Raw genomic sequence first — 49,441 nt, forward strand, 5'->3', positions numbered from 1 at the left:
TCCTTGCTTGTGAGCCTCTCTCCCTCTTCGTCGCCCTCCCGATCTCTGGTCCCTCCCCGCGGGGGGGGGGGCGGGGGGGGGGCGCGGGGGGCCCCCCCCCCCCCCCCCGCCGGCGTCCTGGTCAGTTGTCGCGCGGCTGCGGGATCTCCTGTCTCGTGAACGAGACGCCCGCGGACGCGGCGTTCCGGGTGGCGAGCGACGCAGCCGACTCGTCAGTGTCGTAGAGCCGAACCGAACCATTGGCGGTCCGGCTCACGAACCCGAGTCGGAAGCCATTGGAGTTCTGGAAGACGAATGCCGTCGGATCGGTCGGATAGGTCTCGTCCGGCACCGTCGCCGTGGCCCAGTTGCCCCACGCGGTGGAGCCCGCGGCGGTCTGTCGGCTGTGCTGGATGGTGTCGTCGGCCGTCCGGGTGAACACCGAGACACGGCCGGTGTTCGGGCTCAGGACCGCGGTCGGGGAGCCGACCGGCGTGATACCGCTGTCTCCCACCGCGTTCCAGGTGCCGGGCCAGGTGCCGTCGATGTTCTGCAACTGGCTCTTGACCACGCCGTCGGTGTGCCGGGCGAACACCATCAGGCGACGGCCGGGCAGTGTCACCACGCTCGGCGTGTCCACGAAGCCCGCGTCACCCAGGCCCGCCCAGGCCGAGGTGAGCGCGCCACCCTTGTACGTGGCGGCCTGCAGGGTGCCGGCCGCGTTGGCCACCAGGAGGGTGACCGCGCCGTCAGCGCCCGGCACGACGACCGGCGTGCCGGTCAGGCCGGTGCCACCGAGCGGCGTCCAGGGGAGCAGATCCCCGGCGGTGCCGTCCTGCCGGCGGTGCCACAGTGCGCCCTCGGCGTCCAGGGCGAACACCGCGCGGGTGTCGTCGGAGAGCCGGACGGCGGTCGGCTCCGAGCGCATCGCCCCACCGAGGGCGAGCCACGGGTTCCAGTCCGGCATGGCCGGCGTCTTCTGGGTCAACGAACCCACGTTGCTTGTGGTCTCGTGGGCGACGATGGTGACCCGGTTCTGGGCGTCCGACACCAGGGACGGCTTGCCGGTGTACGCCTCGGTGCCGGGCACCGGTGACCACTGGATCGAGTACAGCGAGTCCGGGTTCGCGCGCCCGTGCCGCAGTTGACCGATGTTGTCGGTGTAGGCGATCTCGAGGCTGCCGAGCGCGGTGCCGGCGGGCGGGGCCTGCACGACGGCCAACGGGGCGTTCTGTCGCGCCGGAGTGGCGGGCAGCGCGGGGCCGGTGATCGCACCCTGCCGGCAGGTGTTGGTGGTGGTGAAGACGTTCGGGAAGCCGGCCCAGCCGTTGCCGATCTGGTCCGCGGTCAGTGCCCAGGACAGGTTGTCCTCGCGGAAGCGGTACTGGAACAGGTCACCGTCGGCCTGGATGCCGAAGAGCGTGTCACCGCCGGCGGAGAAGAGCCCCTTGGTGAACCCCTGCCAGTCGCTCGAACCAACCTGACGGTCCCGCAGGAGCCACCGCTGACTCGCCGGGTCGAACCGGTGTCGGTAGAGCTTGCCGTCGGACGTGCGGCCGTAGAGGACGCCGGGGGCGCCGGCCACGATCAGGTTGTACCGGTCCCAGCCGGTGTCGATGACGCGCGCGTCGATGGTCCATTTCCGCGTCGACTCGTCGAACCGGTACCAGCGCAGTTTGCCCTGGGCGTCGACGGCGTAGAAGTCGCCGATCTGGTCCACAGTGATCTTGTCGCGGAAGTTGGCCGTCGCGTAGTTCGTGAAGCTCGTACTGATGATCAGGTTCTGCTTGCCATCGATGGTCTCCCAGTTGCTGCCTGTCCATCGGTAGCGGTTCAGCCCGGTCGAGTTGATGCCGTAGACCCGGCCGTCCGGCCCGCCCAGCAGGCGGCCGAACGTCTGCCAACCGCTGGGGCCGATGGTGGAGGCGGCGGTGAAGACGCCGCCGTCCCGGCCTGGGGTGCTGTACTGGCGACGGGCGAGCGTGCCGGTCGTGGTGGAGTTGAAGAAGGCCGCCGCTCCGGTGCAGCTGAAGGCGTCGGTGGCCGCCTGCGCGGGAGACGCCGGCAGCGGTGCCACGAGGCCGGCGGCACCGATGAGCGCTGCTGCGGTCAATGCCAGCGTTCGACGCCGAGAATGCGCCCGTGGTGTGGATTCTTTGGTCAATTGGGACACGTTTGTGTCATCCTCCCCCGAGAATAATAAAACGACAGTAGTGAATTGATCAGTCTGCGGTTCCCGCCACATTCACAAAGAGTTCACTGTGCTCGGCGAGTGATCCATCCGCCACGGTCGCGGCCCATCATGCACGACCGTCGGTCGCCTGCCAAGAGCGGAAGCGCGGCCCCACTTGAGGGCTCGGGGAGTCTCCACGATGGACGACTGGGCGCGGGCCGGGGTGAGCAAAAAGCGGACTTAAGCCTTCAAATTCCCGAAGTTGTGACGGAAAGTAATCGTCCCAGGTCCTAGTGCTGATCAATTCGTCTCCCGCCACTGTGGCTTGACAGCCGATCGAGCGTGCTGCAACCTACAGCGGCATATCGATGAGTAGCAGCACACGGGGGTGTGAAGCTGTGACCGCTGACTTGGCGGCATTCTGCCGTGCCGAGGCAATATTGGTTCTGTTGGGCGATCCGCTCCGGCGTGAATTCCGTCCACCCGAGTCGCCTCTCCGCATCTCCTGAAATTTTCGTCGACCGATGCGTCGACGCTGCAACGCCGTGCCTGTGAAGAGGTAACGGCAATCACACACCCGGCTTTGTGGGGCCCTCCCAGGTCTCGTGGCCAGCGCGTGCCTGTCTCTGCCTCAGCCCGTCCTCGATCCAAGGGTGACCAACCATGTCCTTCAGCTTTCGCCGTCTGCCCGACCCGCGCGGTCGGCTGACCGATCTGCGTGGTCGGTTACCCCGGCAACGCTCGGTGTTCGGCTCCGGCACCACCCGGTCGGTCCTGGCGGCAGCCCTGGCCGGGGTGCTGATGCTCAACCTGGGCGGCAGCGGGGTGACCGCCCTGCCAGCGGGCGGTGCCCGGGACCGCGACGGTGTCGCCTCCACCGGTCGGGGTGGCGGCGGCGCGAAGCCGAAGCAGGCATGGGGCTCGGCTGCGGGCAAGGCGCACCTGACGCCCGGACGACCCAACCGTGACCTGCCGAAGTCGCTGCGCGGGCGGTACCCGCTGCACAAGCTCGCCGACAAGCCCGCCCCGGGGCGCAACAAGGCGTCGGTGGCGACCGCACCCGTCGACGACACCCGCGGCTTCGACAAGCGGACCAGCCGGGAACGGCCGGCCGAGCGCGATGTCAACCAGCGGGTGTTCGACAACGCCGACGGCACCCAGACCACCGAGTTCTCCTCCTCCCCGATCAACTACCGCAAGCCGGACGGCACCTGGGCACCCATCGACCACGCCCTGGTGCCGACCGCCGGCGGGTGGGGGATCGCCGCCGACTCGGTCGGCCTGCACCTCGCCGGCAACGGCGCCGCGAGTCAGCTGGCCCGGCTGAGTTTCGACGCTGACACCGAGTTCGGGTTCGCTCTGGCCGAGGCGTCCAACGCGCCGGGCCGGGTGGACGGCAACGCCGTCACCTACCCCGGTGTACGCCCCGACGTCGACCTGCGCCTGGAGCCCCGCGCCGGTGGCGTGAAGGAAACCCTGGTCCTGCACTCGGCCAAGGCGCCCGCCTCGTACGTGTTCCCGTTGAGCCTGCGCAACCTCACCGCGAAGCTGGTCGACGGTCAGGTCGTCCTCAGTGACCGCGACGGGCGTCAACGCGGGGTCATCCCGGCGGGTTACATGGTGGACGCAGGCTCCGGCACGGCCGGTCCCGCCACCTCCACCAAGGTCGCGTACGAAGTGGTCACCACGGGTGGGCAGACCTCGCTGAAGGTCACCCCCGACCGGGCCTGGCTGACCGACCCGTCCCGGCGGTACCCGGTCGCGCTCGACCCGACCGTCGGCCCGCCGGTCGACGCGGTCAACGCCGACAGCAGCATGTACGTGCACGGCAGCAGCTCCACCTCCGGCAGCAGCGAGCTGCTGGTCGGTCGCTCCGGTGGGTCCAACGCGGCGGCCTACCTCAAGTTCGGCAACCTGGTCAGCCGGCTCCAGAATCACACCATCCACGGGGCGGCGCTCTCCGCTGTCAACTTCGACGCGGCGTCCTGCAAGGCGCGCGCGGTCAGCGTCCACCCGGTCACCGGGTCGTGGTCGGCCGGCACCGGCTATTCGTACCCGGGGCCGGCAGTGGGTGGCGCGCTGGTCAGCCGCTCATTCGCCCACGGGTACGTCGCTCTGGGCCAGTCCCAGTCCGCGTGCCCGGCGGCCGGGGAGATGTTCGACCTCGGCGCCGGCGGCCGTAACCTCGTGCAGCGTTGGGTCAACGGCCAGCAGGCCAACAACGGCCTCTCGCTGCGCGCGTCCACCACCGACACCTCGGCGTGGAAGAAGTTCGCCGGTACCGGCACTGCCAACCCTCCGGCGCTCTACGTCACGCACAGCCCGTACAACGCCGGGTACGCGATCCCGAAGCCCACCCCGGAGCCGGCCGTCCTGCGGAACCAGGACGGCAAGGTGAAGGTGACAGTCACCAACCTCGGTGCCGAGGCGTGGACGCCGGCCAACTACTACCTGGCCTACCGGGTCTACAACGCGCAGACCGGTGCCGCGGTGACCCAGCAGCGGGCCGCCAACCTGCCCGCCACCCTGGCCCGTGGCGCGAAGGTCACCCTCGACGCGACAGTCAAGCGGTTGGAGCCCGGCAACTACTTCCTCGACTTCACCATGGTGCGTACCGGCGGAGCGGTCTTCACCGACCACCAGGTGCCACCCGGCCGGATCGTGCTCCAGGTCTTCGACGTTCCGCCGGTGGTGCAGGAGCTGTACCCGGAGAACGGCTACCAGGCCCCGACGCTCACCCCGTTGCTCTGGGCCCGGGCCGTGGACACCGACGCCGCGCCCGGCGCCACTCTGTCGTTCAAGTTCGAGATCTGCGACCGCACCGACGCCGGCACGGCGACCAACTGCACGAACTCCGGCTACCAGGCCAAACAGTCCTGGGTGGTGCCCGCCGGCCGAATGGTCTGGGGCAAGAGCTACCTGTGGCGGTCCTTCGTCAAGGACAGCGCCAACGAGGTCATCTCGCCGTACTCGACCATGATCAGCTCAGTGCCGCAACCGGACCTGCTGTCCCGGATCGCCACCTCACCCAACGCCGAGCAGGGTCGCGAGTTCGACGCTCAGACCGGCAACTTCGCCACCTCCGCTGTGGACGCCACAGTGGTGACCGTCGGGCCGGAGCTGAACCTGGTTCGCACCTACAACAGCCTCGACCCCCGCACGACAGGCGTCTTCGGCGCCGGCTGGTCCAGCCGGTACGACATGACGCTGGTCCCCGACAACGACGGCACCGGCAACGTGGTGGTCCGCTACCCGGACGGCCAGGAGGTGCGGTTCGGCAAGAACCCCGACGGCACGTACGCGCCGCCGCCGGGCCGGGTCGCGAAGCTCAGCGTCGACAGCAGCGCCTGGAAGCTTGTCGACCGCACCGGCAGCACCTACCAGTTCTCCCTGCTCTACAAACTCCAGAAGATCACCGACAACTCCGGGCACTCGGTGAACCTCACCCTCGACCCGATGACGGGCAAGCTCGCCCGGGCGCAGGTCTCCAACAGCCAGACCAACACCGCCGGTCGTTCGCTGACCTTCACGTGGAACGGCAACCGCATCGCGTCGGTCAGCACCGACGTGGTCAACGGCGCGAAGCTGACCTGGAACTACACCTACAACGGTGACCTGCTGACAAAGGTCTGCGGCCCGGAGTCCGCCTGCACCAACTACGACTACGCGGCCGGTTCGCACTACCGCACCGCCGTCCTCGACGCCAAGCCCGACTCGTACTACCACCTCGGTGAGGCCGAGGGCACCGGCGCGGCCAGCGACGTGGCGATCAACCTGGGCAAGGACGCCGGCACGTACCGCAACAACGTCACTCTGGGCCAGCCCGGCGTGCTGGAGGGCACCAGTGGCACCGCCGCTGCCTTCAACGGCACCTCGGCGTACCTGGAACTGCCCAAGGGCCTGGTCAAGAAGAGCCGGGACGTCTCCGTCGAACTGTGGTTCAAGATCGGCCTGACCCAGACCGGTGGCCCGCTCATCGGCTACCAGGACAAGGCCGTCGGCACCGCCGCCACCAGCGGCGTCCCGCTTCTCTACACCGGCACCGACGGCAAGCTGCGCGGCCAGTTCGCCACCGGCACGATCGCACCGATCACCTCGGGCATCACTGTCAACGACAACAAGTGGCACCACGTGGTGCTGTCCGCGATGGCCAACACCCAGACCATGTACCTCGACGGGGTCAAGGTCGGTGACCTGACCGGGCAACCGATCGAGCACTCGCTGCTGACCTTCAACCAGGTCGGCCTCGCATCCGCGACCGGATCCTGGCCGGCCTGGGGCGGCACCGCACAGCGCTACTTCGCGGGCACGATCGACGAGGTCGCCGTCTACTCCCACCCGATCGGCCCGGACACGGCCAGGGCGCACTTCCAGTACGCGAAGCCGGCCGCCCAGCAGCTGACCAAGGTCACCCTGCCCAGCGGCCGGGTGGCCACCGAGGTCGAGTACGACACGGCCACCGACCGGGTCAAGGAGTACACCGACGACAACGGCGGCACCTGGAAGGTGGGTCAGCCCACCGTCTACGGCGGCGACACCGACCTGCGGCGCAGCGTCCAGGTCCTCGATCCGGCCAACCGCCCCTACCTGTACGAGTACGACGCGCTCGCCGGGCGTCTGCTGCGCTCCGGCACCCCGCTCGGACTGGAGATCCGCGAGGAGGACCGACCCGGGCAGACCAGCCCGACGCCGACCCCTCCGCCGACCGAGGTCTGCACCCAGCCCGACCCGAACGACCCGGCCTTCTGCACTGTGATCCCCGGCGACGCCGGTGGGCCGATCTTCGTGCGGCACCCGTTGGACGGCATGGCCATCCGCTCGTTCTCCTACAACGACGACGGCCAGCAGAGCAAGGTCACCAATGAGAACGGTGACTCGGTGGAGATGACGTACGACAGCAGGGGCCGTCTCGCCACCCGCAAGAGCTGCCGTACCTCCACCCAGTGCTTCACGAACTACTACACCTACCCGGCCTCGATCACCGATCCGTTCGACCCGCGCATCGACCTGGCGGTGGAGCAGCGCGACGGCCGCTCCAGCGGCCCGACCGACAACGGGTTCCTGACCACCTTCACGTACCGAGAGCGCACCGGTCAGCTCCTCACCCAGACCAACCCGGACGGCAGCAGGGTCACCCACACCTACACCAGCGGCGGCGAAGTCGGTATCAACGGCATCCCCCCGTCCGGGTTGCTGGCCAGCAGCATCACCAACGGGCAGACCAAGCCCACCACCTACGCGTACTACGCCAACGGTGACCTGTACAAAATGACCGAGCCGTCCGGGCTGGTCACCGAGTACACCTACGACGCGCTCGGCCGACGGATCACCGAGAAGGTCATCTCCGACACCTATCCCGCGGGCGTCATCACCACGATCACCTACGACGGGCACTCCCGGGTCGCCACCGTCACCGGCCCGGTCACCACCGACGCCGTCACCGGCAAGCAGCACCAGAGCCGGACGGTCAACGAGTACGACGCCGACGGCAACCCCACCAAGGTCACCGTCACCGACCTGCTCGGCGGTGACCCCGAGCGGGTCACCAGCACCGATTACGACGACGAGGGGCGGCCGGTCCGGGTTGTCGACCCGGAGCTCAACGAAACCAGCTACGGGTACGACAGGTTCGGCAACAAGACGACAATGACCGACGCCAACGGCAACCGCTACGACTGGGCGTACACCGCCCAGAACAAGGTGGCCGAGGTGCGGCTGCGGGACTGGCGCGGTGACCCGGCCGGCACCCCCGGCACCGGCACCGGCGACTACCTGGTCCTGCACTCCTACTCGTACGACTTCGCCGGGCGGCTGGCCAGCGACACCGACGCCATGGGTCGGCGACTGGAGTACAGGTACTACCGCGACGACCTGTTGGAGAAGATCACCCTCAAGGACTTCCGCAACCCCGACGGTTCCAAGCGGGACTACGTCGTGGAGGAGAACACCTACGACGGCGCCGGCAACGTGACCCGCAAGGTCGGGGCCAACGGCACCCAGATCACCGACCACACTCCGGACAAGGCCGGCAAGGTGGCGAGCACCGTGCTGGACCCGGCGGGGGTGCGCCGGACCAACACCTTCACCTACGACTACAACGGCAACGTCAAGCAGACGGTCCGAACCGGGAACGCGTCGAACCTGAACTGGGAGGTACTGGCCACCTCCGAGGTCGTCGACTACACCTACGACGACGCCGGGAACGTCCTCACCGAGAAGGTCACCGCCGGCAGCAGCACCCGGGTGACCAGCTACACGTACGACAGGCGCGGCCTGCGTACCTCGGTCACCGACCCGCGTGGCAACGTGAGCGGCGCCGACAAGGCGAAGTACACAAGCACCTTCCGCTACGACGAGCTGGGCCGGCAGGTCGGGCAGAGCGGCCCGACCGTCCTGGCCGAGAGCGACGGCAACGCGGCCGTCTCCACCACCCCGACCAGTTCGGTGGGCTACAACACCTTCGGCGAGCAGGTCGCGGTCAAGGACCCGCTCGGGCGGGTCTCCACCTCGGAGTACGACAAGCTCGGCCGGGTGGTGCGCAGCCTCGCGCCGACGTACCTGGCTCCCGGGGTGTCCGAGCAGGTCACCCCGGAGCACAAGCGCCGCTACGACGCCCTGGGCAACGTGCTGGAGGAGACCGACCCGGCCGGCATCACCAACTACACGTACGACCAGCTCAACCGGTTGACCGTCCGGGACGAACCGTCGAAGACCAACGACGACCGCGCGCTCACCAGCTACACCTACACCCGTACCGGCGAGGTCCTCTCGGTCACCGGCCCGACCGGCGCCCGTGTCGAGTCGACCTACGACGACCTCGACCGGCAGGTCACCCAGACTGTCGTCGAGCGACGGCCGACCACCCGCAACCTGGTCAGCAAGCTCGCCTACGACGACGCGGGCAACCTGACCTCGTCGTCGTCCCCGACCGGGGCGACGACTGTCAACACCTTCAACGGGGCCGGCGACATCACCCGCAGCACCGCCCCGACCGGCGAGGCCATGATCTTCGGGTACGACTTCGCCGGCCGCCAGGTCCGGGTCTCCGACGGGCTCGGCCGCACCACCCGGATCGGGTACGACCAGCTCGGCAACCGGGTCAGCACCACGAACCTGAAGGCTGACGGCACGGTCCTGCGCACCCAGAGCTACGGCTACGACGTGGCCGGCAACATGACCTCGTCGAAGGACCCCTACAACACCGTCACCACCTACGAGTACGACGCGGCGGACCAGCTCGTCAAGCAGGTCGAGCCGACCGACACCGACCCCATCACCACCACCTTCGGGTACGACGCCGACGGCAACCGGACCCGCTACACCGACGGCCGCAACAACTCCACCATCTACACGTACAACACGTTGGGTCTGCCGGAGTCGGCGATCGAGCCGTCCACGGCGAGCCACCCGAACGCCGCGGACCGGACCTGGACCGTCGCGTACGACGCCGACGGCAACGCGGTGCGGCTCAGCGCCCCGGGCGGGGTGAGCCGCATGCGGACCTACGACGCTGCCGGCCGACTGACTGTGGAGACCGGTTCCGGGGGTGACACCCCGACCGCGACCCGCACCCTGGACTACGACCAGGACGGCCGCTTGACGAGCGTCAACGCCCCCGGTGGCAGCAACACGTACAACTGGAACGACAGGGGTGGGCTGCTGTCCACCGCCGGCCCGTCCGGCACGGCGAGCTTCGACTACAACGACGACGGCCGGGTGACCAGCCGCACCGACCTCACCGGCACTGCCACCTTCGGCTACGTCAAGGGTCGCCTCGACACACTCACCGACAGCATCACCGGCCAGCAGCAGAAGCTTGGCTACGACGCCGCCGGTGACGTCAAGACCGTCGACTACGGCGCCGGCCGCGTCCGCACCTTCGGGTACGACGACTACGGGCGGGTCGCCAGCGACGTGCTGCGCAACGCCGGTGGTCAGACGGTGGCCTCAGTCACCTACGGGTTCGACCTCAATGGCCACCTGACCAGCAAGAACACCACCGGCACCGCCGGGGCCGGCGCCAACACCTACGACTACGACAAGGCCGGCCGGCTGATCTCCTGGACCAGCCCGGCCGGGACCGTCACGTACGCCTGGGACGCCAGCGGCAACCGGGTTCGGGCCGGGTCCAAGACCGCGACCTTCGACGAACGCAACCGGCTGCTCTCCGACGGCGACTACACCTACGCGTACACCCCGCGGGGCACCCTGCGGACCCGCACCAGCTCGGGCCTGGCCGAACAGTTCTCGTTCGACGCCTTCGACCGGCTCACCGGGGCGCAGGACCAGACCTACACCTACGACGGCCTGGACCGGGTGGCGTCCCGTACCAACAACTCGTTCGTCTACGCCGGTCTCGGCGACGAGGTGGTTCACGACGGGTACGAGTACTACGGTCGCGGCCCGAACGACGAGCTGCTCGCCACCGCCCAGGGTGCCGACAAGCGGCTGTCGTTGACCGACGCCCACGGTGACGTGGTGGCGGCCATCAACCCGGCCGACACCCAACTGTCCACGCTGAACGACTCCACCGCATACGACCCCTTCGGCAAGAAGGTGACCAGCACCGGGAGCACCGGCCGGCTGGGCTTCCAGGGGGACTGGACCGACCCGGACACCGGGCAGGTCGACATGGGCGCCCGCTGGTACCAGCCCGGCACCGGCACGTTCACCTCGCGGGACAGCGTCAACTACACCTCCGGCGACTCGATCCTGGCCAACCGCTACACCTACGGTGCTGGCGCCCCGCTGGACTTCGACGACCCGGACGGCCACTGGCCGCGCTGGATGAAGCGTGCCGCGAGCGCGGTGAGCAACACCGTCTCCAACGTCGTCAGTGGCGCGTACACGGCGTACAACTACGCCAGGAACTTCGTCTCGACTGTCGCTCACTACGCCTGGTCCGGTATCAAGGCGGTCGGCCGAGTGATCTCCAGCAGCGCGAAGTGGCTCGGCGAGAAGACGATGAGCGCCGTCCGGTACGTCGGCAGCAAGATCCAGTCCGGACTCAACCAGGTCGCCCGCGCCGCCGACTGGGCCAAACAGCAGGCCAAAATGGTCGCGCAACGCATCTACCAGGCAAAGGTCGCGGTGACCGCCGCCGCGAAGTCGGCTATCAAACAAGCTGTCAAGTTCACCAAGCTGGCGGTGATCCCTGCCCTCACGAAGCCGCTCATCACGCTCGGCAAGGTGGTGTCCACCGGCTTCAAGATGGCGGCGAGCGTCGTCGCGGTCACCACGATGGCCATCCAGGACCCCGCGAAGTTCAAACAGAACCTCTGGTTGGCGGCAGCACAGAAGTTGGCACCGCTCGTCGAGGGCGCCGAGAAGATGTGGGACAAGGCGACCCAGTTCGTCGAGGATCACGCCGCCGAAATCGCCGGCTTCGCCGTCGGCGCCGTCGTCGGCCTGGGCTGCGGCGCGGCGATCGGCTGGACCGGTGTCGGAGCGGTGGCCTGCGGGGCGCTCGCCGGCGCGGTCGGCTCGGCGGTCACCGGTTACATGGACGGCAAGCGTGGCTGGGACCTCGCTGGCGCCACCGCCATGGGCGGGCTCACCGGTGCCCTCGGTGGGGCGCTCGGCTCCATCGGCGGCCAGGCACTGGGTGCGGGCATTCGTGGCCTGGGCGGCGGTCTCCGGTCGGCCGGCAGCAAGGCGCTGAACGCGGGCATGGGCGAGGCGCGCAGCATCGGCCGAGGCCTGCTCGGCAAGTGCCCCAACAGCTTCACCGGCGAAACCCGGGTGCTGATGGCGGACGGCAGCCATAAGCGCATCGACCAGGTGGAGGTTGGAGACACCGTTCTCGCAACCGATCCCACGACCGGCCGTACCGAAGAGCAGGCGGTCACGGCACTGGTCGTGGGTGCAGGTAGTAAGAGCCTTGTCGACATCAAGATCAATACCGGTGGCGACAAGGACGAGCGCGCGGCAACTCTCACTGCGACCGAAGGTCACCCATTCTGGGTGAGCAATGAGGGGCGTTGGGTTGAGGCTAGGGATCTCAAGCCTGGCTTCACCTTCGAAACTGCGGACCACCGCCCTGCGGAAGTCGTCAATGCAACGACGAGGACTCAGTGGCAGACGGTCTACAACCTGACCGTCGACGGCATTCACACCTACTACGTCGCGGCCGGTGAAGCTTTTGTCCTCGTCCACAATTGCGACTTTGTTGATCTGTACCACGGAACCACAAAGGCGGCGGCCGCGAGTATCAGGGCGAACGGCGTCGACACGGGCTTCTCCACCAGGCCACTTGATTTCGGGCCGGGTTTCTACACGACGCGAGATCTCAGTCAGGCCACCAAGTGGGCCGGCAGGTTCGGGGATCAAGCGGAGGTGCTGCACTTTCGGGTGCCGAAGCGTGCATTCGGCGGCTTGTCAATCAAGAAATTCGATGGGGTGAGTGATGAGCTAGCGGATTTCGTGCGCCATTATAGGGGCGGAGGAACTGACACCCCGTTTGACGTAGTCGAGGGTCCGATGCTGTTGATGTCGCCTAGCAAGTTCTTAAAGGGCGCCAGGCCGGTGTGGGGTGGCAACCAGGTCACTTTCTTCGGGCATACTGGTTCGATCCTTGATAGCGCGTTGCAATAGAGGTGCGGAAGAATGACGTATCGCTTCTTGTCAACATTGTCGACCGATGTCCATGAGCACCTCGAAGAGACTGTGGTGGAAATGGTCCATCTCTTTGGGATCAGTGAAGCCGAGGCAGTGGCTCGGATTAATGCTGCATGGAGTGGCAGCGATTTTCTCGAGTCCAGCAAGCTAGTCCTGCACGAAGATCCACACTATTGGGCAATCTTTCTCTACTATGGAGGAAATGTTCCTGATTGGAGCGATACTGCTGATAGGTCTTCCTGGAAGCCGGTAGACCCCCCGGTGGATGCTCGTTTTTGGACTGATCTTTCCTAGGTCACTTCTGCTGATGGAGTTCATCAAGTGCGCGTTATTGGTAGGCCTCGACTACGTAGTTGCATAACGTCCACATCGGTATTTTTAACCGCGGTAGCTCTTGCGCTGACCGTAGTGGGCGTCAACGGCGTACTGTCGATCCAGCCAGCGTCTGCTGACGCTGCGGTCAGGGGTGGTGACTTCGTGCCGATCGACAGCGTCCCCCTCCTGGACACCCGGGACGGCACCGGCGGCACGACCGGTGTTCGGGGCGCCAAGTCCGTCACCACGTTCAACGCCGTCGGCATCGCCGGTATCCCGGCCAGCGGGGTCAGCGCGTTGATGGTCGACGTCACGGCGATCTACCCGACCGCCAACACGTTCCTGACCATCTACCCGGACCTGACGGACCCGAAGGCTTCGGCCATGAACGCCTCGATCGGTGAGGTCATGACCAACTCGGCGGTGGTCAAGCCGGGTACGAACGGCAAGCTGGCGGTGCGCAACGCGGGCGGCAACGTCCACATCAGAGTGGATGTGGTGGGCTACTTCACCACCGCCACCGGTAGCACCGGCTCCGGTTTCGTGCCGGTGGACCACACCCGGGTGGTCGACACCCGGACCGGCCAGGGGATCACCGCCGGCACGATGCCCACCCGTGGGACGCGTACCGCCAACATCTACGGCGGTGGGCTGGTGCCCAGTTCCGCGACGGCGGTCATGCTGGACGTCGTGGTCATCGGCGCGACGGGCAACGGCTGGTTGACCGTCGGGTCGAGCACCGCCGCGGAGACCGGCATCGACTACGCCAAGGGCGCCACCTCGATGGGGATGGTCGTCAAACTGAACCCCGGCGCCAGCTCCGTGACGCTGGAGAACCGCGGTCCGGCCGTGCATGTGGCCATCACCGTCCAGGGCTACTGGACCGGCAGCCCTACCACCGGCGCCGGCCTGCGCATGGTTCCAGCGACCACCCTGTACGACAGCCGCTTCCCCAGCGGCGCCCAGCCGGTGCCCGCCTACGGCACCGTCGATGTCGCGGTAGCGGGCACCAACGGCCTGCCGACCCGTGGTATCGCCGCGGCCGTCCTCAACGTGCACGCGGTCGCCCCGACGGTCGACGGGTTCTTCAACGTCACGCCGCTGGGCAGCGCTCTGAACATTGCGTCGACGACGAACTTCCCCGCCGGGCACGTCGCCCGGTCCAGCATCGTGGTGACCAAGCTGGGCACCGAGGGGAAGGTCCAAATCAGGAACGCCAGCAGCGGGACCGTGCACATCGTGGTCGACCTGCAGGGCTGGTACGCCGACCCGATGCCGTTCCTGCCGACTGAGTCCTTCTCCCGCTCGACGGCGTTGCAGGGGGAGCCGAGCGACGGCAGCTCGCTCGGGGTCATCGTCTACGCGCACACCGACAACACCGGGCAGGTGCGGGTCGTCCACCAGCAGAACCCGGACGATTTCAGCAGCGTCCAGCACGTTCCCCAGTTCGGTGCGGAGGCGTTCACCGGGCAGCCCGCCTTGAACGTGCAGAGCGGCACCAAGCAGGTGCAGATCAGCGCCCTGCACACCACCGGCACCGTGTGGACCGGTGCCCAGACGACGGCGAACGCCGCGACCTGGGCAACGACCGGGAACCTGGGCGGCACCATGGTGGGCCGGCCTGCCACGGTCACCCTCGCCGACGGCACCAGCGTGATCTTCGCCGTGGACGTCGATGGTCGCCTGTGGCACTACCGCCAGAGCGGGACGGGTGCGTCGTGGAAGAGCCTCGGTGACGTCGACCTCACCGGTGGGGTCACTCTGGTGAAGGTCGACGCCGGTGTCCGGCTGGTTGCCACCACCATGACCGGGACCATCAAGACCGCGCTCTACTCCACCGACGGCACCCTCGGCGCTTGGGTCGACCTGGGCGGGAACGTGACCGGTGTGCCGGCCGCCTTCCTCAACCAGGGCTACCGCACCGCCGTGGTGGCCCGTGCCGCCGACGGTTCGCTGGTCATGAAGAAGCAGGAACTGGGCGGGGCCTGGCCGAGCACCTGGCAGACGGTGGGTACGTTCACCGCTGCCGGGTCCCCGGCCGCGATCCTCGACCCGGCTCTGGGTCGGATCGTTGTCGTCGCTCGCGCCAGCGACAACGAGATGTACCGGGTGTACGAGACCGAGCAGGGCTCGGGCACCTGGGGTGAGTGGCTGCGCCTGTACGAGAACCCGGGCGACCCGACCGCTGCCACCGCCGCCACCGATCCCGCCATCGCGCCGATCCAGAACTCCGGCGGAACCGGGTTCGTGGTGGTCTACCGCAACCGGAACAACACCACCATCGCGCTGGATCGGCGGTTCGCCGCCCCCGGCGGGATGGCGGCAGCGAAGGTGAGCCCGTCGGCGGTCAGCTTCGCCGCACACCTGATTCCGACGCCGAAGGGCTGAGCCTCGGCACCACCAGCCCCGGGGGTCTTCGTCCACGTGACGGAGGCCCCCGGGGCGCTGTTCACCGGTACCTAGACTGGGGCGATGAGCGTTGGCACCGACGGTCGGGGGATGGCCGAGCTGGCGGCCCTGCTGGCCGACGGCACCCGGGCCGGAATGTGCCTGGCGCTGCTCGACGGGCGGGCGTGGACCGCCGGTGAGCTGGCCCGGCGCGCCGGTGTCGCCCCGTCAACGGCCAGCGACCACCTCACCCGACTCGTCAGCGGTGGGCTGCTGGTCGAGGAACGGCAGGGCCGGCACCGCTATCTGCGGCTGGCCGGACCGGCGGTGGCCCAACTGATCGAGGACCTGGCCGGGCACGCCCCGGCCACGCCCGCACCGACCGGGTCGCTGCGCGCGACGACGGCCACCGCCGCCCTGGCGTACGCCAGGACCTGCTACGACCACCTCGCCGGGCGGCTCGGCGTGCTGATGTACGACGCGCTGCTCGCCGAGCGGCGGCTCGACCGGTCCAGCGGGTTGGCGCTGACCCCCGACGGCTGGGCCTGGGCGGCCGGGTTGGGCGCACCCGTTGACGTGCTGCGCGCCGCCCGCCGCCCGGTGGTCCGCGACTGCCTGGACTGGACCGAACGCCGCCCACACCTGGCCGGGGCGCTCGGCGCAGCGCTCTGCCGCCGCTTCACCGACCTCGGCTGGATCACTCAGGGCACCGGCCGCGCCGTCCGTCTCACTCCCACCGGTCGTCACGGCCTGGCCACGGCCCTGTCCATCCCCGAACACACCCTCGACCCGCCGGTGGCCTCGCCGCCCACGAGCGGCCGCGCCTGACCGGCGAGTAGCGGAGGACCGGGGCGGGATCGTTCGGTGTGGGGCGAACGGTTCGCGCCCTACGGTCGGGCGGTGACTGACAACTGGCCGCACATTGCGCCCGCCCCGGGAACACCGGCGTGTGGGGCGCCCTCGTTCGAACCGGAGCGCGGTTGGTGGGTGACCCGGCACGCCGACGTGCGCGCGGCGCTGACCGACAGGGCGTTCCAGGTGCCGGCCGTGGACACCGGTCCGCCCGGCACCCTCGCCTGGCTACGTGCCACCGTCAGCCGGTTCAGTCCACAGCGACAGCACGCCGACCGTCGGGCGGTCGCGGTGAGCGCGCTGGCCCCGCTGGACCCGGACGACCTGCGGCTGGACGCGGCACGGCTGGCCGGGGCCGTTCTCGACCGCGCCGGCGACCGCGTCGACGTGATGAGGGAACTGGCCCGGCCGGTGCCGCTGCTGGCGTTGGCCGATCGCCTCGGTTTCGCTGATCCGGCAGCCGCCGGGACGGCGGTCGCTGTCGTCGCGGCGGCGTACCACCCGGGGGTGGACCCGGATTCGACAGCGCGGGCCGACCGGGCGGTGACGGCGCTGCTGGCACTCGCGCCGCAGGGTCCGCCGGAGGTACGGGCGAACCTGATCGGTCTGCTGGTCCAGGCGTGCGACGCGACCGCCGGCCTGATCGGCGCCGCCGCCCAGCACCTGCTGCCCCCTGCCGGCCCGCGAGCGCCAGCCACGGCACGGACCGCCGACCTGCTGGGCGAGGTGCTGCGCCTCGACCCACCGGTGCGGGCCACCCGACGCGTCACCGTCGACGAGGTACGGCTGGGCGGGCGGGATCTGCCGGCCGGAAGCCCGGTGCTGCTGCGCTTCGACGCGGCCAACCGTGACCCGCAGGCGTTCACCGAGCCCGGCACGTTCCAGCCCGGTCGGCCCGGTGCCGGGCTGTTGACCTTCGGGACGGGGGAGCGGGGTTGCCCGGGCGACCGGCACGCCCTGGCGTTGGCCACCGGGGTGTTCGACGTGCTGCGGGAACGGTGCCGGCGCAACCCGACGCCGGTGCGCCACGAACCGCACCCGACACTGCGGGTGCCGACAACTCTGGAGGTGAGCGTCCGATGATCGACCGTCGTGCCGCGTTCCACGCCCTGCACCGCGCCGGCCGCCCTCTGCTGCTGCCCAACGCGTGGGACCACGCCTCGGCGGCGGCGCTCGCCTTGCGTGGACATCCGGCCATCGGCACCACAAGCCTCGGTGTCGCCGCGACCGCCGGCCTACCCGACGGCGTCGCGGCCACCGGGTCGGAGACCCTCGCCCTGGCCCGCCGGCTGGCTCGGCTGCCGGTGCTGCTCAGCGTGGACGTGGAGGCCGGGTTCAGCGACGACCCGGCGGAGGTCGCCGAGTACGTGGCGGAGTTGGCCGGTCTCGGCGTGGTCGGGATCAACCTGGAGGACGGGCGCGCCGACGGCACCCTCGCCGACACCGAGTCCACCGCCGCCAAGGTCGCGGCAGTGAAGGCGGCCGTGCCGGAACTGTTCATCAACGCCCGCACCGACACCTGGTGGCTCGGGGTGGACGACCCGCTGCCGCAGACCCTCGCTCGTGCCCGTGCCTACCTGACGGCCGGTGCCGACGGGATCTTCGTGCCCGGGACCGTCGACCTGGCCACAGTGCGCGTCCTCACCGAGCGGATCGACGCGCCGGTGAACGCGCTGTACCAGCCGGGCGGCCCGGGGCTGGCTGAATTGGGCGCCGCTGGGGTGGCCCGGGTCAGCACCGGCTCGCTGCTGTTCCGGGCCGCGCTGGGCGCCGCGCTCGCCGCCGCCGACGCCGTCCGCCTCGGCGGGCCCGCAACACCGGCGGGGCTGCCCTCGTACGCCGAGGTGCAGGCCCTGGTGCCGGCGGGCGGTGACTGACGGTTGCGGCCGACGCTCGGCGGTCCATCAGTGGGTGCCGGGCTGGGCTCGGCCCGTCGGCGGGTGCGCCCGGCGGCCCGCGCGGGGGCGGCCCGCGCGGGGGCGGGTGCGCGCGGCGGCGGCCCGCGCGGGGGCGGCCCGGTCGGCGCGTCGGCGGTGGGGTGCCCGTGTGGGGGTCGGCACCTTTCGAGCTGAATCGTTTGTGACATCACGTGCCCGCTCGCGTAGCCGGCGGCAGCGGCGGTGATTCGTTGACGACATCAGCTCCAAAGGCACCGGACCAACGATCACACCCCGGGGCGAGTGCAATGTCCACGCTCCGTTGGGGGGAAATAGGAGGAATGTTCGGTCCGTTACGGTCCCGATGATTACGGTGTGTTTCAGGGCGAACCACCCAGTGCCGTGACCGGAGAGAGGGACCCGTCATGCGAGTGCCCAGCCGAAGCCCGGGACAGCAGCCCGGCTCGCCTCCGTCGCCCACCGCTCCGGCCCGCCGCCGACCCTCCGGCGCGACCCCCCGCCGCGTTCCCGCCCCCGCCCCCGACCTGCCCGCTTACCGGGCCGCCGTCGCCGAACTGCTGGTCGAGGTCGGTGCCCTGGCCGACGCGGCGAGCACCCGGGCCCGGCAGGTGCTCATCGACGAGCGGCTGCGGGAGCCGGCGCTCGCCGCCGTCCTCGACGCCACCCCGCAGGGGCTGATCGGCGCACGCGAGACGCTGCTGCTGGAGATGGCCCGCTACCAACCGAACGATCGCACCTCGGCGGGTGACCTCAGCGCGCTGGTCCGGATCTACCTGCTCTCCCGCATCGACGTGCTGTGGTGGCAGGACGCACCGACCTTCGTCACCGACGACCAGGTCAACGGCAGCGCCGAGCTTGTCGACCTGGAGTGGCTGCGCCGCCGCGACCTGCTGCGCTTCCGCTACCAGGAGCAGCCCGCGACCATGCTGGGCCGGGCCGCCCGCGGGCTGCGTCGCCGGCTGCGGCCCGACGCCACCCCGCGCACCGCGGGGCTGCTGTTCCGCCGCGCCCGACGCGAGGTGGTGGCGCTGCTCAACGACATCGGACGGGAGTTCACCGCTGTCGCGCCCCCGGCCACCCCGTCGCTCTGGGTGACCAGCCTGGTCCGCAGCGCCGAGCACCAGTACCGGCTGCGCCGGCTGGGCTACGCGGCGATGCTGCCCAGTGGGCACTGCCTCGGCTACTCGGCCGACGTCGAGCTGGCCTGGTTCGAGCGTTTCGGCGCGCGGGACGCCCTCGCGGAGCTGCTGCTGAGCCGGCAGGAGGCCGGTGAGCTGAACGTGATCGACGAGGGGCAGGCCTGGCACCTGTGTCTCGCGCCCACCGCCCGGCGTCGGCTACGTCGGGCGTACGAGGCCGAGATGGGGGTCTGAGCCGGTGTGCGGCATCGCGTTGAGCATCGGCCCCGAGGCCGACCCGGCGACCTTCCGGCGGATGCTCGCCGCGCTGGCCCCGCGCGGTGAGGTCACCGAGACCCGGTCCGAGAGCGGACTGCTCGCCGGCACCCGCCGGCTGCGGGTCGTCGACCGGGACCGGGCGGTGCAACCGTGGACGTCGACCGACGAGCGTTGGCTGCTCTGCTTCAACGGCGAGATCTTCAACTACCGTGAGTTGCGCGCGCAGTTGACCCGCCTGGGCCAGGCCTTCCGCACCGAGAGCGACACCGAGGTGCTGCTCGCCGCGTTCCAGCAGTGGGGCGAGGCGGCGGTGACCCGGCTGCGCGGTGAGTACGCCTTCGCGGTCGTCGAACGAGCCACCGGCCGGGCGTACCTGGCTCGCGACCCGCTCGGGGTGAAACCGCTGTACTGGTCCCGTCGACCCGGCTGCCTGCACCTCGCCTCCGAGGTCAAGGCGCTCGTCGGGCACGGCGCCCCGATCGCCGAGGTGCCGCCCGGGCACCACGGCTGGGCGGACGCGGACGGGCACGTCCGACTGAGCCCGTACGTCGACCTGTTCACCATCGGCGACGGACTGCCGGTCATCGACGACCCGGACGAGGCCGCGCTGCTGGTCCGCGCCGCGCTCAGCGACGCGATCCGGATGCGGGTGGAGACCGATCTGACCGTCGGGGTGGTGCTCTCCGGTGGGCTGGACAGCTCGTTGACCCTGCGGCAGGTGCGCGACATCCACCCGGACTGCGTCGCGGTGACCGTCGGCGTCGCGGACAGCCCCGACGTGGCGTACGCGCGGCGGCTCGCCGCCGACCTCGACGTGCCGCACGTGGTAGTCGAGCTGCGACCGCGCGACATCCGGCTCGCCGACGTCCGCGAGGCCATCCGGGTCTCCGAGCTGACCGAGTACGGCGACATCATCAACGCGGTCGTCTCGGTGCCGATCTTCCGGCGGCTGCGTGACCTGGGCATCAAGGTGGTGCTGACCGGCGACGGCTCCGACGAGCTGTTCGGCGGGTACCCGATGTACCACCAGGTCGCCCCGGCGGCGGCCCGCCGACTGTTTCTGCACCGGATCCGCAACCTGTGCCGCACCGAGTTGCAGCGGGTCGACCGGGCCGCCATGGCACACGGCGTGGAGGCCAGGGTGCCGTTCCTCGACCTCAGCGTGGTGGAACTGGCGATGCGGTTGCCGGTGGATCTGAAGCTGCGTCACGGGCAGGAGAAGTGGATCGTCCGGCGGGCGTTCGCCGACGTGCTGCCCGACTACATCCTCCGCCGTCCGAAGAACCCGATGTCGTACTCGTCGGGGCTGCACGAGCGGGTCCGGCTCTACAAGCCGCTCTTCGCCAGGCTGCACCGCTCGTTCGGCTATGACCTGCAGGAGCCGGTCCGTCGGGACTTCGACACGGTGCTGAGCCGCTGCGGCAACGACCTGGACCGGGCCATCGCCGACGGGCTGACTCGACCCGACTACACAGTGCTGGAGCACGCCCGCGACCTGGTGGGCGCGGCCACGTGGAACGCCGCTCCGATGGTCCGCCGGCTGGTCGGCCCGCGCCCGGCCCGCCACTGACGGCCGTACCGCACGCCACGCTCGACGCTGACACGGTGTCAGGGATGCGCGTTCAGCTCACCAGCAGCAGCGCGCCGACCGCGGCGAGCGTCGCGGTGACCGCGAGCAGGGTGCTGGTCAGCACGAACCGGGTCACCGGCACCGCCACCCCTGCCGCCCGGCAGCGCTCGAACCACAGCAGGGTGGCCAGTGACGCCCAGGGGGCGGCCAGCGGGCCGACGTTGGTGCCGATCAGCAGGGCCAGCAGGCGGGTGTGGTCACCGGTCGGCAGCACCGACTCGCCGGCCAGGTAGGCGGGCAGGTTGTTCACCGCGTTGGCGAGCAGCGCCCCGGTTCCACCGGCGCGCAGGGCGCCCAGCGCGCCACCGTCGGCGCCGACCAGGGTGCCGACCAGGTCGTCCAGCCCGTGCCGGCCGAGGGTCTGCACCACCAGGAACAGGCCGGTGACGAAGAACAGCAGGCGCACCGGGATCAGCCCCGGGCGCAGTGTGGCGGGGGAGCGGACCAGGAACCCGACCAGCACCAGCACCAACCCGACGGTGGAGGCGATCTCGATCTCCACCCCGGCGAGGATGCCGGCGACGAAGATCAGGCAACCGGCGAGCGCCGTACGGTGCAGCACCGGGTCGGCCGGCACGTGCCGGGTCGGCGGGACGAAGCGCCCACCGGCGGGCCGCTGTCGCCGCCACCACCCGAACCAGAGCAGGGCCATGGTGACCGTCACGGCGGCGAGCTGCGGCAACGCCATCCTTGCCGCGTACGCCAGGGGGGCCAGCCCGACCCGGTCGGCGGCGAGCAGGTTGGTCAGGTTGGACACCGGCAGCAGCAGGCTCGCGGTGTTCGCCAGCCAGACAGTGGTGACGGCGAGCGGGGCGGCGGGGATCCGCAGGTTCCGGGCCAGCGCGAGCAGCACCGGGGTGAGCAGCACGGCGGTGGTGTCGAGGTTGAGCACGAGGGTGGTCAGGGTGGCGAGACCACCGCAGAGCAGGAACAGTGCCGTCCACCTGCCCCGGGAGGCGATGGCCAGTCGGCTGGCCAGCACGTCGAAGACACCGGCCACGGCGGTCAGCTCGGCGAGCACGATCACGGTGCCGAGGAACACCAGCAGCGGCAGGATCCGGTGCAGGGTGGCGGTGGTCTCCGCGCGGGGGAGCAGCCCGCTCAGCGCGCAGGCCGCGCCCACCACGGCGAGGCCGGCAGCCACCAGGTCCAGCGGGTGGGGCCGTCGGCGCGTGGTCGGCTCGGGCGGGGCGGCAACTGTCACGTCTGCTCACGTTGGCACAGCGTCTGGCCAGCTTGTTCGCAACCCCCGTCCTGGTGACGGGCCCCACCGCGCCCGTGCCCGGGGGCCTGGCGTCGCAACGGCACGGGCCCGGCCCCCGAAGGTTCGGGGACCGGGCCCGGCGTGGTGCGTGGTGCCTACCAGCCCAGGTAGCTGGGCTGGGTCTGCACGTTGAGCTCCTGGTAGCGGGTCAGCTTGGCCGACCAGGTACGCCAGTCGTTCAGCTCCAGGACGTCCAGGCCCTTCGCCATGTCGTTGGAGTAGATGTGGCCGTTGTAGTAGTACGCGGACCAGGTGCCGCCGCCGACGAACGTGTCGGCCGAGAGCGGGCCGCGCTCCCAGAAGGCGATCTCCTTCGGGTTGGCCGAGTCGGTGAAGTCGAACACCGAGATGCCACCCTGGTACCACGCCTGGACCATGATGTCCTTGCCGAGCACCGGGATCAGCGAGCCGTTGTGCGCCACGCAGTTCTCGGTGTCGGCGTTGGCCCGGGGGATCTTGTAGTAGCTGCGGAAGGTCATCGTCCGGGCGTTGCCACGGCCGGCGATGTCGTAGATGGCGTCCGCGCCGCGGTTCGGGCCGACGGTCTCGTTGCAGGTCGCCGCCCCGCCACCACCCAGCTCGTCGGTGAAGATCACCTTGGTGCCGGCGTTGTTGAAGGTGGCCGAGTGCCAGAACGCGAAGTTGACCTCGTCCCGGACCCGGTTGATGACCCGGGGGGCCTCGCGGTTCTTGATGTCGAGCAGGATGCCGTCACCCATGCAGGCGCCGGCGGCCAGGTCCTTCGACGGGTAGGCGGTGATGTCGTGGCAACCGGTGGTCGCCGAGCCGGTCTGGCTGCCGGGGAAGCCACCGTCCGGGAAGAGGTTCGGCGTCGCGACCACTGCCGCGTCGGTCGGCTTCTTCACCGGCACCTTGATGATGGAGATGGAGTCGTGCGGCGGCTGGCAGTCCGGGAATTCGGCCCGCGGGCTGTACGACGAGACGTACAGGTAGATGGCCTTGCGGTCCTTGCCCGGCACCAGGGTGTGGGTGTGCGAGCCGCAGGCCGTCTCGACGGACTTGATGTAGCGCGGGTTGGCCTTGTCCTTGATGTCGAAGACCTTGATGCCCTCCCACGAGCCCTTCACGTCCGCTCCCTGCGTGGTGCTGTTGCAGGAGTCGTCGCTGCGTGACGAGTCGGTGGAGAGGAAGAGCAGGTCGCCGTGGACGGAGATGTCGTTCTGCGACCCGGGGCAGAGCACCCGGGCCTTGACCTTCGGAGCGCTGGGCCGCGAGATGTCGTAGATGACGAAGCCGTTGTAGTTGCCGGCGAACGCGTACTTGCCCTGGAAGGCGATGTCGCTGTTTGTGGAGTCCAGCGGGGCGACCTTGGGCAGGTTGGCGATCTGGCGCAGGTTGGGACTGCTCACGATCTCGTCGACGCCGGGGATCGTGTTGGTGAGCGCGGGGGCCGGGGCCGCCTGCGGCACCGACTGGGCGTTGCTCGCCGGGGCGACGAGGGCGCTGGCGACGAGGAGGCCGGTCGTGGCGAGCGCCACGACACGCAGTTGTCGTAACCGTGGCTTGTGGAATCTGATCATCGGCGGGGCCCTTCGCAAGGGGGAGACGATGGTTGACACGTTACAGTCCGACGAAGAACGTCGATGTGAGCTGGATCACATGAAAGCGGGTTCTTCAATGGATAGCATCGCGGTGACCTCGACTGCAGGGAGTGGCCCATGACCAACCGGCGCGCACGCATCCTGGCGGGCGTCACACTGGCTCTCGTGTTGCCGCTTGTGGTGTTCATGGTGATCCGCCTCGACGGCGACACCGGTACGAGCGCACCGCAGCCGGTCTCCGCGCCCGCCACCTCCGCCGCGTCGCCGACGGTCAGCCCCGTCCCCACCGACCTGACAGTCATCGCGCCCGGCCGGCCGGGCGAGACCGCGGCCACCCGCCCGGCGCACGAGGTCCGCGACGCCGGCCCCGCCCCGCACAACTCGCTGGACGTCTGGTTCGTCCGGATGATGATTCCGCACCACGCGCAGGCCCTGGCGATGGCGGAGCTCGCCCCCGAACGGGCCGCCGACCCCGACATCCGGGCCATCGCCGAGCGCATCCGGGCCAGCCAGGGGCCGGAGATGGGCATGATGCGCGGCTGGCTGCAGACCCGAGGCCTCCCGGCCGAGGTGCAGGGGCACGACCACGGCACCATGCGCGGAATGCAGTCGCCAGAGGCGATGCGGCAGCTCACCGCGGCCCGTGGCGCGGACTTCGACAGGCTCTTCGTCCGGATGATGACCGAGCACCACCAGGGCGCCATCGAGATGGCCACCAACCTGCTCACCGTCGGCTCCGACCTGACGCTCAACGAGTTCGCCAACTCCGTCGCCACCGAGCAGACCGTCGAAATCGACCGCATGCGCGAGATCCTCGGCGGCTGAGCCCAGGCGCGGGGCGCGAGGCGTGAGCGTCCCGGCACGTACGCTGGGTGACCGTGAGACGCACAGTGTTCGGCCGCCCGCTGCGCGGCGTCGCCTTCGACGTGGCCGTCGCCGCCCTGGTGGTCCTCGTCTCAGTGGCAGCGGCGGTGAACCAGCCGGGCGGCTGGGCGGCCACGGCGGTCGGCCTGGGGATGGCTGTGGCGTTGCTGTTCCGCCGCACCCACCCGAGCGCGGTGACGGTGGCGGTCGCGGTGCTCGCCCTGATCCAGGTGATCGCCCGCTGGGGTCCGCTCATCTACGACGTGGCCGTCCTGATCGCGCTCTACAGCGTGGTGAAGTACGGCCGGCGGCTGCGCGACGGCGTCCTGGCCGGCGCGGTCGCGGCCGTCGGCGTGCTGCTGGCCGCCGCGCAGACCCCCAATGTCATCCAGTGGTGGGTGACCGCGCTGTGGTACGCGCTGGTCACCGGGGCGGTGTGGCTGGTAGCGCTGAACGTGCGGACCCGCCGGCTCTACGTGCTCAGCCTCGAAGAGCGGGCCACCACACTCGAACGCGAGCGGGAGGCGGAGTCCCGGGCGGCGGTCGCCCAGGAACGCACCCGGATCGCCCGTGAGCTGCACGACGTGGTCGCCCACAGCATGGCCGTGATGATCGTCCAGGCGGACGGGGCCCGGTTCATGCTCGACCGCGACCCCGCCCAGGCGCGCACCGCCGTGAAGGTGGTCGCGGACACCGGCCGGCAGGCGCTTGAAGAGATGCGCCGGCTGGTCGGCGTTCTGCGCGACGCCGGCCCGGCCGGCGCGGACGGGGCCGACGGGCTGGCGGTGGCGGCCGACCCCGAGCACCGACGCCTCGCGCTGGCCGAACTGCCCGACCTGCTGGCCCGGTTCGACGACGCCGGTCTGCACGTCCGCAGCACCGTCACCGGTGCGCCACCGGCCCTGCCGCCGGGCCTGGAGCTGACCGTCTACCGGGTGGTGCAGGAGGCGTTGACCAACGCGCTCAAGCACGCCGGCGTCGGCGCCGGCGTCGAGGTCGTCCTGTCGTACACCGCCGAGGCCGTCGTGGTCCGGGTGGTCGACGACGGTCGCGGCCGCCCGCTGGTCAGCCCGGCGCCGTCCGGCGGTCACGGCCTGCTCGGCATGCGGGAGCGGGTGACCGTGTACGACGGCAGCCTCACCGCCGGTCCCCGCCCGACCGGGGGCTGGCAGGTCGAGGTTCGGCTGCCGCTACCGTCAGAGCCGGCAACGGAGGTGATCGCGGCATGACGGTCCGGGTAGTGATCGTGGACGACCAGGCGCTGGTCCGCGCCGGGTTCCGGATGGTGCTGGAATCCCAGCCCGACCTGGAGGTCGTCGGGGAGGCGATCGACGGCGCGGACGCCCTGCGGGTGCTCGCCCGCACCGAGGCCGACGTGGTCGTGATGGACATCCGGATGCCCACCATGGACGGGGTGGAGGCGACCCGTCGACTCTGCGCCGAGCGGCCCCCGGGTGGCCCTCGGGTGCTGGTGCTGACCACCTTCGACACCGAGGCGGACGCTTTCGCGGCGTTGCAGGCCGGCGCGAGTGGCTTCCTGCTCAAGAACGTCCCGCCGGAAGAGCTGCTGGCCGCGATCCGGGTGGTGGCCCAGGGCGACTCGGTGGTGGCTCCGTCGATCACCCGGCGCCTGCTGGACCGGTTCGCCGGGCAGCTCGGCGCCGCCCCGAGCGCCGACCCTCGACTCGCGCAGCTCACCGAACGGGAACGGGAGGTGCTGCTGCTGGTCGCGCAGGGGTTGTCGAACGCGGAGATCGCCGCCCGGGTGCACGTGGCCGAGGCGACGGTGAAGACCCACGTCGGGCGGATCCTGGCGAAACTCCAGCTGCGCGACCGGGTCCAGGCGGTGGTCCTGGCGTACGAGAGTGGGCTGGTCACGCCCGGCGGATGACACGGCGTACGACCTGGGTCGTAGCGGCCGGTGTGCGCACCGCGACCCGGGGCGCACGCAGGTCGAGCGCGCAGGTGGAGATCGACAGACCGGTGCCGGCCATAGCGTCGGAGGGGTCCGATCCGCCACCTGCACCGGGAGCCCCGCATGATCCGCCTGACCCTGCGCTCGTTGCGTGCCGAGGCGCTGCGCATGCTGCTCTCGGCGCTCGCCGTCGTGCTCGGCGTCGCGTTCGTCGCCGGCACGATGATCTTCGTCGACGGGATGCGGACCGGGGCGTACGAGCGGGCCGGCACCTTCGACCGCCACACCGACCTGGGTGTCTACTCGGCCGGCCGCGAGGTGTTGCCCCCGGCGCTGGTCGACCGGGTGCGAGCGGTCGACGGGGTGGCCGCCGCAGCCGGTGAGTTGACAAACACCGCCGGGATCGTCGGAGCCGACGGTCGGCCGGTGCTCGGCTTCACCATGCTCGTCGCCATCCCCACCGAGGACGCGCTGCGCTCGTACGACGTGGTGACCGGCCGGTTGCCCGATCGGGCCGGGGAGGTGGTGCTCGACGCGCCGACGGCGGCCGAGCAGGGCTTCGGGCTCGGTGCGTCGGTCCGGATCGGCGCCACCGGCGGGGCGGCCCGCCCGTACACAGTGGTGGGCACCGTCGACGTGGCCGGCACCTCCCGCGACGTCGGCGGCCCGTTCGTCGGCCTGGTCGGATCGGACGCCTTGGCTCTCACCGGCGAGCGGGGCTACGGCCGGATCATGGTGGCGGCCCGACCGGGCGTCGACGTCACGGCACTGACCGAGAGGGTACGCGCCGCGTCCGGCGCCGAAGCCACTGTGAAGAGCCGCCAGCAGATCCTCGACGAGGCGGTGGAGGACGCGGTGCGCAACGTGGACCAGTTCCGCATGCTGCTGTTGATCTTTGTGGGGGTCGCGATCGTGGTGGCCGGCTTCGTGATCGCCAACACCTTCGCGATCGTGCTGGCCCAGCGCACCCGACGGACCGCGCTGCTGCGCCTGATCGGCGCCACCCGGGGCCAGGTCTTCCGGTCCACGGTGCTGGAGTCGGCGGTGCTGGGCCTGGTCGCCTCCGCGCTCGGCGTGCTGCTCGGGGTGGCCCTCGCCGCCGGGTTGCGGCTGCTGCTGTCCCAACTGGACGTGCCGGTCACCGGTGGGCTGACAGTGACCGGTTCGACGGTGCTCACCGGCCTGCTGCTGGGCACCGGGCTCACCGTGTGCGCCGCCCTGCTGCCGGCCTGGCGGGGGACGCGGATCGCCCCGGTGGCCGCGCTCACCGATGCCGCGGTGCAGCCCAGCCGGGGTGCTGGTCGGGTTCGGCTGAGCATCGGCGCGGTGGTCCTCGCCGTCGGTGTGGCAGCGCTGGCCGGCGCCGCCAGCGCCGGTCAACTGCTCCTGGTGGCGGTCGGTGGGGTGCTCACCTTCTTCGGGATCGTGCTGTTCGGGCCGGTGCTCGTCCCCGCGCTGGCCCGGGTGTTCGGCTGGCCGGTACGTCGCGTGCTCGGCACCATCGGTGAGCTGGCGGTCAACAACACGGTGCGCAATCCGCGGCGGGTCGCCGCGACAGCCACCGCGCTGGTGATCGGTATCGGACTGGTCTCGGCGTTCATGGTCGGCGCGCGCAGCACCAAGGACGGCATCGAAAGCAGCGTTGACGCCCAGATCGGAACGGACTTCGTGGTCAGCGGAATCGGTCAGGACCTGCCGGCCGCGCTCGTCGGTGAGCTCGCCTCCCGCCCCGAACTGGGTGTGGTGCACGAGCAGCGCAGCACCGTCGTCGACGACGTCGAGATCCGCGCGGCCCACCCGGCGCTGATCGGCCGGACGCTGAGCGGGGTGCTGGCCGGCGACGCCGAGCGGGTCGGGCCGGGGCAGGTGCTGGTGCACCGCGAGTTGGCGCGGGCCCGCGGCTGGCAGGTCGGCTCCCCGGTGACCGTCAGAGGGAAGGCGTTCCGGGTGGCCGCCGTGGTCACCGACGACACCCCCGGCGGCGAGGTGCCCGCCGGTCACGTCATCGACCTGTCCGACCAGGACTTCGCGGCACTCTTCCCCGCCCAGCGCGGCTACCTGGCCGAGATCGACCCCGCTGCCGGGGTGAGCTCCGAGCGGGCCCGCGACGCGATCACCGCGGTGCTGGGCCGATACCCGACGGCGAACCTGATGGACCAGGGCGCCTACAAGAAAATGCTCACCGGCACTGTCGACATGCTGCTCGCCTTCGTCACCGCGCTGCTCGGTCTGGCCGTCGTGATCGCCCTGGTCGGCGTGGCGAACACACTGAGCCTGTCGGTGGTCGAACGGACCAGGGAGAACGCCGTGCTGCGGGCGGTCGGGCTGACCCGAGGGCGGATGCGCGCGGTGCTCGCCGTCGAGGCGGTGCTGATGGCGCTGGTCGGCGCGGTGCTCGGAGTCGGACTCGGCACCGGAGTCAGCGCGTCCACGATGGCCCTGCTGGACCGCCTCGGCGGCGACTTCCACGTGGTGCTGCCGCTCGGCCAGCTCGGGCTGATCCTCGGTGTCGCGGTGCTCGCCGCCCTGCTCGCCTCGGTGCTGCCGGCCCGCCGGGCGCTGTCCCGCCCGGTCGTCGAGGCGCTCGCCGACCAGTGAGCCGCTAGCGGTCCGGACCGTCCGGGTCCGCGACCCGACGACCGGACGGACATCCGCCGGCCGGCCCCGCCCTCTTCCCCGGCGGCGGGACCGGCCAGCGGTGCCGGGTCTACAGGCGCTCGACCATCGGGCCGACGCACCGGTTGCGGGTGTCGAAGACGTAGCGGGCGTGCCTGACCACGAGGTCGTAGTCGAAGGTGTCATGGTCGGTGACCACCACCACCGCGTCGGCCGCGCGTACCTCACGCTCGCTGAGCCCGACCACTGTGATCCCGGCGGGGATCTGGTGCGCCTCGGCGTACGGCTCGACGGCGTGCACCTCGGCGCCGAGGGCCTGCAACCGACGGGCCACGTCCACGGCGGGGGAGTCGCGCATGTCGCCGGTGTTCTTCTTGTACGCCAGACCGAGCAGCAGCAGTCGGGCACCGCTGACGGCCCGGCCGTCCCGGTTCAGCCCACCCATGATCCGCTGTGCGACGTGTTCGGGCATCTCGTGATTGACGTCGTTGGCCAGCTCGATGAACCGGAACTGCCTACCGAGGCGGCGCTTGACCTGCCAGGACAGGTAGCACGGGTCGATCGGCAGGCAGTGCCCGCCGACGCCGGGGCCGGGCCGGAACGGCATGAAGCCGAACGGCTTGGTCGAGGCGGCGTCGATCGCCTGCCAGACGTCGATGTCGAGGTGGTGCGAGAGCATGGTCAGCTCGTTGATCAGCGCGATGTTGACCTGGCGGAAGGTGTTCTCGATCAGCTTCGTCAGCTCGGCGACGCGGGTGGAGTCCACCGGTACGGTGCGTTCCACGAGGCGCTGGTAGAACCCGTCCACCCGGGCCAGCGCCGCCGGGTCCACACCGGAGACCACCTTCGGGGTGTTCTCCAGGCGCCAGGTCGGGTTGCCCGGGTCGATCCGCTCCGGGCTGTAGCCGAGGTGGAAGTCACCGGGGCTGGTCAGACCGCTGGCCGACTCCAACAGAGGGCGCAGCAGCTCCTCCGTGGTGCCCGGGTAGGTGGTCGATTCCAGGATCACCGTGCAGCCCGGGCTTACGTAGGGGCCGATACCGATGCCGGCCTGCTCGACGAAGCTCAGGTCCGGGGTCCCGTCGCGCAGCGGGGTCGGCACCGTGATGACGCAGATGTCGAACCCGTCAGCGTCGGTGTACTCCGTGCTGGGGTGGTAGCGGCCGCTGCCCAACGCGCGGCCCAGCCGATCGGCCGGAATGTCCTCGATGAACGACTCGCCGGAGGCGAGCCGCTTCACCCGGTCGGCGTCGACGTCGAGACCGACCACGTCGAGCCCCGCCTCGACGGCCCGCATGGCCAGCGGCAGTCCGACGTACCCCTGACCGATCACAACCAGCTTTTCAGCGCTCACCCAGGCTCCCGCAGCAGATGGTGTAAATAGCCTGCTGGGAGCCTAGAGGCGTCTTCGGCACCGTAAGTCCGTTTTGGGGATATCGGTGCTTGTGGGACTGGCGGGGGTCGGCGACAGCGCCCGACTCAACCGCCCGCCGGCACCTCCGGGTCGAGCGGCGGGCTGGAGGTGGCGGGTGGCTCAGGAGGCGCGCTGGTCGGCGGCGGCGCGCCCGTCGTCGGCGCCGCGCTGGTGGGCGGCGCCGTGGTGACGTCCACCGTCGGGGTCGGCGAGTTGACGGTCTGGCTCGGCTGCACACTCGGCGTGGCGGAGACCGAGGCCGACGGGGAGTTGCCCGTGACGTGCGGCCGGTCCGGCCGGCCCGGCTCGACACTGGTGATCTGCTCGTTGGCCGCGGGCAGGTCGACGGGGCCGCTCGGCGCCACCGTCGGCGAGGTGGCCGGCAGATTGACAGCCGGGTCGTCGCCGACGTTACGCGTCGCGGCCAGCGCCGCCCCGAGCCCGACCAGCGCGACCAGCATGGCCGCCGCCGCGCCGACGAGCGGACCCCGCCGTCGCTGGCGTCCGTCCGCCACCGCCGCGCCGGCCGGAACGTCAGTGCGGGTGCCCGGCCCAGCGTCGCGCAGCGCGACCGGCCCGGCCATCGCCGTCGGCGGCTCGCCGCCGGTGACCGCCGTCCGAGCGGCCTCGGCCATCGCCGCTCCGCTGGTGAACCGCTCCAGCGTATCCTTGGCCAGGGCCCGCGACACCAGGGCGCGGACCGCCTCCGGAATGTCGTGCGGCAGCTCCGGCGGCTCGTCGTCCAGGTGCCGCACGGCGACCTGGAGCGGATTGTCACCGGTGAACGGCGGACTGCCGGTCAGGCAGCAGTAGGTGACAGCGCCCAGGGCGTAGATGTCGGTGGCACCGCTGACCGGCCGACCGGCGGCCTGCTCGGGAGCCATGTAGAGCGCGGTGCCCGGCACCGCGTTGGTGCTGGTGATGCTGGTGATGTCGGTGGAACGGGCCACGCCGAAGTCCACCAGGACGACGGTGCCGTCCTCCTGCACCAGCAGGTTGCTGGGTTTGACGTCGCGGTGCACGATGCCGCCGCGATGCGCCGCGTTGAGCGCTGCGGCCGCCTGGGCCACGATCGACATCGTCTCGGCCACGTCGAGCCGCCCGGCCGCCTCGATCCGCTTCGACAACGGCTCGCCCGCGACGAACTCCATGACGAGGTAGTCCGCCCGCCCGCCGTCGGGGAGATCGTCCGCACCGCAGTCGAAGACCTGCACGATGCCGGGGTGCCGCAGCGCCGCCATGATCCGTGCCTCGGCGCGGAACCGGGCGATGAAATCGGGATCGGAGACCAGCGCCGGCAGGAGAACCTTGACAGCGACCTGCCGGCCGAGGATCAGGTCGGAGGCACGCCAAACGTCGCCCATGCCGCCCGTGGCGACACGTTCGTCCAAGCGGTAGCGACCGCTGAGCACGACCTCCGATGACAACACCGCATTACCGTACCTAGAGTGGCGCGGGGCGGCGCGCCGTGGCAGGGCCGCCGGGCGGCCGGTTCAGACCGGCTGATCCGGCCTGACCTGTGTGGACGCTCGCCCTTTGTGACGCTGCGGAAGGGTGGTGTCACGAAACGCGACTATTTCCGTCGCTCGGGCCGTCGATGGTGGCAAGAAACCCCGTACAGGGGTGGTTGGCGTCTGTTGCGTGCCGGCCGTTACGACGACGCGCCGTCGGGCTGGGTTGATAATTGTCACTCTTCCGTGACACGACGCCGACTTGTCGCTTCGTGAGCCCCCTCTTAGCGTTAGCCCGGCTCGGGCCCTCCCGGCTACCTCGGCGCGCAGCGCGCCGATCGAGCACCCCGGCGTTGGCCCCGGACACGCCGCCCCGACAATCGTGGTCGCGGGCACAATCTGAAGCGGTGGAGGGCGGTGCGGTGCTGGTGCTGATCGGGCGGACGACTCGTGCCGCGTGGCGTGCGCCAGCCCGGTTGGTCGGGCCGACCCGCCCCGAACGACGCGTGGGCCGCGCATGACCGCCGATCTGTCGGAGGTGGTGACCGCCGCGCAGGCCGGGGACGAGGAGGCGTTCCGCTTTCTCTACCGCAGCCTCCAGCCCGGGCTGCTGCGGTATCTGACCGCGCTCGTCGGGGCCGACGCCGAGGACGTCGCCTCCGAGACCTGGCTCCAGATCTCCCGTGACCTGCCCGGCTTCACCGGGGGCGAGTTCCGGGCCTGGGCGGTCACCATCGCCCGTAACCGCGCGATGGACCACCTGCGCCGGATGCGCCGTCGCCCCTCGCTCCCGGTCCCGGTGCAGGCGCTCGTCGAGCTCGCCAGCGACGCGGACACCGCCGAGCGAGCCAGCGAGACGATCGGCACCGAGACCGCCCTCGCGCTGATCGCCACCCTCCCGCCCCGGGAGGCCGAAGCGGTCCTGCTGCGGGCCGTGATCGGGCTGGACGCGGGATCCGCCGGCCGGGTGCTGGGCCGTCGGGCCGGCGCCGTGCGGACCGCCGCTCACCGTGGCCTACGCCGGCTCGCGGTCCTGCTCGAGCGGCAGAGCCCGGCCGGGTCCTCGGTCGGGGTCGAGGGGGTGCCACCGCCGCGTGCGGGGAGTGGCCCCGCCCTGCGGGCATCGCACGTCGAACCGGCGGACAGCTGACGTGAGGGGACTTCCGATGAACCCGTTCCGGCGGGCCGACCACGCCGACACCGAGCGGCTGCTCGACTCGGTCCCTGCCTGGGTGGACGCCCCGGTGGATCAGGTTCCCTCCGCCCCGCCCACGGAGGCGGACGCGAACCCACCTGAGGTGCACCTGAGCGCCTCGCACGTGCCCCCGGCCGAGCCGGTGGTCGCGTTGCTCGCCGCGGCGGCCGGCCCCGTCCGCCCGGGCGAGTTGGCCGGAGAGGACGCCGCGGTGGTCGCGTTCCGGGCCGCCCGGGCCAACCCGGCGCCGGTCGTGCCGCAGCGGCCACGCCGTCGCCGGATGACCACCGGCGCGGTGGCCTGGATCGGCGCGGTGGCAGCTACCGCCACGGCGGGGGCCGCCTTCGCCGCGGTCGCCCGGGACCGCGAGCCAGACCCGGTCGCACCGGCACCGTCGCGCCCGTCACCCTCGCCGCACCAGGGCGCATCCCGGTCGACCGAGCCCGGTCGTTCGGTGGGCCCTGACGTCGCGTCGCCGGGCGCGCCGCCGTCCGTCACCGCCACACCGCCGACCGGTGCCACCACCGTCGGCCAGATGCACGGACTGTGCCGCGCGTGGCGGGCGAAGAAGCCCGAACAGCGGGAGAAGGCGCTGCGCACGCCGGCCTTCCAGAAGCTGGTGACCGCCGCCGGCGGACCCGGCAAGGTCGAGGCGTACTGCCAGCGGCTGGTACCCGAGACGAAGCCGTCCGAGCCGGCGAAGGTCACGCCCTCCGCGCCGGCGAAGGGCAAGCTGTCCCCTTCGGGGCAGGCCCCGCCATCACCGCCGCGACCGGGCCACCCCACCGGCGGCTGACCGGCTGGCGGTTGGGAGCGGTTTGGTTCCGCCCTCCTTCGGAAATTCGTCTGTTAGACAGAGGTTGGTGGCACCGTGCACGCCCCCCGACGGTGTCGGTGGGTGGGTTTACGGTGGCACAGTGTGCCGGACCCGGCACATCGGAGAGGGGGCCCTACCCTTGGTGACGTCATCCGACCTGGACCGCAGCGCCATCCTGCGCGAGTCCGCAGCCGCAGTCCGACACCTCGCCCGGATCTGCTTCAAGACCGGCCCACCCACCCACACCGGCGTCGAACTGGAATGGACCGTGCACGACGCCGCCGATCCCGCCCGCCCCGTCGACGCGACGAGGCTGCGGGCGGCGCTGGGGCGGCACAGCCCCGCCACGCTGGATGCCACCAGCCCAGCCGAGCCGCTGCGACACGGCGGCATGGTCACCCTGGAGCCCGGTGGCCAGTTGGAGATCTCCACCCCGCCCCGCCCCTCGGTCGCCACGTTGATCCGCGCCACCGAGGCCGACATCGCCCAGGTCACCGACCTGCTGGCCGCCGCCGGGCTGATCCTCGGCAGCAGCGGCATCGACCCCCACCGACGGCCCCGCCCGGTGGTGGAAACTCCCCGTTACCGCGCGATGCGCGGAGCCTTCGACCGCCACGGTCCGGCCGGCCGCACGATGATGTACAGCACCGCCGGCCTGCAGATCTGCCTCGACGCCGGCGAGCCGGACCAGGTCGCTGACCGCTGGGCCGCGGCCCACGCGGTCGGGCCCCCACTGCTCGCGGCGTTCGCCTCCGCCGCTCGACACGCCGGGCGGCGCACCGGTTGGGCCTCCGCCCGGATGGCCGCCTGGCTGGCCATCGACCCGACTCGGACCCGCCCGGTCTGGTCGCCCTCCCGGTCGGCGGACGATCCGACCGACGCCTGGATCAGCTACGTGCTCGCCGCGCCGCTGCTCTGTCTGCGCCGGCACAGCGCCGACTGGGCCGCGCCGCCCGGGGTGACGTTCGCCGACTGGCTCGACGGCGCGCTGCCCCAACCGCCCACCGCCGATGACCTCGACTACCACGTGAGCACCCTCTTTCCGCCGGTGCGGCCGCGCGGCTACCTGGAGCTGCGCTACCTGGACGCCCAACCTGATCGCGGCTGGCGGCTGCCACTGGCGGTGGTGACCGCCTTGTTCGCTGACCCGGGCACCGTGCGCGAGGCGTACACGATCGCCGCGCCGGTGGCGCACCGCTGGTCGGCCGCCGCCCGGCACGGCCTGGCCGATCCGCCGCTGGCCGCCGCCGCGGCGGCCCTGCTCGACCTGGCAGTGAACACCATGCCCCGACTGGAGCTGCCGGCCAGCACCCACGACGAGATCCGGCGAGGGATACGCCAGCGGCGGGCCGCCGCAGAGAGGAGAGACCAGTGAGCGCGAGGAGTGAGCCGGTGTTGCGAGCCGCGCAGTCGCGAACGGAGGACGACCCGGTGAGCGCGAGGAGTGAGCCGGTGTCACGAGCCTCGACGGCGGGCCGCGTCGACGGCGAGCGGTTGCGCGACCACATCGCTGTGGAGTTGGCCCGGGCCCGCGCCCGCAGCGCGTTGCTGACCGAGGTGGTCGACGACGCCGATCTGACCCGCCAGCACTCACCGCTGATGTCGCCGTTGGTCTGGGACCTCGCCCATGTCGGTAACCAGGAGGAGCTCTGGTTGGTCCGGGACGTCGGGGGCCGGGAGCCGGTCCGGTGTGACATCGACGAGCTGTACGACGCGTTCAAACAGCCGCGCCGGGACCGCCCTGCCCTGCCCCTGTTGCCGCCCGCGGAGGCGCGCGCCTACCTGGCAACCGTTCGGGACAAGGTGCACGACCTGCTCGACGCGGTGACCTTCACCGAGCGGCCGCTGGTCGCCGACGGGTTCGCCTTCGGCATGATCGTGCAGCACGAGCAGCAGCACGACGAGACAATGCTCGCCACCCACCAGCTGCGCTCGGGGCCGGCGGTGCTGCACGCCCCGGCGCCGCCCGAGGCGTCGGTACGGGTCGGCGCGGAGGTGCTGGTGCCGGCCGGCGAGTTCACCATGGGCACCGACACCGATCCGTGGGCGTTGGACAACGAACGTCCGGCGCACCGGGTCGACCTCCCGGCGTACGTCATCGACGCCGCCCCCGTGACCAACGGCCAGTACGCGGCCTTCATCGCCGACGGCGGCTACACCGAGCAGCGCTGGTGGAGCGCGGCCGGCTGGGAGCATCGGGTTCGGGAGCAACTGAGCGCCCCGATGCACTGGCGTCCCGACGGCGACGACTGGTCGTATCGGCGCTTCGGTCAGTGGGCGCGGGTGCGCGCCGACGAGCCGGTGGTGCATGTGTGCTGGTACGAGGCGCAGGCGTACGCGGCGTGGGCCGGCAAGCGGCTGCCGACCGAGGCGGAGTGGGAGAAGGCGGCCCGGTGGGATCCGGCGACCGGTCGGTCGCGTCGTTACCCCTGGGGGGACGACGACCCGACCGAGGCGCACGCCAACCTCGACCAGCGCCATCTGCGGCCGGCGCCGGTGGGCGCGTATCCGGCCGGCGCGTCGCCCTTGGGTGTGCACCAGCTCATCGGCGACGTCTGGGAGTGGACCTCGACCGCGTTCGACGGGCATCCCGGGTTCGCCGCGTTCCCCTATCGCGAATACTCGGAGGTCTTCTTCGGCGGCGACTACCGGGTGCTGCGCGGTGGCTCGTTCGGCACCGACCGCTCCGCCTGCCGGGGCACCTTCCGTAACTGGGACTATCCGATCCGCCGTCAGATCTTCAGCGGTTTCCGCTGCGCCCGGGACGCGCGACCGGACGAGACGTACCGGTGAGTCGCCGCACGACCGGCGGCCCGGCGGCGGGCCGGGGGCGCTGATGTGTCGCCACCTGGCCTACCTGGGGCCGCCGGTCACCCTGGCCGAGCTGTTGTTCGACAGTCCGCACTCGCTGGTGCGGCAGTCCTGGGCGCCTCGCGACATGCGCGGCGGCGGCACGATCAACGCTGACGGGTTCGGTGTCGGCTGGTACCCGGGGGAGGGTGAGCCGGTGCGGTACCGGCGGGCGCAGCCGATCTGGAGCGATCCGACCATCGCCCAACTGGCGGCGGTGACCAGCAGCGCGGCGGTGGTGGCGGCGGTCCGCTCGGCCACGGTCGGGATGGCGGTGCTCGACAACGCGGCGGCGCCCTTCGCCGAGGGGCGGTGGCTGTTCAGCCACAACGGTGTGGTGCGCGGCTGGCCGGACGCCGTGGTGCCGCTCGCCGCCGGTCTGCCGGTGCGTGACCTGCTCACTCTGGACGCCTCCACCGACTCGGCGCTGCTCTGGGCGCTGGTGCGGCATCGGTTGCGCGCTGGTGCCGACCCGGTCGAGGCGGTCGGGCGGACGGTGACCGATGTCGCCGCCGCAGCCCCAGGGTCGCGGCTCAACCTGCTGCTCACCGACGGGCACCGGGTGGTGGCGAGCGTGGCGGGGCACGCGTTGTCGGTCCGCGAGACGCCGGGTTCGGTGCTGCTCGCCTCCGAGCCACACGACGACGATCCCGGGTGGCGGTCGGTGCCGGAGGGGCACCTCGTCGTCGCCACAGCGGGTGAGGTGCGCGTACGTCCACTGCCGATCCCGGTGAGCCGCGCCGGGCAGGCACGCAACGGTTGAGCGAACAGAGGAGCGAACCGATGACCGCGGAACCCCTGGAGATCTACCTCGAAGAGGGTGACCTGGAGCGTGGCCTGCGCGACGACGTCCGGGCCGGGTTGAGCGCCGGCCGCAAGTGGCTGCCGCCGAAGTGGTTCTACGACGCTCGGGGCAGCGAACTCTTCGAGGAGATCACCCGACTGCCCGAGTACTACCCGACCCGGGCCGAGCGGGCCGTGCTGGCCGCGCACGCTGCCGACATCGCGGCGCTGACCGGGGCCAAGACGCTCATCGAGTTGGGCTCCGGCTCGTCGGAGAAGACCCGGCTGCTGCTGGACGCCTTCACCCGCCGAGGTGGGCTGGGTACGTTCGTCCCCCTCGACGTGTCGGTCAGTGCGCTGCGCGGGTCCACCGCCCAGATCGCGGCCGACTATCCCGGCCTGCGGGTGCGGGGCATCGTGGGGGACTTCACCAGGCAACTGGACCGGCTGCCCACCGGCGGTCGGCGGTTGGTGGTGTTCCTCGGTGGCACCATCGGCAACCTGTTGCCCGCCGAGCGGGCCGAGTTCCTGACGGCGATGCGCGCCGCGTTGGAGGTCGGCGACTGGTTGTTGCTCGGCACGGACCTGGTGAAGGACCCGTCGGTGATAGTGCCGGCCTACGACGACGCCGCCGGGGTCACCGCCGAGTTCAACCGCAATGTGCTGCACGTGATCAATCGGGAGTTGGGCGCCGATTTCGACCCGGCCGCGTTCGAGCATGTCGCCGTGTGGGATCCCGACCACGAGTGGATCGAGATGCGGTTGCGGGCGACCCGGCCGATGAGCGTGCGGGTGCTGGGGCTGACTGTCGATTTCGCGGCGGGGGAGGAGCTGCGTACCGAGGTCTCGGCGAAGTTCCACCGGGAGGGGGTCGCCGCGGAGCTGGCCACTGCCGGCTTCGCCGCGACGGAGTTCTGGACCGACCCGGACGCGCTCTTCGGTGTCACGTTGGCGCGGGCGCGGTGAGCCTGTTCACCCGGCGCGGTCGGGCCGGGTGGTGATCCGATAGGCTGATCACGCGAAGGGGAGTAGCCCCCAATGTCGTGGTCGACATACTGGTGCGTTCCGCATCCGGCCACGCGGCCCCGGTTTCCTCGGGGCGGGCGAGACCTTCGACTCAGGCTGTTGCAGCCGGGTCGAGGGCGCCCCTGTACCTCCTCCCGGCGTGAACGGGAAGGATGTCATGGAGGGATTTTTCGCCGCGCTGGTAGTCAGCTTCGGCGTCATCTTCGTCGCCGAGCTGGGGGACAAGTCCCAGCTGATGGCGCTGACCTTCGCCACGCGCTTCAAACCGATTCCGGTGCTGATCGGCATCACGGTCGCCACCGCCGTGGTGCACCTGGCGTCGGTCGCCATCGGCGCGAGTCTCGGGGCGGTCCTGCCGACCGAGTGGATCTCCCTGGTTGCCGGCGTGGCGTTCCTCGGGTTCGGTGCGTGGACGTTGCGCGGGGACAAGCTCACCGAGGAGGAGAAGCGCAAGGCGGAGAAGACCAACAAGACCGCGCTGGTCGCGGTGTCCGTGGCGTTCTTCCTCGCCGAGCTGGGCGACAAGACGATGCTCGCCACGATCACGCTCGCCACCAAGTACGGCTGGTTCGGCACCTGGCTCGGCTCCACCATCGGCATGGTGGCCGCCGACGCGCTGGCCATCCTGGTCGGCCGGATGCTCGGCCGGCGGCTGCCGGAGAAGACCATCAAGTACGGTGCCGCGATCCTCTTCGCCATCTCCGGTCTCTGGCTGATCCTCGAAGCGGTGAACGAGCTGACCTGAGCGCCGACTAGCTGCCCGGAGGGCGGGTAACGGCCCGGGGTGGAGCCAGCCGAGTTGTTGCGCCAGGGCGACCAGGTGCTGGTTGCCGTGGTGGAGGTGGCCGGCGCGCTGGTGATCTTCGTGGGTGCGGTGTGGGCGGCGGTGCGGTTCGTGGTCGAAGGGCTGCGACACCGCACCGCCGCCCGCTTCACGCCGATCCGGCTCTCGCTGGGCCGCTTTCTGACCCTCGGCCTGGAATTCCAGCTGGCGGCCGACGTGCTGCGCACGGCGGTGTCCCCGTCGTTCACGCAGATCGGCCAACTGGCCGCCATCGCGACGATCCGAACGGCGTTGAACTACTTCCTGGGCCGCGAGATCCGTCAGGAGCAGCGTCAGGTGGCCGAGGGGGAGCGTCGACCGTGACGGGCACCCTGGTCACGGCGGTCACCGCCCTGGCGCTGGTCGCCGGGGTGCTCACCACGCTCACCACCGGGGCGCTTCGCCGCGGCGTCCGGGTGGTGCTGGACCTGCTCACCGCGGCCGGCCTGCTGCACCTCGCCGGCGAGCCGGGGTGGAACGGCCTGGCCGGCGCGGTGGCGATCATCGCCCTCCGTCAGCTGCTCGGTGCGGCGCTCAGCCGCCGACCCCCATGGTCCGGTCGACAATCCCCGGCGCCCTGCGCTGAGGACGATCACCACCTACCGTTGGCCTCGACAGGTGAAACGGGAAAAGCGGGAGGATGACCACATGAGCCGGCACGACGAACCGAACGAGTACGGCTACGCCGGCGGCGCCACCGCCCCGGAGCCGCCGCCCGGTGGGAAGCCCGACGAGCAGGATCGCGTCGAGGCGGTGGCGGTGCCGGGCGACGACCTCACCGGGCCGACGGCCGAGGCGCTGGTCGAGGAGACCGAGGACCTGCCGCCCGCCGACCGTCGCCGCTGAGCGCCAGCCCGCGCGGTTGGTGCGGCGGCGCGGCAGGGCGGCGAAACCGCGCTCGCCGCGCCGCCCTTGGCGCTTCGCGTTCGCTGAATCGCGTCGACGCGGTCAGCGGGCGTCGGGATGCTGGTAGACGTCGGGTACGCCGTCCCCGTCGGCGTCCAGCCGCTCCCGCTCTGCCACTCTCCGGTACGCCGCGTTGCGGCGGACGAGCACCGTGGCGGCCAGCCCGGCGGAGAGCACCGAGCCGAGCAGCACCGCCGCCTTGACCCGTTCGCCAGCGGTGCTGCCCGCCCCGAAGGCCAGGTCGCCGATGAGCAGCGAGACGGTGAAGCCGACGCCGGCCAGCAGGGCGATGCCGAGCAGGTCGGCCCAGGTGATGTCCTCGTCCAGTTCGGCGCGGGTGAACCGGGCCAGCAGGTACGTCGAGCCGAAGATGCCGATGCTCTTGCCGAACACCAGACCGGCGACGATGGCGATCACGATCGGGTCGCGTAGCAGGGCGCCCAGGTCGGTGCCGCGCAGTGTGACCCCGGCGGCGAAGAAGGCGAAGATCGGCACCGCGAAGCCGGCCGACACCGGCCGCCAGCGGTGCTCCAGGCGGGCGGCGAGCCCACCCTCGCCCGCCTCCGCGGTGCCTGCCTGCTCGTTCCCGGTGGTCGGCTGGTCGCCGCCCGCCCGTCGACGGGCGAGCACCGGGACCGTGAAGCCGAGCAGGACCCCGGCGACCGTGGCGTGCACGCCCGAGGCGTGCATCAGTGTCCAGGCGGCGATTGCGAGGGGGATCAGCGCCCACCACCAGGTACGCCCTCGCTGCACCAGCGCCGCGAAGAGCCCGATCGCCGCGAACGCGGCGAGCAGCGGAACGGGATGGAATCCGGCGGTGTAGAAGATCGCGATGATGATGATCGCGAACAGGTCGTCGACCACCGCGAGGGTGAGCAGGAATGCGCGCAGGCCCTGGGGCAGATGTGAGCTGACCACCGCGAGTACGGCGAGCGCGAAAGCGATGTCGGTGGCTGTCGGAATGGCCCAACCGCGTAGGCCCTCCCCGCCCCCGCTCAGCACCACCGCCACGTAGATCAGCGCCGGCAGCAGCATCCCGCCGAGCGCGGCCGCCATCGGCAGCGCGGCTCGGCGCGGGTCGCGCAGGTCACCGGCGACGAACTCCCGTTTGAGCTCCAGGCCCACCACGAAGAAGAAGATGGCCAGCAGGCCGTCGGCCGCCCAGGTGGCCAGATTCAGGTCGAGGTGCCAGGGCGCGCCGGGCCAGGGCACGACGTCGCCCAGCCGGGTGTACGAGTCGGACCACGGGGAGTTGGCCCAGATCAGCGCGATCAGAGCGCCTGACAGCAGCAGCGCGCCACCGACGGTCTCGGTGCGCAGCACCTCGGCCAGGTGCCGGGCCTGCGGCCAGGACGATCGGGAGAACAGCCGCATCTTCGGCGGACGCTGGCCGGTCGGCGGGGTGGGGGAGGTCAACTTCGGGCTCACCTACAGGAGTCGGGACGGCAGGAATCCACTCGCCGACCAGACTTCCCGGCACACCGCTGTCGACCCTATCCGGCGGTGCGGCCGGCGGCGACCGCTGGGCCGATCGGACGCCGTTCGATCGCGGCTTCGACTTTTCCCAGTTGTCGCCGCTGCCGAATGGACGTTTGTCGGGTTGGTCATGCGGGCGCACATCTCGCACCCGGAATATAGGTAACTCCGGACATAAGCCGTATGAGCCGCTTTAATGGTTTCACGAGTTTAGAGACGACCTTGGGGGTTTTCGTGAAGTTCTTTGCCGTAACCGGACCGGCACGGGGGCGCTCCTGATGGACCTGCTCCGCCAATTGCGCCACGTGCGTCGGCACTGGTGGGTCGCGCTGGTCACGGTCATGGTGGCTCTCGGCGTCTCGGCGTTCCTGACCGTACGGGCCCAACCTCGATACGTCGCCTCGGTGACCTTCTTCGTCACCACCCCCAACACCGGCGTCACCGACGCCTACCAGGGCGGGCTCTTCCTCCAGCAGCGCGTCAAGTCGTACGCCGACCTGCTCAGCAGCGACCGGCTGGCGCAGAGCGTGGTCGCCGAAACTCCGGTCGGCCTCACCGCGGACGAGGTTCAGCGCCGGGTGAGCACCTCCACCGAGACCGGCACCGTTCTGCTGCGGGCATCGGTCACCGACACCGACCAGACCCGCGCGTTGCGCGTGACGGAGAGCCTCGCCAACAAGTTCGTCGAACTCGTACAGAAGGTGGAGACGACGCCGGAGGGCAAGGCGCCCATCAAGATCGAGGTGGTCAGTGGCCCGCGGGTCAGCGCCAACCCGGTCTCGCCGCAGCCGGTCCGCAACCTCACCCTCGGTGGCCTGGTCGGCCTGATCCTGGGCATCGGTCTGGCGATCCTGCGCGGCGTCGCCGACGTCCGACTGCGCGACGCCGCCGGCCTGCAACGCGCCACCGGCAGCCCGCTGCTCGGTGAGATTCCGTTCGAGGCCAACGCCCGCAGCGCTCCGCTCATCGTGGGCGACGCCGCGACCTCGGCGCGCGCCGAGGCGGTCCGCAAGCTGCGGACCAACCTGCGCTTCGTGGACGTCCACGAGCCTGCCCGGGTCATCGCGGTGACCAGCGCCCTGCAGGGCGAGGGCAAGACCACCCTCTCCTGCAACCTGGCCATCGCCCTGGCCGAGGCGGGCTGGCGGGTGCTGCTCGTCGACGCCGATCTGCGCCGCCCGAAGGTCGACGACTACCTGGGCCTGGACGCCGGCGTCGGCCTCACCGACGTGCTGGTCGGCGACGTGAAGGTGGGCGACGTCGTGCAGCGCTGGGGCGACAAGTCGCTGCTGGTGCTGCCCAGCGGGTCGGCCCCGCCGAACCCGAGTGAGCTGCTCGGCTCCAAGGCCATGTCGGACCTGCTGCTGGCGCTGCGCGAGTCGGCGGACATCGTGATCATCGACACCGCGCCGCTGCTCGCGGTGACCGACGGCGTGGTGGTGGCCGTGCAGGCCGACGGCGCGCTGCTGGTGACCCAGCAGGGCCGTACCTCGCGCACCCAGGTCGCCGCGGCGGCCCGGTCACTGCACTCGGTCTCGGTCCGGCTGCTCGGCTGTGTGCTGAACATGGCCAAGGTCGCCAAGGCCGAGGCGTACCAGTACGAGGCCTACCGGGTGGTGGCCTCGACTGCCGAGGCGTCGGTGCCCGCCGACCGGGCCACGTCCGGCCGGCACAGCGCGACAGCCGACGGGGTCAACGGCGTCCCCGACCACACCCAGGAACTCACCCGGCTGCCCCGATGAGCGCGGCGAGGGGTCGCAGCGACCGTTCGATCTCCTCGGCGCAGCGTCGGAAGTCGGCCGCGGTACCGCCGATAGGGTCCCGAAGGTCGTCCTCGTCCGGGGCTGCGGGTTGCAGCCGTCCCCGGGCCTGGGCGGCGGCGACGATCGCCGCCCGCAGCGGGTCGTCGGCCGAGTCGGCGGGCGGCTCGGCCGCCGCGGCCAGCCGGCCGAACTGGCGCAGTGTGAACGTCCGGTGCAGCGCTCCCGGCGCCAACGAGGTACAGATCGAGCGTTGGCGTCGGGTCGCGGTCAGCACGAGCGTCGCGTCGACCAGATGCTCGGGGCGTAACCCCCGAGTCCGGAACGCCGCCGGGTCCGCACCGATCTCGGTCGCGACCTCCATGGCGTACGGGTGCATTGCCAGCCCGTCGATCGCGTCGGTGCCGGCGCTGGCCACCTCGACGGGTCGGTCGGCCAGCAGCCGACGGGCCAGGTACTCGGCCATCGGTGACCGGCACAGGTTGGCGTGGCAGACGAACAACACGCGATCAGCCATCGGTGCCCCTCTCATCGGTACGGACACCGGCGCTCGCACCGCCGGGGCGGTGCGTCGACGCCGGTGGTCGCGCGGGGAGGGGTTGTCGGCATCGTACGCGCGCCGCACGCCGGCCGGTCGTGGTGCCGCGCCGGTCGCCGGCGATCCCTGTGGGACGGAGGCGCGCCGGTGAAGATCGGCATCCTCTCGTACCACTTTCCGCCCGAGCCGGCGTTCATCCCGGGGAGCCTCGCCGAGGAGCTGGCCGCGCGTGGGCACGAGGTGCGGGTCCTCACCGGTTTCCCGGACTACCCCGGTGGCCACGTCTATCCCGGCTGGCGGCAGCGGTGGCACCACGAGACGCACAGCCAACGGCTGAGCGTCCGACGGGTGCCCCGGTACCCCGGGGGTTCCGCGTCCGTCGGCGGCCGGATGGCCAGCTACCTCTCCTTCGCCGGCAGCGCAGGGCTGGTCGCACGCCGGTTCCTCGGAGACGTGGATGCGCTCTACGTCTTTCAACTGCCGGCGACGACGTTCGCCGCCGCCGGGGTGCTCCGGTTGCTCGGGCGGGTGCCGGCGGTGCTGCACGTGCAGGACGTCTGGACCCGCGACGGCGCGGACGAGGGGAGCGAGGGCCGCTGGGCGGCGCGGATGCGCGGCACGATGACCCGGATCTACCGGAGCGCCGCGCGAATCGCGGTCGCGGCGCCGTCGATGAAGGACCTGGTGGTCGCCGCCGGTGCCGACCCGGCCCGGGTCCGACTGGTGCTGAACTGGACCGACGAGCGGATCTTCCATCCGGCGACACCCGGCGCGGCGGCCCGCCAGCTGGTTCGTCGTGACGGTCGGTGCGTGGTGATGCATGCCGGGACCATAGGGGCGCGCCAGGGGCTGGAGACGGCGGTCCGTGCGGCCGCGGCACTGGACCGGACGATGGATCTGGTTCTGGTCGGTTCCGGCGCGGCGGAGCGGCGGGTGCGGGGGCTCGCCGCGGAGCTGGGGGCGGAGAACGTTCGTTTCCTGGAGCGGCGGTCGCCGGTCGACATGCCCGAGCTGTACGCCGCCGCCGACTACCAGCTGGTCATGTTGCGCGACCTTCCGGAGCTGCGCGGCACTGTGCCCGGCAAACTCCAGGCCGCGCTCTCCTGCGCCGCGCCGGTCATCGCCTCCGCCGGTGGGGACACGGCCGAGTTGGTCGAACGGGCTCGGGCTGGGTTGTCCTGCCCGCCGGAGGACTGGGCGGCGTTGGCCGACAGGTTCTGGTTGGCAGCCACCATTCCGCCGCCGACCCGCACCGAGATGGGGCGCCGGGGGAGGGCCGCGTACCTGCGCGAGATGTCGTTGCCCGCGGGCGTGGACCAGATCGAACGGCTGTTGCACGAGGCCGCCGGACGGGTCGCAGAGCCCGCCACTGAACCACGAAGAAAGCTCGCTTAAGGGACGACAATTGCAATAACGGTACGAAATTCCCTCAGGCGTGCTAAGAACGTCAGGGAATCGACCTTCTGTCCGGTTCCGCGAATGGGAGTGTGGTGTGACGGTGAGCGAACGTCCGATCCGGCGACGGAGCCGGTCCCGGCGTCGTCGGCGGGCCCGACTGCGACGGGCCCTCCTCGGCGCCCTCGTGGTTGGCTCGCTGCTGCTGGCGACCGGCGGGTGGATCGGCTTCCGCGGCTGGCAGGCGCGCACCCACCTGCTCAACGCCGCCGGCTTGGCCCGAGAGTTGAGCGCCCAGATCGTCGGTGGGGACACCGACCGTGCCCTGCGGACGCTCGCCGCCCTTCAGGAGCAGGCCGGCGCGGCTCGTACGGCAACGGCAGACCCGAGCTGGGAGCTCGGACGGCGTACGCCGATCGCCGGCGACGACCTCGACGCCGTCGCGCAGATCGCGGTCGCCATCGACGAACTGGCCCGGCACGCGTTCCCGACCCTGCTCCGGACGGACCTGGCCAGCCTGGTGCCGACCGGCGGCCGCGTGGACCTCGCACGGCTCGCCGCCGTCTCCACGGAGCTGTCCGGGGTGCACGAGTCGGTGCAACGTACCCGCCAGAACCTGGCGGCGGTGCCGGCCGACAGTCTGGTCAGTCAGATCCGGCAGGCGCTGAGCGACCTGCGCGACGAGATCGACCGCCTCGCCAGCCTCACCACGGCCGCCGACCAGGGTGCCCGCCTGCTCCCGCCGCTGCTCGGCGCGAACGGCCCACGCCGCTACCTGCTCGTCTCGCAGAACCTCGCCGAGTTGCGCGCCACCGGCGGCATGTTCGGCGCGTACGCGATGATCGAGGCGGAGAACGGCAAGGTGAAGATGGGCAAGCAGGGCAGCACGTCCTCGCTCGGTCAGTTCACCCCGGCGCTGAAGGTGCCCGCCGAGACCCGGGCGCTCTGGACGGACCTGCCCGGCATCTACCCCGCCGACGTCAACCTGTCCCCGCACTTCCCGACCGCCGCCACGCTCTACCGCGAGATGTTCCGGCGCAAGACCGGCACCACTGTCGACGGCGTGCTCGCCGTTGATCCGGTGGTGCTGTCCTATCTGCTCAAGGCGACCGGTCCGGTGCTGGTGCCCGGCGGTGTCCCGCTCGCCAGCGAGAAGGTAGTGCAGACCCTGCTCAACGACAGCTACCAGAGTCTCGACGTCAAACAGCAGGACGAGTACTTCGCGGCGTCGGCGTCCGCGGTGTTCGACGCCTTCTTCAAGAAGAATGTCAACCCACGGGTGTTGTTGTCCGCATTTGACCGTGCTATCACCGAACGCCGGATATTGTTCTGGAGTGCCCGACCTGAGGAACAGCGGACATTCGGCGAGAGCCGGATGGCCGGGACGCTTCCGGAACAGGACACCGTGCCGACCGTCGGCGTGTTCCTCAACGACGGCAGCGGCGCGAAGCTCGGCTACTACCTGCGGCCGACGGCGAACCTGACGGTCGGCGAATGCCGATCGGACGGCCGCCGTGAGCTCCGGCTACGGGTGACCCTGCGCTCAACGGCGCCGAAGTTCGGACTTAGCAAATCCGTGCTCGGCCTGGGCCTGGCTGGCGATCCGTACACCGCCCGCACGTTGGTGTCGATCTTCAGCCCGGCTGGCGGCGCGGTGCTGGAGGCCCGGCTGGACGGGGTCGAGACGGCACTTGGCAGCGGCACCGAACGCCGCCGTCAGGTGGCGACGGCCAGCGTCGATGTCGGCCCCGGCGCCGAGCGGGCACTGGAGGTCACCCTGCTGACGGCCAAGACCGGCGTTGGGCAGGCCGAGCTGTGGCTGACCCCCACCGCCAGCCCCTGGACCACCCAAGTTCATTCCGCACCAAGCTGTGATCAGTAGGAGGGAACCAAATCATGCGGCTATCCCGCATCATCATGGCGCTCACGGTCGGCCTGGCCGTGGTGGCCGTGCCGACGGCAGCGGGGGCGGCACAGCCGCAGCCGCAGCCCACCGCGACGACCGACCCGCCGCAACCGCCGCCGTACCCGCCGACCGCCGCGTCGCTGACCGTCAACCGGCCGACGATCTACCTCGGCGAGACGGTAGTGCTCACCGGCACCAACTTCGGCCCGAACGAGACCGTCGACATCGACGTGACTGTCACTCCGCAGGCCGCTCCGGCCGGCGGCGCGGCTCCGGCTCGCCGCAGCGACGGCAGCACCGTGGCAATGGCTCCGGTGGCCTACCAGGCGAGCGCGCCCCTGCACTTCACGGCGTACACCAACGCCCAGGGTCGCTTCACCAAGAGCTACAAGCCGTCGGTGACGGGTCTGCTGACCTTCACCGCCACGGGCCGGGAGTCCGGCCGTACCGCCACCACCGAGCTGCGGGTGCTGCACAAGAAGCAGCCGCTGCCCGTCACGGGTGACAGCCTCGGCACGCCCATGAAGCTCGGTGGCGGCCTGGTCGGCGCCGGAGCGGTGATGCTGCTGCTGACCCTGGCCTGGCGTCGTCGCCAGCGCTTCGGTGGCGCGGCGCACTAATCCACACCACCGGGCCGCGCCCGGACAGCACGCAAGCTGGCGCCCGTCGGAACACTCCGACGGGCGCCAGCCTGTTCGGATGGACGCCCGCCAGCGCCGTCCCCCGGGCCGTCGTCAGTCCGGCCATGCCCGCCGGTGTCGACGTCGACATCGAGCGGTACGGCCAACGTCCAGCGCTGCCGTATCGAGGGTCAGCCCGGCCCGCACCCGTCACCGGCGACAGTCTCTTCCCAGGCGGGGTGGGTAACACCGCCGAACGGCCTTCAACACGGTCACGCTGAGGCGCTGCCCAGCCCGCGTGTCCGCCAGCTGCCCATCTGCGGCCTCGGCGTGCGGCTTCGGTGTGTCTGCGGCCTTTGCGCGGTCGACCCATTCATGATCGACTCGGGTTTCATGATGTCGGGGTGTCCGGCCGTCCGGGATGCCCCGTCTTCCGTGAACCCGAGTGGATCACGTGTGGTGGGGGCGATTCGACGCCTTGGATGCGGCGCTGGATGGGTGGTTTGTCCGTGACCGGGGGTTTCTGGGTGGTGACCGGGCGCACTCGTGGGTCGGAATCGTGGCGGGGCGGGGGTCGTTGCATACCCTGACGATCGCAGCACCACCGGCTCGCCGCCCGCCCCATCGGGGCAGGTCGCCCTGGTTGGAATGCCGGCCAACGCCCGGTCGTTGCAGTCCCCACGAACGACCACCTGGCACCGCCTCGACGGGGGTGCCGGCGGGTGGGCCAACCCGGAATGACCCCGGTCCGCCGGTCGTTACACAGGGTCCCGGCGCCACGAGCCCCCCGGCTCGGCAGGTCGCCGACCCGACGCCCTGATGGACGTCACCCCCCCCAGACTTTTCCCCCTTGGTATGTGCAGCGCCGGACGAGGTGCTCACACCCCGCCGCCGCCCCCCTGGCGGTCGGGGTGTCCTACCCCCGAAGGAGCTACCCCTCATGAACACGATCTTCCGTAAGAGCATGCTGTCCGTTGCCGGTCTCGCGTTCGCCGGTGGTGTCTTCGCCGG

General features: G+C 71.0%; 33 protein-coding genes. 26 read left to right on the top strand and 7 right to left on the bottom strand.

Translation table 11 applies throughout. From position 1 onward, the window contains the following. Positions 1 to 121: 121 nt before the first annotated feature. Positions 122 to 2,092 (bottom strand): tachylectin-related carbohydrate-binding protein, encoded by a 1,971-nt coding sequence (locus AB0B98_RS31125; RefSeq protein WP_357367220.1) that lies wholly within the window; start codon positions 2,090 to 2,092, stop codon positions 122 to 124. A gap of 723 nt (positions 2,093 to 2,815) precedes the next feature. On the opposite strand from AB0B98_RS31125, the gene AB0B98_RS31130 reads away from it, so the two are divergent. The 8 genes from AB0B98_RS31130 (at position 2,816) to AB0B98_RS31165 (ending at position 21,189) form a co-directional block, all read left to right on the top strand. Then, positions 2,816 to 12,745 carry a LamG-like jellyroll fold domain-containing protein gene (locus tag AB0B98_RS31130; protein ID WP_357367223.1) on the top strand — a complete coding sequence of 3,310 codons (9,930 nt, stop codon included), beginning with the start codon at positions 2,816 to 2,818 and terminating at the stop codon, positions 12,743 to 12,745. A 12-nt stretch (positions 12,746 to 12,757) separates the two neighbouring features. After that, positions 12,758 to 13,063, top strand: a complete 306-nt coding sequence (locus AB0B98_RS31135) for a hypothetical protein (protein ID WP_357367225.1) — start codon at positions 12,758 to 12,760, stop codon at positions 13,061 to 13,063. A gap of 183 nt (positions 13,064 to 13,246) precedes the next feature. Next, positions 13,247 to 15,472: a hypothetical protein gene (locus AB0B98_RS31140; protein ID WP_357367227.1), complete on the top strand. Its 2,226-nt coding sequence runs from the start codon at positions 13,247 to 13,249 to the stop codon at positions 15,470 to 15,472. Between the two features lie 84 nt (positions 15,473 to 15,556). Continuing rightward, the gene (locus tag AB0B98_RS31145) at positions 15,557 to 16,300 is read left to right on the top strand and encodes a winged helix-turn-helix domain-containing protein (protein WP_357367228.1); all 744 of its coding nucleotides are present in this window, start codon (positions 15,557 to 15,559) and stop codon (positions 16,298 to 16,300) included. 72 nt (positions 16,301 to 16,372) lie between these two features. Next, positions 16,373 to 17,407, top strand: coding sequence for a cytochrome P450 (locus AB0B98_RS31150; RefSeq protein WP_357367230.1), 1,035 nt, complete (start codon positions 16,373 to 16,375; stop codon positions 17,405 to 17,407). Then, on the top strand, positions 17,404 to 18,201 hold the full coding sequence (locus AB0B98_RS31155) for an isocitrate lyase/phosphoenolpyruvate mutase family protein (RefSeq protein WP_357367232.1): 798 nt from the start codon (positions 17,404 to 17,406) through the stop codon (positions 18,199 to 18,201). The genes AB0B98_RS31150 and AB0B98_RS31155 overlap by 4 nt, the downstream gene beginning before the upstream one ends. A gap of 425 nt (positions 18,202 to 18,626) precedes the next feature. Further along, positions 18,627 to 19,595 (top strand): DUF5715 family protein, encoded by a 969-nt coding sequence (locus tag AB0B98_RS31160; protein ID WP_238672021.1) that lies wholly within the window; start codon positions 18,627 to 18,629, stop codon positions 19,593 to 19,595. A 4-nt stretch (positions 19,596 to 19,599) separates the two neighbouring features. Then, a complete protein-coding gene (locus tag AB0B98_RS31165; RefSeq protein ID WP_357367234.1) occupies positions 19,600 to 21,189 on the top strand; it encodes an asparagine synthase-related protein in 1,590 nt (529 codons plus the stop codon). Positions 21,190 to 21,241: 52 nt separating this feature from the next. On the opposite strand, the gene AB0B98_RS31170 is transcribed toward AB0B98_RS31165, so the two are convergent. Both AB0B98_RS31170 and AB0B98_RS31175 read right to left on the bottom strand, forming a co-directional pair. Further along, a complete protein-coding gene (locus AB0B98_RS31170) occupies positions 21,242 to 22,453 on the bottom strand; it encodes an SLC13 family permease (RefSeq protein WP_357367236.1) in 1,212 nt (403 codons plus the stop codon). Between the two features lie 155 nt (positions 22,454 to 22,608). Further along, the gene (locus AB0B98_RS31175) at positions 22,609 to 24,054 is read right to left on the bottom strand and encodes a hypothetical protein (protein WP_357367238.1); all 1,446 of its coding nucleotides are present in this window, start codon (positions 24,052 to 24,054) and stop codon (positions 22,609 to 22,611) included. A gap of 138 nt (positions 24,055 to 24,192) precedes the next feature. On the opposite strand from AB0B98_RS31175, the gene AB0B98_RS31180 reads away from it, so the two are divergent. The 4 genes from AB0B98_RS31180 (at position 24,193) to AB0B98_RS31195 (ending at position 29,452) form a co-directional block, all read left to right on the top strand. Then, positions 24,193 to 24,900 carry a DUF305 domain-containing protein gene (locus AB0B98_RS31180; RefSeq protein WP_357367240.1) on the top strand — a complete coding sequence of 236 codons (708 nt, stop codon included), beginning with the start codon at positions 24,193 to 24,195 and terminating at the stop codon, positions 24,898 to 24,900. 47 nt (positions 24,901 to 24,947) lie between these two features. After that, on the top strand, positions 24,948 to 26,168 hold the full coding sequence (locus AB0B98_RS31185) for a histidine kinase (RefSeq protein ID WP_357367242.1): 1,221 nt from the start codon (positions 24,948 to 24,950) through the stop codon (positions 26,166 to 26,168). Then, positions 26,165 to 26,830 (top strand): response regulator transcription factor, encoded by a 666-nt coding sequence (locus AB0B98_RS31190; RefSeq protein ID WP_357367244.1) that lies wholly within the window; start codon positions 26,165 to 26,167, stop codon positions 26,828 to 26,830. Before AB0B98_RS31185 ends, AB0B98_RS31190 begins: the two co-directional genes overlap by 4 nt. 147 nt (positions 26,831 to 26,977) lie before the next feature. Further along, positions 26,978 to 29,452: an ABC transporter permease gene (locus AB0B98_RS31195; protein ID WP_357367246.1), complete on the top strand. Its 2,475-nt coding sequence runs from the start codon at positions 26,978 to 26,980 to the stop codon at positions 29,450 to 29,452. 109 nt (positions 29,453 to 29,561) lie between these two features. Here the strand turns inward: AB0B98_RS31195 and AB0B98_RS31200 are convergent, their stop codons facing one another. Together AB0B98_RS31200 and AB0B98_RS31205 are read right to left on the bottom strand one after the other, a co-directional pair. Then, complete coding sequence (locus AB0B98_RS31200; protein ID WP_357273704.1) at positions 29,562 to 30,824, bottom strand: nucleotide sugar dehydrogenase; 1,263 nt, start codon at positions 30,822 to 30,824, stop codon at positions 29,562 to 29,564. A 125-nt stretch (positions 30,825 to 30,949) separates the two neighbouring features. Continuing rightward, the gene (locus AB0B98_RS31205; RefSeq protein WP_357367247.1) at positions 30,950 to 32,314 is read right to left on the bottom strand and encodes a protein kinase; all 1,365 of its coding nucleotides are present in this window, start codon (positions 32,312 to 32,314) and stop codon (positions 30,950 to 30,952) included. A 538-nt stretch (positions 32,315 to 32,852) separates the two neighbouring features. Between AB0B98_RS31205 and AB0B98_RS31210 the strand changes: the two genes are divergently transcribed. The 10 genes from AB0B98_RS31210 (at position 32,853) to AB0B98_RS31255 (ending at position 40,675) form a co-directional block, all read left to right on the top strand. Next, positions 32,853 to 33,485: an RNA polymerase sigma factor gene (locus tag AB0B98_RS31210; protein ID WP_357367248.1), complete on the top strand. Its 633-nt coding sequence runs from the start codon at positions 32,853 to 32,855 to the stop codon at positions 33,483 to 33,485. Between the two features lie 16 nt (positions 33,486 to 33,501). Then, the gene (locus AB0B98_RS31215; protein ID WP_357367250.1) at positions 33,502 to 34,326 is read left to right on the top strand and encodes a hypothetical protein; all 825 of its coding nucleotides are present in this window, start codon (positions 33,502 to 33,504) and stop codon (positions 34,324 to 34,326) included. A 160-nt stretch (positions 34,327 to 34,486) separates the two neighbouring features. Further along, a complete protein-coding gene (egtA, locus tag AB0B98_RS31220) occupies positions 34,487 to 35,722 on the top strand; it encodes an ergothioneine biosynthesis glutamate--cysteine ligase EgtA (RefSeq protein WP_357367252.1) in 1,236 nt (411 codons plus the stop codon). 77 nt (positions 35,723 to 35,799) lie between these two features. Beyond that, positions 35,800 to 37,140 (top strand): ergothioneine biosynthesis protein EgtB, encoded by a 1,341-nt coding sequence (egtB, locus tag AB0B98_RS31225; RefSeq protein WP_357367253.1) that lies wholly within the window; start codon positions 35,800 to 35,802, stop codon positions 37,138 to 37,140. A gap of 43 nt (positions 37,141 to 37,183) precedes the next feature. After that, positions 37,184 to 37,960, top strand: a complete 777-nt coding sequence (gene egtC, locus AB0B98_RS31230) for an ergothioneine biosynthesis protein EgtC (RefSeq protein ID WP_357367255.1) — start codon at positions 37,184 to 37,186, stop codon at positions 37,958 to 37,960. Positions 37,961 to 37,980: 20 nt separating this feature from the next. Then, on the top strand, positions 37,981 to 38,946 hold the full coding sequence (gene egtD / locus AB0B98_RS31235; RefSeq protein WP_357367257.1) for an L-histidine N(alpha)-methyltransferase: 966 nt from the start codon (positions 37,981 to 37,983) through the stop codon (positions 38,944 to 38,946). A 217-nt stretch (positions 38,947 to 39,163) separates the two neighbouring features. After that, entirely contained in the window at positions 39,164 to 39,751 is a 588-nt protein-coding gene (locus AB0B98_RS31240) for a TMEM165/GDT1 family protein (RefSeq protein WP_124854391.1), read from the top strand. Positions 39,752 to 39,790: 39 nt separating this feature from the next. Beyond that, entirely contained in the window at positions 39,791 to 40,153 is a 363-nt protein-coding gene (locus tag AB0B98_RS31245; protein WP_238672037.1) for a DUF1622 domain-containing protein, read from the top strand. After that, a complete protein-coding gene (locus AB0B98_RS31250; protein ID WP_238672038.1) occupies positions 40,150 to 40,473 on the top strand; it encodes a hypothetical protein in 324 nt (107 codons plus the stop codon). The genes AB0B98_RS31245 and AB0B98_RS31250 overlap by 4 nt, the downstream gene beginning before the upstream one ends. 4 nt (positions 40,474 to 40,477) lie before the next feature. Then, on the top strand, positions 40,478 to 40,675 hold the full coding sequence (locus AB0B98_RS31255) for a hypothetical protein (protein WP_238672039.1): 198 nt from the start codon (positions 40,478 to 40,480) through the stop codon (positions 40,673 to 40,675). 102 nt (positions 40,676 to 40,777) lie between these two features. On the opposite strand, the gene nhaA is transcribed toward AB0B98_RS31255, so the two are convergent. Beyond that, on the bottom strand, positions 40,778 to 42,109 hold the full coding sequence (gene nhaA, locus AB0B98_RS31260) for a Na+/H+ antiporter NhaA (protein ID WP_357367270.1): 1,332 nt from the start codon (positions 42,107 to 42,109) through the stop codon (positions 40,778 to 40,780). Positions 42,110 to 42,489: 380 nt separating this feature from the next. Between nhaA and AB0B98_RS31265 the strand changes: the two genes are divergently transcribed. Further along, positions 42,490 to 43,953, top strand: a complete 1,464-nt coding sequence (locus AB0B98_RS31265; protein ID WP_357367260.1) for a polysaccharide biosynthesis tyrosine autokinase — start codon at positions 42,490 to 42,492, stop codon at positions 43,951 to 43,953. Here AB0B98_RS31265 and AB0B98_RS31270 read toward each other — a convergent pair. After that, positions 43,934 to 44,488, bottom strand: coding sequence for a low molecular weight phosphatase family protein (locus AB0B98_RS31270; RefSeq protein WP_357367262.1), 555 nt, complete (start codon positions 44,486 to 44,488; stop codon positions 43,934 to 43,936). The two genes, AB0B98_RS31265 and AB0B98_RS31270, sit on opposite strands and share 20 nt — an antisense overlap. Before the next feature lie 168 nt (positions 44,489 to 44,656). On the opposite strand from AB0B98_RS31270, the gene AB0B98_RS31275 reads away from it, so the two are divergent. The 3 genes from AB0B98_RS31275 (at position 44,657) to AB0B98_RS31285 (ending at position 48,430) form a co-directional block, all read left to right on the top strand. Continuing rightward, entirely contained in the window at positions 44,657 to 45,904 is a 1,248-nt protein-coding gene (locus AB0B98_RS31275) for a glycosyltransferase family 4 protein (protein WP_357367264.1), read from the top strand. A gap of 103 nt (positions 45,905 to 46,007) precedes the next feature. Next, complete coding sequence (locus AB0B98_RS31280; protein ID WP_357367266.1) at positions 46,008 to 47,786, top strand: DUF4012 domain-containing protein; 1,779 nt, start codon at positions 46,008 to 46,010, stop codon at positions 47,784 to 47,786. 14 nt (positions 47,787 to 47,800) lie between these two features. Next, complete coding sequence (locus tag AB0B98_RS31285) at positions 47,801 to 48,430, top strand: hypothetical protein (protein WP_357367268.1); 630 nt, start codon at positions 47,801 to 47,803, stop codon at positions 48,428 to 48,430. Positions 48,431 to 49,441: the final 1,011 nt, after the last annotated feature.

This window comes from Micromonospora sp. NPDC048947 (assembly GCF_040649495.1).
In the GTDB taxonomy this organism is placed as follows: Bacteria; Actinomycetota; Actinomycetes; order Mycobacteriales; family Micromonosporaceae; genus Micromonospora; species Micromonospora alfalfae.

Bases quoted from the DNA above. Each gene is read 5' to 3' on its own strand.
- AB0B98_RS31130 (WP_357367223.1), top strand. From the start codon at position 2,816: ATGTCCTTCAGCTTTCGCCGTCTGCCCGACCCGCGCGGTCGGCTGACC.
- AB0B98_RS31135 (WP_357367225.1), top strand. From the start codon at position 12,758: ATGACGTATCGCTTCTTGTCAACATTGTCGACCGATGTCCATGAGCAC.
- AB0B98_RS31145 (WP_357367228.1), top strand. From the start codon at position 15,557: ATGAGCGTTGGCACCGACGGTCGGGGGATGGCCGAGCTGGCGGCCCTG.
- AB0B98_RS31155 (WP_357367232.1), top strand. From the start codon at position 17,404: ATGATCGACCGTCGTGCCGCGTTCCACGCCCTGCACCGCGCCGGCCGC.
- AB0B98_RS31160 (WP_238672021.1), top strand. From the start codon at position 18,627: ATGCGAGTGCCCAGCCGAAGCCCGGGACAGCAGCCCGGCTCGCCTCCG.
- AB0B98_RS31175 (WP_357367238.1), bottom strand. From the start codon at position 24,054: ATGATCAGATTCCACAAGCCACGGTTACGACAACTGCGTGTCGTGGCG.
- AB0B98_RS31180 (WP_357367240.1), top strand. From the start codon at position 24,193: ATGACCAACCGGCGCGCACGCATCCTGGCGGGCGTCACACTGGCTCTC.
- AB0B98_RS31190 (WP_357367244.1), top strand. From the start codon at position 26,165: ATGACGGTCCGGGTAGTGATCGTGGACGACCAGGCGCTGGTCCGCGCC.
- AB0B98_RS31195 (WP_357367246.1), top strand. From the start codon at position 26,978: ATGATCCGCCTGACCCTGCGCTCGTTGCGTGCCGAGGCGCTGCGCATG.
- AB0B98_RS31210 (WP_357367248.1), top strand. From the start codon at position 32,853: ATGACCGCCGATCTGTCGGAGGTGGTGACCGCCGCGCAGGCCGGGGAC.
- AB0B98_RS31215 (WP_357367250.1), top strand. From the start codon at position 33,502: ATGAACCCGTTCCGGCGGGCCGACCACGCCGACACCGAGCGGCTGCTC.
- egtC (WP_357367255.1), top strand. From the start codon at position 37,184: ATGTGTCGCCACCTGGCCTACCTGGGGCCGCCGGTCACCCTGGCCGAG.
- egtD (WP_357367257.1), top strand. From the start codon at position 37,981: ATGACCGCGGAACCCCTGGAGATCTACCTCGAAGAGGGTGACCTGGAG.
- AB0B98_RS31240 (WP_124854391.1), top strand. From the start codon at position 39,164: ATGGAGGGATTTTTCGCCGCGCTGGTAGTCAGCTTCGGCGTCATCTTC.
- AB0B98_RS31255 (WP_238672039.1), top strand. From the start codon at position 40,478: ATGAGCCGGCACGACGAACCGAACGAGTACGGCTACGCCGGCGGCGCC.
- nhaA (WP_357367270.1), bottom strand. From the start codon at position 42,109: ATGCGGCTGTTCTCCCGATCGTCCTGGCCGCAGGCCCGGCACCTGGCC.
- AB0B98_RS31265 (WP_357367260.1), top strand. From the start codon at position 42,490: ATGGACCTGCTCCGCCAATTGCGCCACGTGCGTCGGCACTGGTGGGTC.
- AB0B98_RS31270 (WP_357367262.1), bottom strand. From the start codon at position 44,488: ATGGCTGATCGCGTGTTGTTCGTCTGCCACGCCAACCTGTGCCGGTCA.
- AB0B98_RS31285 (WP_357367268.1), top strand. From the start codon at position 47,801: ATGCGGCTATCCCGCATCATCATGGCGCTCACGGTCGGCCTGGCCGTG.